Origin of the sequence: Aciditerrimonas ferrireducens (assembly GCF_023130475.1) — a bacterium.
Classification (GTDB): Bacteria; Actinomycetota; Acidimicrobiia; order Acidimicrobiales; family UBA8190; genus Aciditerrimonas; species Aciditerrimonas ferrireducens.
Genome location: NZ_JAKHEX010000015.1, coordinates 1 through 56,092, shown reverse-complemented (window position 1 = coordinate 56,092; position 56,092 = coordinate 1). Strand labels below are relative to the sequence as shown.

Genomic DNA, 56,092 nt, shown 5'->3' with positions numbered 1-56,092 from the left:
CGCCGAGAGCCGCAGCGACTGGTGGGCGGCCCGCCGCCTGCCCGAGCCGGAGCGGACCGAGCTGGTCGCCGGGCCCGAGGCCGCCCCGTGGCGGCGGGCCTGGGCCCGTCCCCCCGACCCCGCCGCGCCCCGGCCGCCTCGGACCGAGGACGAGCTGCCCTGGCTGCGGGACCGCCGGGCCCCCTGGCGACGGAGAGGAGCAGCCCCATGAGCGCCACCACCTTGGCCCCCGAGGACCCCGACCGCCTGGGCTTCGACCCGGCCCGCCTGGCCCGCCTCGGCCGGCTGCTCGACGCCTACGTGGCCGAGGGCCGCCTGCCGGGCTGGCAGCTCCTCGTGGCCCGCCACGACCGTCTGGCCTACGCCGGCCGGGGCGGCCACCGGGACGTGGAGGCCGGGCTGCCGGTGGAGGACGACACCATCTTTCGGATCTACTCCATGACCAAGCCCCTCACCTCGGTGGCGGTCATGAGCCTCGTCGAGGAGGGCCGCCTGGAGCTGGCCGACCCCGTGGCCCGCTACCTGCCGGCCTTCGCCCAGCCCCGCGTCTACCGGGGCGGGCCGAGCACCGCCCCCTTCACGGTCCCGGCCACCGAGCCCATCCGGGTCTGGCACCTCCTCACCCACACCGCCGGCCTCAGCTACGGCTTCCACGACCACCACCCGGTCGACGTCATGTACCAGCGGGCCGGCTTCGCCTGGGGCAGTCCCCGGGACGTCGACGCCCAGGGGGCGGCGGCCCGCTTCGCCGCGCTGCCCCTCCTCTTCGAGCCCGGCACCTCCTGGACCTACTCGGTGGCCACCGACGTCCTCGGGGCCCTCGTCGAGGTGGTGAGCGGCCAGACCCTCGACCGGTTCCTCGCCGAGCGGGTCACCGGCCCCCTCGGCATGGTCGACACCGCCTTCGCCGTCCCCGCCGAGCACCAGGGCCGGGTGGCGGCCCTCTACAGCCCGGGCCCCGGAGGCCGCATCGCCCGGGTGGCCTCCGCCCAGGTGCCGACCGAGCCCCCGACGTTCCTGAGCGGCGGCGGGGGCCTCCTCGGTACCGCCGCCGACTACCTCCGGTTCTGCGAGGCCATCCGCCTCGGCGGGGCCCTCGAGGGCACCCGCCTGCTCGCCCCCCGGACGGTCGAGCTCATGGGCGCCAACCACCTGCCCGGCGGGGCGGACCTGGAGTCCTTCGGGGAGCGCCTCTACGCCGAGTCGCCCTTCACCGGCACCGGCTTCGGCCTCGGGTTCGCCGTCCTCCTCGACCCGGCCCAGGCCAAGAGCTTCGGCAGCCCCGGGGAGCTCTCCTGGGGCGGGGCGGCGAGCACCGCGTTCTGGGTGGACCGGGCCCTTGGGATCTCGGTGGTCTTTTGCACCCAGCTCCTGCCCTCGAACACCCTGCCGGTGCGCAGCCAGCTCCGCACCCTCGTCTACCAGGCCCTCCTCGAGCCCTAGAGCCCGAGGGCGTCGAGGCGGGCCCGGCGCAGGGCCTGCTCCTCCTCGTCGGGCAGGGCCTCGGGCCGCTGCCCGGTCACCAGGGCCACGAGGGCGTCGGCCAGCTGGGGGTTCTGGGCCAGGACCGGCCCGTGCAGGTAGGTGGCCAGCACCTTCCCGGCCCAGGCCCCCTCGGCGCCGGTCCCGTCGTTGCCCCGTCCCCGCCGGACCCGCCCCAGGGGCGCCAGGCCGGGGCCCAGGGCGGTCGCCCCGCCGTGGTTCTCGAACCCGACGAGCAGCCCGGCCTCTGTGAGGAGCTCGGCCGCCAGGGCCAGCTCGGCGGGGCAGGGCTCGGGCGCCAGGGGCTCCGCGGCCGCGTCCCCGACGGCCCGCCGCCAGGGCCCCCGGGTCGTCCGGGCGTCGAGCAGGCCGAGGCCGGCCACCACGGTGTCCTCGGGGCCGGGGAAGGACTCGCCGAGGAGCTGGAACCCGGCGCACACCGCCAGGACCACCGCCCCGGCCTCGACCGCCCGGGCCAGGCCCCCGTCCGCCCGGAGCAGCTCGGCGGCCCGTGCCTGGGGGCTGTCCTCGCCCCCGCCGAGCAGGTAGCAGTCGGCCTGGGTCGGCACCGGGTCGCCGGCCCCCACGGCGAGCAGCTCAGTGCGAAGGCCCCGCCAGCGGACCCGGTGCACGAGGACGAAGGCGTTGCCGCCGTCCCCGTAGGTGCCGAGCAGGTCGGGGTAGAGCTGGCAGACCGTCAGGGTCGACCCCGGGTGCCGCAGGAGGCCGCCGACCCCCCCGGTCCAGGTGGGCCGCGCCGGCCCTTCGGCTCGCCGGCGGAGCTGGCGGCCGGGCCGCCGGGCGAGCTGGCGGCGGAGCTCCTGGAAGGCCGTGTAGTTGCCGACGTAGGCCACCTCGGGGCCCCTGGCGTCCTCCGCCGGGTTGCGTCCGGGCGCCGGCTCGGCCGCCCAGGCGAGGGCCTCCTGGACGGCTGCCAGCTGGTCCTCGACCACCCGGTGGGCCACCCCGGCGTGGGCGAGCCGGACCGCCAGGTCGGCGGCCCGCCGGCCGCTGGCCACGACCCGCCGGCCGGCCAGCTGCTCGAAGGGCACGTCCCAGAGCCACGAGGGGTCCCGGCCGTCGGCGACCTCGGCGTTGATGCCCACGACGACGACCGGGGACGGGAGGCCCTTGAGGAGGTCGAGCAGCTCCAGCCACCCGGCGGGGTTCTTCGCCAGGAACAACCTGAGGGCCCCCTCCCCCAGCGGCACCGCCGCGAAGCGCCCCTCGACCTCCCGCACCGCCTGGACCCGGGCCAGCGCGGTCGCCGCCGGCACCCCGAGGACCCCGGCGGCTTCGAGGGCCATGACGGCGTTCGCCTGGTTGCAGCGCCCCGGTAGGGCCAGGTCGAGGGCGAGCGGCGTCTCGCCGGGCCGGACCAGCCGGCCTTCGGGGTCGAGCCACGCGTCCAGGGGCGGCCGGGCCCTCCCGCAGGCGCGGCACCGCCAGGCCCCACCCGGGTCGCCGCCGGCGCCCCCCGGGTCGGGGTCCGCCCCGCCCGGGGGGTCGAAGCGCAGGGTGCCGCCGCAGGCCGGGCAACCCCAGGCGTCCTGCCGCCAGCGCTGGCCCGCCCCAATCCAGCGCACCGCCTGGGCCGCCTCGGCCGCCCAGGCCACGAGGGGGTCGTCGGCGTTCGCCACCACCGTGGCCCCCGCCAGCCGGGCCAGGCCGGTCCGCCAGCGGGCCGCGAGGAGCCGGACCTCGCTCACCCGGTCCAGCTGGTCCCGGGACAGGTTCAGCAGGACTAGGACCGCCGCCCCGGTCGCCTCGGCCACCGCCGGCAGGTAGGCCTCGTCGACCTCGAGGACCGCTGGTCCCTCCCGGGGACCGCTGGCCAGGGCGGCGGCGATGCCGGCCGGCAGGTTGGCCCCGGCCGGCGAGCTGGCCACCACCTCGGGTCCCCCGAGGGCCGCCACCAGCAGCCGGGTGGTGGTCGTCTTCCCGTTCGTCCCGCTCACCAGGGCCACGGGCCGCCCTGCGGCCAAGGAGCGAATGAGGCCCGGGTCGACGGCCAGGCCGACCCGCCCGCCGACCACCGAGCCGCTCCCCACGCGGAGCCGCCGGGACAGTCCCCCGACCCCCCGGGTGAGCCCGACCCCGAGGCGGGTCCGGGCCCCGAGCACCAGCCGCCGGTCGCCGTGGCGGCTCACGCCGACGCCCGCCCCGGCGGGGTCGCCAGGGCCACCTCCTCGGGGGTGGGCTCCCGCCCCTGTCGGGCCTCGGGCGGCAGGAGCCGGCTGATGGCCGCCATGAGCCGGGCAGTGGCCGCCTCGGGGTCCCGCCGGGCCTCGGCGGCCAGCCGCAGGGGCCGGCCCACCCTGACCTGGACCAGCGGCGGGTCCAGGACCTGGGTCACCCGGGGCAGGCGGGCCGAGCGGGGCCAGACCGCTTCGGTGCCGAAGAGCCCGACGGGCACCACCGGCGCACCCGTGGCCGCCGCCAGCCGGGCGCAGCCGGTCTTGCCCCGCAGGACCGGGTCGTAGAAGGCCCGGCCCCGGGGGATGGTGCCCTGGGGGGTCACCACCACGATCTCCCCGGCCTCGAGGGCCCGCCGGGCCGGTTCGAGGGCCGCGGCCGGGTCGCCCCGGCGGTCCACGGGGATGCCGCCAAGGGCCCGGGCCAGGGGCCCGACCAGGGGGGCGTCGAAGAGCTCCTGCTTGGCCAAGAAGCGCGCCGGGCGCCCGAGGCGGGCAACGACGAGGGCGAGGGCCACGACGTCGAAGTAGCTCCGGTGGTTCGCGGCCAGCAGCACCGGCCCCTCCCCGGGCACCCGCTCCAGGCCCTCGAGGACGAAGCGGGCATAGGGGAAGGCCTCGGGACGCAGGACCGGCCGCAAGAGGTCCGCGAGCTCGAAGGGGCCGAGCTTCAGCACCCCCGGGGGCCGGTCCCAGGGCTCCTCGGGCCAGCCGACCGCCCGGGCCAGCAGGCGCAGGCGCGGGTCAGGGTGGACCACCCGAGGGTTCCCGACCGCCCCGAGCAACGGGGCGTCGAACACGGCGTCGCTGTAGGCCCAGCAGGTCCGGAGGTCCACCCCCCTGGCCCGGGCCCAGGCGGCCACGGCCCGCCACTTGCCCAGGCCCCACACCAGCTCGCCGTCTAGGCCCCCGGTCAGGCGACCTTCGGCCACCTGGTAGCGGGTGGCCACCACGTCGTCGAAGTCGAGCAGCCGGGCCAGGGGCCGCACGAGCTGCTCGGGGGAGGTGGTGGCCAGCACCAGCTGCCGGCCCGCCGCCCGGTGGGCCGCGAGGGCTGCGGGGGCGTAGGGCTGGACCATCCCGGCCAGGGTCGGGGCGGCCAGCTCGCCGGCCCGCAGCACCTCGGCCTCCGGCCACCCCCGGGTCCGCAGGGCGGCCAGCCGGACCAGGCCGATGGTGGCGAGGCTCTCCCCCAGCAGGTCGTAGGCAGCGTAGAGCAGCCCCTCGCCAGGCAGGCCTGGCCCCTCGAGCAGCCCCACCTCCCGCAGGGCCCGCCCGAGGACCGGCCCCGACGCCCCCCGGAGCAGGGTCCGGTCGAGGTCCACGAACACTGCCGGCCGAGCCGACGGTGCCGTCCCGTTCGCTGCACGCTCCCGGCGAGGTCCCTGCCCGGCGGCCACGGCCGGAGCCTACAAGGCGTCCTCGCCGGTCCCGGGCGGGTCCAACCGGCTGGGGGCATGGCCCCTGACCGGCCGGTCCCCGCACCCGGGCCCAGACGCGGCGAAGGGACCGGAGGGGGGGGTGTCCGGTCCCTTCGCAGGTGACACAGGCAGTGGAGGGGGGGGAATCCAGCTCCCTGTGGTCTGAGACCATTGTGCTCCACCGCACGAGATCTGTCAAACAGTTATCGGAGATACTTTGTATCATTGTGAGCGATGGAGCTGCGGCATCTGCAGGCGTTCCTCGCCGTCGTCGACCACGGGTCCTTCTCGGCGGCCGCCGAGGCCCTCGGCACCGTCCAGTCCAACGTCTCGGCCCAGGTCGCCCGCCTGGAACGGGAGCTCGGCGCCACCCTCCTGGAGCGCTCCGGCGGCCGGCTCACCACCGAGGGCCAGGTGGTCCTCGAACGGGCCCGCCGGGTCCTGAGCGAGGTCGAGGCCCTCGTCGCCGACCTCGGGGCCCTCCGGGAGGAGCTGGCCGGCACGGTCCGGGCCGGCATGATCGGCACCCTGGCCCGCTGGGTGGTCCCCGCCCTCCTCGCCGACCTCGGGGCCCGCCACCCCAAGCTCCAGCTCGTGGTGGCCGAGGGCACCAGCGCCACCCTCGAAGGGCCCCTCCTCACCGGCCGCCTGGACTTCGCCCTGCTGAGCCACCCGCTGCCGAGCCGGGACCTCCGCCTCGAACCCCTCCTCGCCGAGGCCCTCCTCTTCGTCAGCCCACTCGACCAGGACCCCTTCCCGGGTGCGGAGCACCTGACCATGGCCGAGCTGGCCCAGGTCCCCTTGCTCCTGCCCCCGCCGGGCAGCGCCTTCCGGGTCGAGCTCGACGCCGCAGCTGCGGCCGCCGGCGTCGCCCTGCGGGCCCGGGCCGAGCTCGACGGGCTCCGCCTCATCGCCTCCTTGGTCTTCGACGGCCACGGCGCCGCCGTCCTGCCGGCCTCGGCCATCCCCCAGTACCTCCAGGGCCGGGTGCGGGCCCGACCGGTCGAGGGTCTGCCCAGCCGGACCGTCGGGGTGGCCCTGCGCCGCCGCGGCCTGCCATCGGCCCCCGCGCGGGCCGTCATCCAGGCGGTCGAACGCCTAGCCCGGCGGGCCGAGGCCCTCCCGCCTGGCCTCCAGCCCATCGAACCCGAGGTCCTCCGCCGGGCCGAGGGGTCGCTTCGGACCCTCGGCGTGCCGAACGACTGAGCCCTCGGGCCCGCTCCCTAGCCCAAGGGGCCTGGGCGCGGCGAGCGCCACATCAGCCAGAGGGTCAGGGGATCGTCCTTCGCCCGGGCCTCCCCCACGATCTCGAAACCGTGACGGGCGTAGAACGGGACGTTGCGCTCCTTCGAGGACTCCAGGTAGGCGGGGAGGCCCTCGGCGTCGAGGCGGGCCAGGACCGCCTGGAGGAGCGTCGAGCCGATCCCCCGGCCCTGGGCACGAGGCGCCGTGCCCAAGGTGGCGAGGTACCAGTGCGGCTCGGTCGGCCGGGCCCGCTCGACGTCGGCCAGGAGCCGCAGGGCCACGGTCGGCCGCCCCCCGGCCAGCAGGTCGACGAGGACCGGGGCCAGGGCCCAGAGGTCCCGGAGGCTGGCCGGCCGCTCGGCGACCGGCGGCACCCACAGGGCCGCCCCGAGCAGGTCCTCGGTGGTCCACACCTCCCCGGCGCCGGCCAGGAGCCGCCGCAGCTGGAGGCGGAAGAACCGCCGCAGGCCCCGCCGGCGGACCCCCGCCGGCGGGAAGAGGTAGCAGGCCAGGGGGTCGTCGTCGAAGGCTTCGGCCAGGACCTCCACCAGGCGGGGCAGCTCGGCCGGGACCGCCCGGCGCGGTCGCGGCCCCCGGGCCCCGACCCCCTCGTACCCCCGAGCGTCCCCGGCCATGGTCCGGGATGCTAGGGCGCCGGCCCAGGTCCCCGATGGGCCCCTCAGTTCGCCGCCGGGTCCGCCGGGTAGGCGGCCAGGAGCCGCAGCTCGCCGGGCTGGCGGCGCAGCACGGCCCGCCAGAGGCCCTCGGGATCGCCGCCGAGGAGGTCCTCGGGCCGACCCGCCACCACGAACCAGGCCCCTTGCGCCAGCTCCCGGTCCAGCTGCCCCGGTCCCCACCCGGCGTAGCCGGAGAAGATCCGGGCGGCGACCGCCGACCCTGGCGGCGGGACCTCGTGGAGGTCCACGATGCCGACCGCCCCGAGGACCGGCACGAACCGCCCGCCCAGGCTCGGTCGGCCGAGCCCGATGACCACCTCCGGGGAGACCGGCCCGCCCTGGAACACCACTGCCGGCGGCGCTCCCTCGGCGGCCGGCGCCCACCCCTCCAGCAGCTCCCCGACCGGGACGGCGGTCGGCCGGTTCAGGACCAGGCCGAAGCTGCCTTCCTCGTCGTGCTCGACCACGAGGACCACCGTCCGGTGGAAGTTCGGGTCCTCCAGTTGGGGCGCGGCCACCAGCAGCCGGCCCCGCCCGGGTCGCCGCCGGCCGCCGCCCGCTCCGGCCTCGGCTCGGCTCATCCCTGCCCACCTTAGGGTGCCTCCGCTGACCGCTGGCCACGGGTCAGGCGGCGCCCCGGGCCGGGGTCGGGAACCGAAGCGGCCAGAATGGGGACCGTGCCGCCTCGCCCCGCCACCCCGGGCCGGCCCCGGGGCCGCCAGTGAACCCCCTGGAGCGGGGCCTCCGGGCCTTCGACCGAGCCCAGCAGCGCTTCCCGGTGGCGGCATTCCTCTTCGCCGTCAACAAGAAGTACGGGGACGACAACGGCGGCAACCTCGCCACCTTGCTGACCTACAACGCCTTCCTGGCCCTCTTCCCCCTCCTCCTCGTCCTCGTCACCGTCCTCGGCCTCGTGGCCGGCGGGTCCTCCAGCATCACCCACCGCATCCTCCACTCGGCCCTGCGGACCTTCCCGATCATCGGCACCGACCTGGCCCGCAACATCCACGCCCTGCACCGCAACTCCCTGCCGGGCCTCGTCATCGGCGTCCTCGGCCTCCTCTGGGGCTCCCTCGGGGCCGCCCAGACCGGCCAGTACGCCATGGCGGAGATCTGGAACGTCCCGAAGCTCGATCGCCCCGGCTTCCTGCCCCGCCTCGGGCGCTCCGTCGGCCTGCTCCTGGCCCTCTTCGTCTTCCTCGTCGTCGGCACCGGTCTCTCGGGGGTGGCGGCGGCCACCGACCGCCTGGGGGTCCCCCTCCGGGTCCTCGGGGCCCTGGCGTCCCTCCTGGTCGACATCGGCCTGTTCCTCGTGGCCTACCGCCTCCTCACCCCCAAGGGGGTCCGCACCCGCCAGCTGCTCCCCGGCTCGCTCATCGCCGGGGTGGCCTGGGCGGTGCTCCAGGCGGTCGGAACCTTGGTCGTCACCCGGGACCTGCGGGGCGCCAGCGCCGTCTACGGCTTCTTCGCCATCGTCCTCGGGGCCCTGGCCTGGATCTACCTCATCATGCGGGTGGTCATCTACGCCGCCGAGGCGAACGTCGTGCTCGACCGCCACCTCTGGCCCCGGTCCCTCGTCCAGCCGCCGCTCACCCCGGTGGACCGCCAGATGCTCGTCACCTACGTCCACCAGGAGCGCCGCCGGCCCGAGGTCGTGACCTCCGCGGTGGTGGCCTGCCCGCCGAGCGAGACCCCTCCCCCACCCGCTGACCCGTCGGCCCCGGAGCCGTCCTCGTGACCCGCCGGTCGCCCCGGGACCAGCTCCTGGGCCGCTCCCCGGCGTCCGCCCGCCGGCCGGCCCCTGACCTCACCAGGTCCACAGATCGTCCAAAGCCTCTTCACAGCCTCGTGCGCTTGACTGGGTCCCGACAGCTCGGCGGCACCCGAGCAGGAGGAGATCGCCATGCCGTTCGATGACCACGGACCCATCCCCGTCCCGCCCGAGCAGGACCCCACCCCGACCGACCCCACCCCCACCGAGCCCCAGACGCCGACTGCGCCGTTCCTCGCGGCCGGCTCCCCGTCGGCGCCCGCCGACCCGCACGCCTGGGTCCCGCCCGCCGAGGCCGGCCCGCAGCCCGATCCAGCCGGGGGAGCCCGCAGCGGCCCCGGCCCCGCCGAGGGCTGGCCGTCGGGCCCCTTCGGCCCTGGCGGCCCAGCCGGCCCCTACGGCGGCGGTCCCTACGGCGGCGGCCCCTACGGCGGAGGCCCCTACGGGGGCGGGCCGTATGGGGGCGGGCCGTACGGCCCCTACGGGGGCGGTCCCTCCGGGGGCTGGTGGGGCCCCGGGGGCTACGGCGGCGGCTACGGCCCGCCGCCCAAGCCGCCGCTCTCCCCGAAGGCGCGACGGGCCCGGGCGGTGGTCGCCACCGGCCTGGCCGTGGTGGTGGCCGTAGCAGCCGGGGTGGTGATCGGCCGGACCGCGTTCGCCCAGGGTGCCCCGACCTCGAGCTCCTCGTCCCTCGTGACCCCCCAGTCGCCCTCCAGCGGCCAGGTCGGGGTCCCCTCCGGAGCCCCCACGGACCCCGCCGCCATCGCGGCGAAGGTCGACCCGGGCCTGGTCGACATCGACACCACCATCGGCTACAACACCGGCGAGGCGGCCGCCGGAACCGGCATGGTCGTCTCGTCCAACGGCCTGGTCATCACGAACAACCACGTCATCGAGCAGGCCACGAGCATCAAGGCCACCGACATCGGCAACGGCCAGACCTACACTGCCACGGTGGTGGGCTACGACCACGACCGGGACATCGCCGTGCTGCAGCTCCAAGGGGCCTCGGGCCTGAAGACGGTCCAGTTCGGCAACTCCAACAGCGTGACCGTGGGCACCCCAGTGGTGGCCATCGGCAACGCCGGCGGGGTCGGCGGCACCCCGAGCGCCGTCGGCGGCACCATCACGGCGCTCGACCAGTCCATCACCGCCAGTGACGAGGCGGACGGCACGACGGAGAAGCTGAGCGGGATGCTCGAGACCGACGCCGACATCCGGCCCGGGGACTCGGGCGGGCCCCTGGTGACCACCGCCGGGAAGGTCATCGGCATGGACACCGCAGCCTCCGCCGGCTTCCAGCTCGAGGGGGCCACCCAGGGCTACGCCATCCCGATCGACACCGTTGCGAACATCGCCCGCCAGATCGAGCAGCACAAGGCGTCGGCGACGGTCCACATCGGGCCCACCGCCTTCCTGGGGGTCGAAGTGGCCACGACGGCCCAGGGCTGCGGGACCGGGATCCCCGGCTTCGGGGGCTTCGGCGGGTTCGGCGTGCCCGGCGCCAGCGGCGGCACCACCTCGGGTGCCGAGGTCTGCGGCACGGTCTCGGGGACCCCGGCGGCCCAGGCCGGCCTCGGCGCCGGTGACGTCATCACCGCCATCAACGGCACCACGGTGAGCAGCGCCAACAGCCTGACGAAGATCCTCTTGCAGTACCGCCCGGGGCAGAGCGTCACCGTGACCTACACCACGCCCCAGGGCACCAGCCAGCAGGCGACCGTCACCTTGGCCTCGGGGCCGCCCCAGTGAGCGCGCCGAGGCTCGTCCCCCCGTCCGACCCCCGAGCCAGCACCCCCAGTTCGCCGTCCGCCACCGCGGACGGCGAACTGGCGTCCGCGGTGGCCCGGACCCTCCGGGACGTAGTCGACTTCCCCGAACCCGGCGTGATCTTCAAGGACATCACCCCGGTCCTCGCCGACCCCGAGCTCCTCCGCCGCTGCGTCGCCGCGCTGGCCGCGCCGTTCGCCAACCAGGTGGACCTCGTGGCCGCCATCGAGGCCCGGGGCTTCATCCTCGGCGCCCCGGTGGCCGTGGCCCTCGGGGCCGGCTTCATCCCGGTCCGCAAGGCCGGCAAGCTCCCCCGGCCCACCGTCGCCGAGACCTACCAGCTCGAGTACGGCACCGCAGCCGTCGAGGTCCACGAGGACGCCCTCCAGCCGGGCCAGCGGGTCCTGGTGGTCGACGACGTCATCGCCACCGGCGGGACCGTGGAGGCCAGCCTCCGCCTCGTCCATCGCCTCGGCGGCACCGTCGTCGGGGTGGCCGCCCTCTGCGAGCTCTCCCAGCTCGGCGGCCGGGCCCGCATGGCCCCCCTCGAGCCCCGGGTGCTCCTCACCCTCTAGAGGGACCCGCGTCGACGCCGCCGCGCCGCGGACACGGCGCTCAGCCGAAGCGGGCCGAGCCCACCGTGGCGATCCCCCCGTCGACCGGGACGATGGCGCCGGTCAGGTAGGAGCCGGCACGGGAGGCCAGGAAGATGGCCGTGCCCGCCATGTCCTCGGGCCGGCCGATCCGCCGCAGGGGGGCCGAGGCCGCGATCTGCTCCCCGAACGCCTCGAGGGTGGCGGCCATCATCTTCGACTCGAAGGGGCCCGGGGCGATGGCGTTCACCGTGATCCGGGGAGCCAACCGCCGGGCCAGGTGCCGGGTGAGCTGGTGCACCGCGGCCTTCGAGGCCGAGTAGGAGTAGGTCTCGAGCACCGGCACGTGGAGCCCGTCGATGGAACCGACGTTGATGACCCGGGCCGGGTCCTCCTCGGTGCCGGCCGCCTCCAGGAGGGGCAGGAGGAACTTCGTGAGGTGGAAGACCCCCTCGACGTTCAGCCCGAGGACCCGCCGCCAGCTGGCCGTGTCGTGCTCGACGAGCGGCGCCCCCCAGGTGGCCCCGGCGTTGTTCACCAGCACGTCCAGCCGGTCGGTCCGCTCGGCGATCGCCCCGGCAAGGGCCCGGCACCCTTCCTCGGTGGCCAGGTCGGCCACCAGGCCCTCACAGGACCCCTGCGCGGCCAGGTCGGCCGTGGTGGCCTCGACCTCGGGGGACTTGCGAGCGCAGATCCAGACCCGCGCCCCCCGGGTCACGAACCCTTCGGCGATCATCCGGCCGATGCCCCGGGAGCCTCCGGTCACCAGCACGGTCTTGCCCGCCACCGAGAACAGGTCGTCCACGGCTGGCGGACCCTACTCGTCGGCGGCCAACTCGGCCACCCCCGGCACCTGGCCAGCCCGGCTGGCCACCTTGGCCCCGACCCCGAGCACCCGCAGGAACCCTTCGGAGTCGTGGTGGTCGAAGGCCTCCGAGCGGCTCATCGAGGCCGCCTCCTCGGCGTAGAGCGACCGGGGCACGTCCGAGGCGCCGAGGAAGCTCACCCCGCCCTTGTAGCAGGCCACCTCGATGGTCCCGCTGGCCAAGGCGGCCACCTCGGCGACCACCCCGCGGGCCAGGCTGGAGCCGAGGTCCTCGCCGTAGCCCTGGTAGACCTGCTCGGCCAGGTAGGCCGAGACGGTGTCGAAGAGCCGCCGAGCACGGCGGTCCAGGAGCAGCTGCAGCAAGAACGCGTAGGCCTGCCCCAGCAGCTCCATGCCCGGCGCTTCGTACACCCCCCGGGACTTCACCCCGACGAACCGGTTCTCCACCAGGTGCAGCCCGATGCCCACCCCGTGGCGCCCCCCGATCTCGTTCGCCACCCGCAAGGCGGCCTGGGCGCTGCCGGTGGGCCGACCGCCCACCTCGACGGGCCGGCCGGCGTCGAAGACCACCCGGACCGCCTCGGGTTCCCCCGGGGCCTCCGTCGGGCGCACCCCCATCTCCGGGGTCACGAAGCTCGCCGGGGTGGTCAGCCGCTCCAGCTCCCCCGCCTCGTGGGTCAGGCCGAGCAGGTTGGCGTCGGTCGAGTACTTCGCCTGGCCGGGGGGCTTGATGGGCAGCTCGTGGGCCAGGCAGTACTCGATCATCTCCTCCCGGCCCCCGAAGCGGGCCAGGAACTCGCCGTCCCGCCAGGGGGCGTAGACCTCGACGCTCGGGGCCAGCATGTTCGTGGCCAGCTGGAACCGCACCTGGTCGTTGCCCCGGCCGGTGGCGCCGTGGGAGAGGACCGTGATGCCGGCCTTCGCCATCGCCCGAAGCGCCCCCCGCACGGTCACGTAGCGGGCCAGGGGCGTCGTGTTCCAGTAGCCGCCCTCGTAGCGGGCCTGGGCCTGGACCGCCCCGAGGCCCGCCTCGGCCACCTCGTCCACCAGCGGCAGCACGTGGGCCTCGGCCGCCCCGCAGGCCCGCATCCGCTCGGCCACCGCCCCGAGGTCAGGCTCGTCGCCCTGGCCCAGGTCCGCGGTGTAGCAGACCACCCGCACCCCGTGGCTGGCCAGCCAGTGGGTGATGGTGCAGCTGTCCAAGCCGCCAGAGGCCAAGAACGCGACCGTCCGCCCCTGGAGGTCCCTCACGTCCACCCTGCTCGCGCCTCCTGCTCGAAGCCGGCCCCACGACCGGCCCGCAGGAGGTTACCGGACGGCCCCTGGGCCGCCTCGGCCGCCTGGGCCAAGGCCTCCTCGAAGGTCCGCCCCGGAGCCAGCAGCGCCCAGCCGACCCGCCACGCCACCGGGCCGCCGGCGGACCCTCCGGCACGGGGACCGGCGCCGAGCACCGTGCCCAGCCGGCCGGCCAGGGCCGCGGCCTGCTCCGGGTTCCCGACCGCCCGGGCCAGGACCCCGAGGGTCCACTCTCCCAGCCGCCCGACCACGTCCCCGCCCCGCACCCCGCCCCGCAGCCGACCCGCCGCCTCGACCAGCGCGCGCTCGTCCAGCGGGCCCACTGCGAGGGCCGGTGTCAGCCAGAACAGGGCGGCCCGGGCCTCTCCCCGGGCCGCCTCGGCGGCCAGGGCCCGGCCCTCCACCTCGAAGGCCCGTCGGCTGGCCACGCCGGTGGCCTGGTCCACCGCCCGCCGCTCGGCCAGCCGGCCGGCCAGCCCGGCCCGTTCGAGACCCAGGGCCACGACCGCGCCCACCCCGGCCAGCCGCCGCGCCAGCTCCTCCGGCGCGTCGCCCAGCGGCGGATCCCCGAGCTCCCCGAGGACCAGGACGCCGCGGCCCTGCCCGCCGCTCACCAACGGCACCAGCCAACCGTCCACGAGCTCGGCGGTCCGGGCCAGGTCCCCGACCGCCGGTTCGGTCGTCCCGGTCGACAGCCGCCGAGGGGCAGGCCGGCGGGCCAGACCGGCGAGGAACGGCCCGCAGCCGGACACCACGCTCCCCGGCACCCCAGGACCCCCCGGGCCGCCCAGCCGCCGGGGCCCACCCGCGGCGAGGACCAGCTGGTCGGGCTCCTCCCGCAGGAACAGCGCCGCCCGGCACCCGCCGAACAGCGCCGGGAGCGCCCCGAGCGCCCCGGCGGCCGCCTCCTCGGGCGTGCTGGCGCTGCTCAGGGCGACCACCAGCCGCCCCAAGGCCGTCTCCTCGGCCTCGGCAGCACGCGCCTGGGCCACCGCCCGGGCCGCTGCCCGCCGGGCCGCTGCGGTCCATGCCTCCGTGCCGGACCTTGCCACCGCGCCCCTTCCTCTGCCGGGTTCCGTCCCGGCCCTCCCCCCATCGGCACGCCCGGGCCCGGCCTTGACGGCCCGTTGTGGGCCCGCGCGCTAGGGGTCCTGGCCCCGGCGCTGGCGGAGCTGCACGTCGAAGACGAACCGCAGCAGCCGCTTCACCGCCGCCTCGGGCGGCGCCAGGAACTCGAGGCGCAGGGTCCGATCCCGCTCCCCCCGGCCGACCACCCGGGCGGCCAGCACGAGCGGCTGGTCCGGGAGGCCCAGCACCACCCTCCGCTCGTCCCCCGGGCCGAGCCGCTCGAGGCCCGGGACGAGCTCCAGCCGGCAGCCCCCCGCCGAGAGGTCCCGGCTCACCGTCGCCACCCGAGGCTCCTCGCTGCCCGCCTCCCCTTCCACTGTGGCCGCCACCGCCACCTCCACCGGCACGGCCACCGGGACCCGCACCCAGACCCGCCGCTGGTACTGCTCCACCGGCCCGCTCGGGGTCAGGGCCAGCACGACCGGCAGGGGCCAGCTCACCAGCACCCGCGCCGTCGCGGGGACCTGGAGCATGGCGGCGGGGGTGCCGAACTCGACCAGCACCGGTCGCTCGTCGAGCCCCGCGGCGCGCCGGTCCCGGGTCTCGCAGCGCAGCACCCCGCCTTCGAGGGCCATGACCGCCGCTTCGACGGCGTCGTCGGCGAGGACCACCCCGGCGAGGGACACCACCTGGCCGCCGCCCGGCGAGCCGGCCGACCCCGTCGGGCCGACCCCTGGCCGTGCCCCCCTGGCTCCTCCCGCCGCCTCCACCGGCTGGCCGTCGGCCGGCCGGAGCATGGCCCAGCGACCCACCAGGGCATCGAGGGCTGCCTCCTCGACCCCCGCCTCCTCGACCCCGCCTCGCTCCTCGACCATCACCCGCCCCTCCCTCGCTCCCCCCGGACCCGTCCATCCTCGGTCCTCGCCTCGCCCGCCGCCACTGGAACCCTCCCCTCCTGTCGACAACCCCGGCCTCACGCGACCATGGCCGAGACCGGCCGGCGATGCACCCGGCCCGAGCGGCGGACCACGTCGGGGAGGGTGAAGACGAAGGCGAGGAGCCGGGCGACCGCCAGGTAGAGCTCGACGGGGACCAGGTCGTCGAGGTCACAAGCGGCGTGCAGCGCCCGGGCCAGGGGCGGGTCCTCGACGACGGGGACGCCATGTCGCCGGGCTTCTTCCCGGATCCGGGCGGCCAGGTGGTCCGCGCCCTTGGCCACGACCCGGGGGGCCTGGCCGCTGCCCGGCTCGTAACGCAGTGCCACCGCGACGTGCGTCGGGTTCGTCACCACCACGTCCGCTTTCGCCACCGCGGCCATCATGCGCAGCCGGGAGAGGGCCCGCTGCTTCTTGCGGATCTGGCCCTTGAGCAGCGGGTCGCCCTCGTGCTGGCGGAACTCCTCTTTCACCTCCTGCTTCGTCATCTTCAGCTGCTGGCCGACCCGGCGGCGCTGGAAGGCGTAGTCGAACCCGGCGAGCACCAGCCCGGCCAGGGCCACCTGGCGCACCAGGCCCACCAGGGCGCCCCCGGCGTAGGCCACGGCGGGGCCGATGCCGGTCAGCTGCGCTCCGAGCATGAGCCGCACCATGGCGTCCATCGTCCGGTACGCGAGCGCCCCGATGACCGCCAGCTTGAGGACCTCCTTCGCGAGCATCCAGAGGGACTGGGCGGAGAACAGCCGCTTGATGCCCGTCAAGGGGTTGAGCCGGGAGAACTGGGGACGGGCCGCTTTCCAGGCCAGCACCGGGCCGACCTGTGCCGCGGTCGCAGCAAGCGACACCGCGGCCATCACCCCCGCCACCGGCAAGACGATCTCGGCGGCGGCCACCAGACCGGTGCGCAGCACCGCGAGGGCCCCGGCACTGGTCGGATCGGCCATGACGTGGCTCGCCTGGGCCAGCACCCCGAGGACCCGGCGCTCCCCGTCGCCGAAGGCCGCCGGCAGCGCCATGGAGGCCACCAGGACGGCCAGCCAGCCGGCCAGCTCCGGGGTCTTCGCGATCCGGCCCTCCTGGCGGGCCTCGCGCCGGCGTTTCGGGGTGGGCTTCTCGGTGCGCTCGTCCCGCCTGGCCATCGCGGCGCTCCCCGTTCAGCCCAGGCCCACCAGGGCCCGGACGTCCCCCACCATGACCTGCAGCAGGTTCGCCAAGGCTCCTGGCACCACCCGCAGCGAGAAGGCCGTGAGCACCAGGGCCAAGACGACCTGGAGGGGCAGGCCCAGCCACCAGGCGTTCACCTGCGGCGCCGCCTTGGCCAACAGGGCCAGGGCCACCTGCAAGGAGAACAGCACCACCAGGATCGGGGCGGCGATCTCGAGCGCCGCGGTGAAGAACGTCGCCAGTCCGCTGGCCAGCACCCCGGGCAGGACCGTCCCGCCGAAATGGTCGATCGGGCCCCCGCTCACCCGGAACGAGGTCTCAAACCCCTGGATCACGAGCAGCTCCCCGTTCGACGCGAAGAGCACCACGATGGCCAGCTGGTCGTACAGCTGGCCGACGATCGGGATCTCGCTGGCGGAGACCGGGTCGTAGGCCGGCAGGGGCGTGATCCCCCCGAAGAGGTCCACGAGGCTCCCCGCCCCGGCCACCGCCGAGACCAGCAGCCGCACCACGAACCCGAGGGCGGCCCCGACGAAGACCCCGAGGACCACCTGGCCGATGAGCCCGGCAGTGCTCGTCGGCACCCCGTGGGCCAGCAGCAGGGGGGCCGAGAGCACCCCGAGGCCCACCGCCACCCCCATGAGGGCCATCCTCGGCATCCCCCCGGTCATGGCCGTCGAGAACGGGGGGACCACCGCCAGCCACGCCGCAGCCCGGACCGTGCCGAGCAGCACCGCGAGCAGCCAGGGCCCGCTCAGGTCGACCTGCACCGCCCCGCCTCGCGCGCCTCAACCGCCGGCCAGCACCGCCGCGTGGGCGAAGAGGTTGTCCACGTAGCCCACGAACTGGTTCAGCATCCAGTGCCCGGCCACCAGCAGCACCAGCGAGATCGCCGCCAGCTTCGGCACGAAGGTGAGGGACATCTCCTGGAGCTGGGTGATCGACTGGAACAGCGACACCGCCAAGCCCACCGTCAAGCTGGCCAGCAGCACCGGGGCGGCGAGCTTCGCCGCCATCAGCAGGGCCTGCATCCCAAGGTGGGTGACCTCGACGTCGGTCATCGGAAGCTCACCAGCACGGTGTGGGTCACGAGCACCCAGCCGTTCACCATGACGAACAGCAGCAGCTTGAACGGCAAGGACACGAGCGTCGGGGGCAGCATGACCACCCCGATGGACATCAGCACCGAGGAGACCACGAGGTCGATGATGAGGAACGGCACGAAGATGACGAACCCGATGATGAACGCCGACTTGAGCTGCGAGAGCAAGAACGCGGGCACCAGGGCGGCCATGGAGACGTCCTGGGGCTTGGCCGGATGCTCGTGGTCGATGCCGGTGGTCAGCGCCAGCTCCGAGCCGCCGGTCTGCTCGAGCATCCAGGACCGAAGCGGCTCCTCGGCGGCCCGGTAGGCCTGGACGGCGGTCTCCTTGCCGTGCAGGTAGGGCTGGACGGCCACCTGGTTGATCTGCTTCAGGGTCGGCATCATCAAGAACAGCGACAAGAACAGCGCGAGGCCGGCCAGCACCTGGTTCGGCGGCACCGAGTTCAGCCCGAGGGCGTTGCGGGTCAGTGACAGCACGATGACGATCCGGGTGAACCCGGTGAGCAGGATCAGCAGCGAGGGCGCCACCGCCAGCAAGGTGACGGCGAGCAGCACCACGATGCTCTCCGAGGGCTTCGACAGGGTCCGCCCCAGGTTCACCGTGATCGACGAGCCGGCGGCCAGCAGGTGGCCGCCGAGCAGCAGGCCGGGCAGCACGCTGCTCAGCACGGTCCCCGCTCCTGCGTGTGGTGCTGACGCCGGGCCCTCCCCGGGCGCGCCGGGTCGAGCCCCGTCGGAGCGTCCTTCACGTGTCGGTCCTCCAGGTCCAGTCGAGCGCGGCGGGTCAGACCCGCTCGAGGCGCTCCTTGAGCTCTGCGATGGCCGACGTCCATGTCTCGTCCCCAGCGGGCCGCCGGCCCGCCTGGGACCTCGTCCGGGCCCGTCCCTGGCCCGTCCCGCTCCCGCCGCCACGACTCCCGTCGTTTCGGCGCCGCTCCGCCTGTGCGCTCGGCCCCGTGCCCGCTGGCCGGGCCGCCTCGCCCGACCCTTCGTGCCCGGTCGCCGCCCGCAGCCGGGCTTCTAGGCCCGAGAGGCCGGGCACCTTCTGCACCCAGGCCGGCAGGGCCGGTGACCCCGACGCCGTCCCGGGCCGGCCGGCTGCCAGCCAGCGTCGCGGACCGGCGCTCGGCTCCTCGGGTCCCCCGGTCCCAAGAGCGCTCGGGTCCAGGGCCGCCACCTTCTGCACCCGGCCCGGGGTCACCCCGAGCAGGTAGGCCCGCTCCGCCACCTGCACGAGGGCCACCGACACCCCCTTGCCGAGGCTCTGGCGGCCGAGCACCGCCACCGCCTGGCCCCGAGCCGACCGGGCTCCCCGGGACCCAGCACCGGTCAGCCGTGCCCCCAGGCGGCCCCGCAGCAGGCGGGCCGTGAGGTAGACCAAGCCGACCACCACCGCCAAGCCGACCGCCAGCTGCAACAGGAGGCTGGTGGCCGAGATGCTCTGGGCACCGAGGGACCCGGCCAGATGGGCGCTGCCCGTCGCCGCCCGGTGCCCGACGCTCGCCACGGGGGAGGCCGCCGCCCGGTGGGCCGACGCCCGGTGGGCCAGCGCCGGGTGCGCAGCGGCCCGGTTCACGCCGGCTCCCCGCCGACCACCTCGGTGATCCGGACGCCGAGCTCGTCGTCGACCACGACCACCTCGCCCCGGGCGAGCAGGGTGCCGTTCACCATGACGTCCACCAGGGACCCGGCGGCCCGGTCCAGCTCGACGATCGAGCCGGCCCGCAGCTCCAGCAGCTCCCGGACCGCCAGCCGGGCCCGGCCCAGCTCGACGGTGACCGCCAGCTCGACGTTCTGCAGGACCCGTAGGGCGTGTCGGCTCCCCGCGCCACTCCCCGTCCCGCCCATGGCCGCGGCCACCGCAGCGGCGGCCGGCGCCGGGGCGGCCGCTGGCCGCGGCCCCTCCGCGGGCGTCCCGCCGGGGCCCGGCTCCGGTGCACTGGCCGGGACCGGGCCCCCCGCAGCCTCGGGAGTGCCGGGCTGCTCCGCTGCTCCGAGGACTGTCGCTTCCTGCACGCTCTCCACGATCACGCCTCCCGTTCCTCGTCCTCGACCACCACCGCGGCCAGCCGCTTGCCCCGGGCGGTCAGGCGCACCGACCGGTAGGGCTCACCCTCGGCCCGCAGCTGCAGGGCCTTGTCCACTTCCCGGTGCAGGGGCACGACGTCCCCGGGCCGCAGTCCCAGGAGCTCCTCGGGCGGCAGGAAGACGTCGGGGAAGCAGACCACCACCTCGACCGGCACCTCGAGCAGGCGCTCCCGGAGGCGCACCTGGCTGGCGTCCGCGTGGCTCTCGCCGCCCTCGGTCTGGTCGAGGCGCTCCAAGGCGTCGAGGATGGGCAGCAGCACCGAGATCGGCACGCAGAGGCTGGCCGCCGCCCCGTCCAGGTCTCCGAGCACCACCCGCAGGGCCACGATGAGGCACATCTCGGTGGGCTTGACCGCCTGGAGGAACATGCTGCTCGCCACCGAGCTGAGCGCCCCGATGGACACGTTGAGCACCGGGGCGAAGGCCGGGGGCAGCTCGGCCAGCATCCGCTGGGCCAGGTCGCTCACCAGCCGCTGCTCGATCTCCGTGAGGGCCCGGGGCTCGGGGGCCGGCCGGCCCGTGCCCCCCATGCGGAGCTCCACCGCGGTGAGCGCCAAGGGCAGGGGAAGGTGCAGGACGATCCGGCCGCCGTAGGGCACGACGGTGGCCGAGCAGAGGAAGGTCGGCTCGGGCAGGCTGGCCGCGTAGTGCTCCCAGCGCTGCTGGTCTAGCTCGCCGACCTCGACCTTGCTGGCAAGCCGCAGGGTGCTCGTGAGGGCCCCCGCCATCCGGTGGGCCAGCACCTCGAGCACCGGCTCCAGGCGCCGCAGCCGGCCCCGGTCGAGGGCCTCCTGGCGCTGGAAGTCGTAGGGCCGGACCCGCCGGCCGCCGTTCTCCGACGCCGGCTCGCCCGCCGGCATCTCCTGTTCCTCCGTCCTGAGCGCCACCATGCTCCGTCGCTCGCTGCCTCTCGCTCAGGCCCTCCCCGGGCCCCGGGCTGCTGGCCCGGCCAGTCGGCGGGGGCGGAGGCCCGCCGCCTCCGCCCCTCCGCTCTCCACAACGCATCGGCAACGCCGGCGCCGCGGTTGAGGCCTTTCGGGCCGATCCGTCACGGCACCTGCAGCAGCGACTGGACCGCCTGGTCCGTGGTGGTGATGACCTTCGTGTTCGCCTGGTAGGCCTCCTGGGCCACGATCAGGTCCGTGAGCTCCTTCGACAGGCTCACGTTCGACTGCTCCAGGGCCCCGCCCACCAAGGTGCCGGCCCCGCCCGAGCCCGGGGCGCTGATGACCGGCTGCCCGGAGTTCACCGTCGACTGGTACATCAGGTTCCCGAGGTCCGTGAGGCCCTGCGGGTTGGCGAAGGTCGCCAGGGCGATCTGGCCGATGGTCTGGCTCTGGCCGTTCGAGAACGTGCCGGTGATGGTCCCGTCCGCCCCGATCGAGAAGCTCTGCAGGCTCCCCGCCGGGGAACCGTTCTGGCTCGTCGCCGAGATCGACTGGTTCCCGGCGAACTGGGTGACGGCGCCGGAGGAGCCCGGTGCTGGGAAGGTGAAGTCCACCGTTGTCGTCCCGAAGGTGTACGGACTGCCGGTCGGCCAGGTCCCTTGGACCGTCCAGGAACCGTTCGCGTTCTGGGTACCACCGGAGATGCCGCTCAGCTGGCCGTTCTGGAAGGTGACGGTGGGCCCGCTGGCGCTACTACTGGAGGTCGGTGGTGTCCCAACGATGTCGGAGGTCGTTGTCGTACCCGATGAAGAAGTCGACTCGGCAGTGACCACCATGGTCCACTGGCCAGCGGTGCTGGTCGGGTAGAACGACACCGTGATCGGGACCGTGTTCCCCAAGGAGTCGTAGGCATCGGTGGTGAAGCTCACCGGGTTGGTGCCGCTTCCTGAGTTGGCGGGCAGGTTTCCGCCGAGAGTGATGTTCGTGGTCTCGGTGGCCGGCACCGTCGACTGGAGCGGGATCGTGATGTTCCCGACCGGCGCGTTCGTGTTCACCACCCCGCCCTGGGCCATCCAGCCTTGGATGAGCGCGCCGTTCGGCGCGACGAGCTGCCCGTTCGCGTCGGTGGAGAGCTGGCCGTCGCGGGTGTAGAGGGTCTGGCCGTTCTGGCTGGCGATGAGGTAGCCGTTGCCCTGGATGGCCACGTCGGTGGGGACGTTGGTCTGCTCGATGGTGCCCTGGGTGTCGTTCTCGCTCACCGTCCCGACCTTCACCCCCGAGCCCACGGCGTAGGGGTTGATCCCACCGGAGGTGGCCGTGGGGGCGGTCGCGCCGGCGACCTGCTCGTTCAGCAGGTCGGCGAACGAGACGCTCTGGGACTTGAAGGCCGTGGTGTTGGCGTTCGCGATGTCGTTGCCGATCACGTCCAGATAGGTCTGGTTCGCCTCGATGCCCGAGGTGGCGGCGATCAGGGATCGTTCCATGGTGTCTTTCTCCTTGTGGTCGTCGGTTCGTGGCGTCTGGTCGTCGAAACGGTGGTGCTGGTTGGCTCAATCAGCTCGTCGGCGTGGCGGTGGTCGAGGACCCAGTGGTCGAGCCTTGCTGGGCGACCTTCGTCACCGACGTGAGGGCGACGGCCGTGCCGTCGGGCCCCACGGTCAGCTCGGGGGAGCCCGTCGAGCTGAGCAGGACCCCGGTCACCACCCCGCTCACGCTCTTGCCCGAGGCGTCCAGGCCGGTCACGACGTCGCCGAGCATCGAGTCGGCGGCCGTCACCTGCTGCTCGTTCGCCAAGGTGGTCTGGGCCTCGACCGAGGTGAGCTGGGAGATCTCGGTCATGAACGAGGTCGGGTCCGTCGGGTTCAGCGGGTCCTGGTTCTCGAGCTGGGCCACGAGCAGCTGGAGGAAGGTCTGGGTGTTGTCAAGCTGGTTCAGGGGGTTGGTCCCACCGGGCGCCGATGCGCTCGTCGCTGCCTGGTCCTGGGTTGCGGCCCCCTGGCTGGCGCCCAGGGCACTGGTCGGGTCGATGGTCGTCACCTCGTCGCTCTCCTTGCCTGTGTGGTCGGGACCGGTCGCTTGGATGCTTGGCCTCGGGGCCCGGGGCTTAGAGCCGGAGGTCCACGAGGCGGCCGCCCATTGGGCTGCTTGGACCCGTGCCCGTCACTTCCGGGGGCAGCTCCGGCGTCACCGGTTTGGTCGTCGCTGGGCTCCCGGGGCCTCGACCGGGGGCCTGCTGGCTCCCAGACCCGCTCCCCTGGCCCTCCTGGCGCAGGTCGATCTGGACCTTGCTGGCCAGGGTGCCGAGCTCGTGGTGGAGCTGGCCGAGGCCTTGTCGCAGCGCCTCGTACCCTTGAGGGCTCGCGGCCTGGAGGGTCACGCTGAGGGTTCCCGCCCCTGCGACCACGGTGGCCCGCACGGTGCCCAACCCGTCGGGTTCGAGCGCCAGGGTCACGCTCCGGCTCCCCGACGCGAGGGTGCGCAGCGGCCCGAGTGCCCGCACCACCTGGTCCGCCGGGCTCACCGAGTTGCGGGCAACGTCGGGCGCTTGGCCGTGCGTGGCCGCCGTGGCCGCCGTTCCGGGGATGGGGGCGCTCGCAAGCACCGGGGCGGGACCCGGCGTGGCGCTCGGGTTCGGGCCCGACGGCGTCCCGCCGCTCGCTGGCGCTGGCCGGGTCGGCAAGGTGGTCGCGGTCGTCGTCGCCGTCCCGTGGCTGGCTGACGGGTTTACCGCGGGCTGCGCGCTAGCCACCTTGGGCTGGGTGGTCGCCGGAGACGTCGGCGAGGGGCTGCTCGGTGCCGCTTCGGTGCCTCCGGTGGCTGGCCGGCCCGTGCCCGGATCGGCCCCAGCCGCCACCCTGGCGGACCCGTTCGGGGGGCCCGCAGGGGTGCCCTGGCTCGGGGCGGGGGCAGGGGTTGGCCCGCCGTCGACACCGGCCGGGCTCGCGGGGACCGGGGTGCTCCCGGCCCCAGACGCATCCGGAGTCTGCGCTCCTCGCTGGCTCGGGACTCCTTCCTGGCTCGGGGTTGCGTCGGTCGTTCCCGCCGCGGCGCTACCCGTCTCGACCGGGCCGGACCCCGCCGCCGGCCCGCTCGCTCGACTCCCAGGGTCGCCAGCGGCCGGGCCGCTCGCCGCGGACGTGTCGTTGCCCGGAATCGGCCCTGGGGAGGGAGCGGGCGCAGCCGTGGTGCCGGCGGCTGCGCCCGCAGGGGCCGGGGTGGTGGCGTTCGCCGGTGCCGGGGCTGCGAGCGCGCCGGCCAGGGCAGCCGTGCTCGCGTCGGCCGTCGCGGCATGCCGCGACGGCGACCGCTTGGCCTTCCCCCCCTCGGGGGCACTGCCGGCGGCCTCGGTGCCCCCGCTCCCCGCGGGCGCGGTGCCTGGCGACGTGGGGTGGGTCGCACCGGCCGACTCCGCCGCGGCCGACGGGGGGGCCGGGTTCGACGGCCCGCTGCCCGCCTGGGCCGTGGATCCCTGGTCGCCGTGCACCCCGGCGAGGACCCCGGCGAAGCTCGGCGTGCTCCCCTCGGTCGAGGGACCGGGCGAGGGGGTGGGGTTGCCCGTCGGGCTCGGGCCGACCGCCGCGAGGTCGACGAGGGTGGCGCTGGTCATGCCACCTCCTGGAGTCGTTGGAGGATGTCCGTCACGTAGGACTGGGTCTGGGGGTACGGCGGCACCCCGCCGTACTGGGCCACCGCGCCGGGCCCCGCGTTGTACGCGGCAAGCGCCAGGGGGAGGGACCCGCCGTAGGTCTGGAGGTAGCCGGCGAGGAGCTGGGCGGCCCCGCTGATCGCCTCGGCCGGGTTGAAGGGGTCGACCCCGAGGCTCGCGGCGGTGCCCGGCATGAGCTGCATGATCCCCTCGGCCCCTGCAGAGGACACCGCGCTCGGGTCGAACCCAGACTCCTGCGCGGCCACCGCCGCGAGCAGGCTGGCGGAGACCCCGCTTTGGGCGGCAGCCTGCTCGAAGACCGGGACGAGACTCGGCGGCACCCCGAGGGCGGCGAGGGTCCCCGAGCTCCCGCCGCCACCCACGGCCGGGTCGGTGGCGACCCCGCTCGTGGGGAGGACCCGGCGGATCGCCACCGGGTTCCCCACCGGCTGGATCGAGACGGTCTGGCCGGTCTGGGGCGCGTCGATCATGAGGCCGTTGCCCAGGTAGATGCCGACGTGCCCCGGGGCGCTTACGGTGCCGTCGGTGCCGGGGAAGAAGACGAGGTCCCCCGGCTCGGCCTCCGCGAGGCTCGAGACGGGCGTGCCGACCTGGGCCTGCTCCTCGGAGGTCCTCGGCAGGCTGATCCCCAGCTGCCCGTAGACGTACTGCACGAACCCCGAGCAGTCGAAGCCGGTCTGGGGGCTCGTCCCGCCCCAGCGGTAGGGGACACCGAGGAACCGCTCCGCTTCGGCCACTACCTGGCTCCCGGTGACCGTCCCGCCGGCGAGGGAGCTGCCCGCGATGCCCGCCGTGCTCGGGCTGCCGAGGAACCCGCCGGCGAGCAGCTGGTCGGTGGCCAGGCCCCCGGCGCTGGCCCTGCTCGTCTCGGTGGCCCCGCCCCCGTCGAGGGCGGACTCGGCGCTCAGCACCGCGTCGAGCACCCCGGCGAAGTTCCCGCTCTGCGCCGCCTGGGCGATGCTCGAGCCGAGGCTGGCCAGGGTGCTCGTGGCCGCTTGGACCTGGCTCACCTCGGCGGGCACCAGGGGCGTCCCCAGGAGACCCGGCATGCTGCTCATGCCACCCCTCCTGGACCCCTCGGGCTGGAAGCGGCTCGTGACCAGGTCGTCGACCTCTCGGGCCTCGGCCCGGAACAGCTCCTGCCGCCAGGCGTCTCGCCGACGGGCCTCCAAGCGCTCGAGGGCTGCCACCCGCGTCGCGGCTCGCGCCCAGGCCTGCCGCCGTTCCTCGGCCGCCTCGGCAGCCCGGCTGGCCTGCTGGCTGGCTGCCTGCCAGCGTTCGGCGCGCAGCTCCCCGGTCGCCCGCCAGGCCCGGTAGGCAGCGAGGGAGACCACCGCCGCGGGTTGCGGGGTCGCGGCGAGGTGCTCCTCGGCCCGCTGCCGCTCGGTCTCGGCCTGCCGCCTCGCCGCGTTCGCCAGGGCGAGCGCGCCTCGGGCCCGCTCTTCCTCGACCCGCCGAACCCGCAAGACGGTGGCGAGCCGGAACTGGAAGCGCTTCATGCCCCGACCCCCTGGGCCATGGCCGGTGCCGGAGCCGGCGTCGTTTGAGCACTGTCGGCGACGAGGGCGTCGAGCTGTGCCCAGGACTGGGCCGTGGGCACCACCTCGGCCACGTCCTGGCGCAGAAACGCCCAGATCGCCTCCCGGGCAGCAAGGGCCCGGTCGGCCAAGGGGTTCGTGCCGGCCACGTAGGCCCCGATCTCCACCAGGTCCCGCACGTCCCGCTCAGCGGCGAGCAGCCGGCGAAGTTCGCGGGCCGCGGCCCGCTGCACAGGGGTGGTCACCGCCGGTTCGACCCGGGAGATGGACTCCAGGACGTCCACGCTCGGGAAGTGGCCCGCGGTGGCGAGCTTGCGGGAAAGCACGACGTGCCCGTCGAGGATCGAGCGGGCGGCGTCCGCGATGGGTTCGTTCATGTCGTCGCCCTCGACGAGCACCGTGTAGAGCCCGGTGATCGAGCCGCGCTCTGCCGCCCCGGCCCGCTCCAAGAGGCGCGGCAGGAGCGAGAACACCGAGGGCGGGTACCCCCGGGTCGCCGGTGGCTCCCCGGCGGAGAGGCCGACTTCGCGCTGGGCCATGGCGAAGCGGGTGAGGGAGTCCATCATGAGGACCACGTCTGCCCCTTGGTCCCGGAACCACTCGGCGATCCGGGTGGCGGTGAACGCGGCGCGGATCCGCACGAGGGCCGGCTCGTCGGAGGTGGCCACCACCACCACCGAGCGCCGAAGGCCATCCTCCCCGAGGTCCCGCTGCAAGAACTCGTTCACCTCCCGGCCCCGCTCCCCCACCAGGGCTACGACCGCCACCTCGGCCTCGGTGCCCCGGGCGATCATCGAGAGCAAGGAGGACTTGCCGACCCCGGATCCGGCGAAGATCCCAAGACGCTGGCCCCGCCCGCAGGGCACCAACGTGTCGAGGACCCGCACCCCGAGGCCAAGCTGGCGGTCCACGAGGTCCCGCCGGAGGGGATGGGGCGGGTCCCCGTTGATCCCGACCTCCTCCTCGATCGCCAAGGGACCCTGGTCGTCGATCGGTCGACCGAGCCCGTCGAGCACCCGCCCGAGAAGCCCCGACCCGACCCCGATGGGCAGCGGCCCCCCGAGGGCCTCGACCGGGTCGCCGAAGCGCACCCCCGCCAGTTCCCCGAGGGGCAGGCAGGTGAGCGCCTCGCCGTGGACCGCCACCACCTCGGCCGGCAGGGTGCTCGTCCCCTCGGGACCGACCCGCACGATCCGCAGGGCGTCGCCGACCGCCGCGTCGACACCCTCCACGTCGACCCGCAGCCCCACGAGGCGCCGGACCCGCCCGGTGCGGTAGGGGGCGAGGGCCTGGCGGAGCCGAGCGACCACGGCGGGGCGGACGGTGCGCAGCTCTTGTGACCGATGAGACATCACAGGCCCGTCGCTACGATCAACGATCTTTCCCAGGACAAGACCACAGTGAAGACGACACTCGGGAACCTCTCCGCTTCACTTCTCTCTTTGTATGGAAGAATTTGAGAACAGTCATCTCTTCGTCCTCTGCCGCCCGTCCTAGGGTTTGTGCGGAGCGATCCGTGCACCGCCTCGAGGGAGCGATCGGCAGCTGCCAGCACCAACTTGACCTGAGATTCCCTTGCTCACTCGACAAGAGTCACCATTTGCGTGCTCCCGAAGGCAAGCGTGTCAAGACCAGTATTTCCATAACCAGACTTCACGTCATTGAATCCCACCGCCTGGAGAAGGGCAACAAGCAGTGCTCGTGGGTATGGCCGAACGTGCGTGATGTCTAACCAAAAATTTTCAATAACTCGTGCATCTCCAATATTCGGAGTAACAATGAGAATTTTCCGTATGTCGAACTCTCGCTGCAGCTGACAGATCCGCCGAATAATCTGATCCGGTTGGAAATGCTCGATCACATGGATCAACGATAGTGCGTTGATCCCAGCAACAGGGATATTGCAGGTCAGGAGGTCCCCAACAACGATGTTGGCATTTTTTGAATCGACACACAGCGCCCGATCCGGATCACGGTCAACCCCAAACGCGGAGATACCCTTCTTCGCAAGTGTCTCCAAGAAGATCCCGTCACCGCACCCAAGATCGAGCACAACATCACCAGCATCGAAGAATGTCGAAAAATGTTCGTAATACGCAAGCCGATCGGCACGTCCGCCTTCGAAGACATGGCTTAGCTGACGATAGATGCGGTCAACGTCTTGTTCAAGAAAATCACAATGCTCAATCGAGAGTGACATGAGAGTTCAGCGTTCCCTTCGTTCTTGAGCATTTGACTCCGGACTGGATGTCCCACTGCAATCTTGAGCGTCGGCAAAGGAGCCGTCCTCGCTCGGCGGCACCGTCGGGGGTTGGCCCAGGGTGGCCAGGACCGCCCGGGCCCGGGCGAGGGCCGAGGGGATCTGGCCGTCGATCCGGCAGGGGCCGGCCTCGAGCAGGCACCCGCCGGGGGCCACGGTCTCGTCGGGGACCACCTCGACCGTCCGGTCCCCGAGGACGGGGCCCAGCGCAGCGAGACCCTCGGCCTCCTGGAGGCTGGCCAGCTCCTCGGGGTGGATCCGGACGGTGAGGGGCCCGAGGTCCGGGGCAAGGCGAAGGCAGCGCTGCAGCGCCTCGACCACCGGGGTCCGCTGGAGGGCGAGCTCCCGCTCGAGGACCGCCTCGGCGAGGTCCAGGGCCAGGGCGACGACGTCCTCCTCGGCCACCTGCACGGCAGCCGCTCCGGCGACCTTCCAGGCAGCCACCGCCTGCCGGAGCGCCTCGCTCAGCGTGCCGATGGCCTCGACCACCTCCCGGCGGGCCTCGTCCTCAGCCTCGCTCCGGCCGACCTGGCGACCTTCGGCGAACCCCTCGGCGCGAGCCAACGCGAGCTGCTCCTCCAGGCTGGGTGCCGGCGGTTCCTCCTGGTAAGTGGCGGTGGCGCCGGGCACCGGCAAGCTCGCCAAGCCGAGAGCCGTGACTTGGTCCTCCTCGAGGTCCCGCCACACCCGGCCGGCGGGGCGGCGGGCACGGGTCGTGGGGCTAGACGAGCTCATCGTCCCCCCGGGCGATGACGATCTCCCCTGCCTGCTCGAGCTGCCGGACCACCTTCACCACGGCCTGCTGGGCAGCCTCCACCTGGGACAACCGGGTGGGGCCGAGGAGCTGGACCTCTTCGATGAGATCCGCGGCGGCCCGCTCCGACATGTTCCGCAGGAACTTCTCGCGGATCCGCTCGTCGACCCCCTTCAGGGCGACCGCCAGGTCCTTCGGCACGACGTTCCGGAGGACCCGCTGCAGGGTCCGGTCGTCGAGGTTCACGACGTCGTCGAAGACGAACATCTCGTTGCGGACCTCTTCGGCCACCTCGGGGTCGGTCTGCTCGAGGGACGCCAGGATCTGCTTCTCGGACCCACGGTCGATCTGGTTCAAGATGGCCACCAGGGTCCGGATCCCACCGACCTGCGTCCCCGACCCCGCTCCGCTGTGCAGCAAGGTGGCGAGCTTCTGATCGAGAACCTCGGCCACCTGCTGGAGAACGTCGGGCGCGATCTTCCCCATGGTGGCGATCCGCCTCGCCACGTCTGCCCGGCGCTCCTCGTCGAAGTAGGCGAGGACCGCCGCGGCCTGCTCGGCCGGCAGGTGGGCGAGCACCATGGCCACCGTCTGGGGGTGCTCGTCGGCGAAGAAGCTCACGATCTGCTGGGGGTCGACCCGCTGGAGAACCCCCAGAGGGGTGCCGGGACTGGCCTCGAGGAAGTGCTGGAGGACCTCGTCGGCCCGACTCGAGCCGAGCCGCTCCCGGAGCAGGCGCCGGGCCACTTCGATGCCGCCCTGGCCGACCTGCAGGAGGGCGGCGGCCTGGCCAACGAACTCGGCGAGGACCGCCTGGACCTGTTCGGGGCTGAGCGTCGGCAGGGACGCCATGGCGGCCATGAGCTCGACCGCCTCGGTCTCCGACATGGCCTTCAGCAGCCGGGTGGCCCTCTGCTCGTCGAGCTGGGCCAGGACGACGGCGGCCTTCTGGGGTCCGGTCAGGCTGGGCATGGCCGCCTCACCCCTTGGCTCCGCTGCGCTCCCGCATCCAGGAGCGCAACATGGTCGCCACGTCGTCGGGCTGGCTGTCGACGAACTTCTGCACCGTGCTCAGCTCGCTTGCCAGGGGGTCCTCGCTCTCGGCGCCGACGGCGGGGAGCTGCCCGGTCGGCTCACTCGGCAGCTCGGCCAGGGTGAGCCCCGCCAGCGCGTCCATGGGGCCCATGGGCTCCATGTAGACCTCCTCGCCGCCCCGAGCCTTGCGGGCGGAGCGCCACAGGAGGAACAAGGCGGCGAGCACGGCGAGGACGACGATCCCGACCGTGGCGTCGTGTTCGAGGGACCGCTTCTTCGCCGCTGCCGCCGCCGCCTTGGCCGCCGCCGCGGCCTGCTGGGACTCGGCGGTCGAGAACGGCATCGCCGAGAACGCCAGGGTGTCCCCACGGGCCGGGTTGATGCCGGCAGCGGCGGCCACCCCGGCCTGGAGCTGGCCGAGGCTCACCCCCTTGGGCAGAGCCCGGGAGTTCACCAGGACGGCGACCGACTGGACCTGGACCGTCCCGGGCGCCTGCTGGTCGGTCGTGGTCTGCTGGTCGGTCTCGCAGGTCTGCTGAGTCTGGGTCTGGGTGTAGGTGTTCGTGCCCGTCCCCGGGGTGGCCACGATCGTGCCAGCCGTGCCGCCCGGCGGGGTGCCCGTGCCGGTGAACTTCTCGGTGTTCGTCGAGGTGGAGGTGCAAAAGCTCGTCGGCTGGCCGTTCGCGCCGGGGAGGATCCGCTGGGTGGTGGTGCTCACCTTGTCGTAGTTCAAGGTGGCGTTCACCTGGACGTCCGCGTTGTTCGGGCCAAGCACAGCGGCCAGGTAGCTTTCGACCTTCTGCTGGACCGCAGCGTCGTAGCTGGCCGTGGCCGAGTCGGCGACCGCCGAGTTGTTCCCCACGCCCGGACCGGCCAGCAGGTTCCCGTTCGAGTCAGCGACCGTGACCTCGTTGCTCGAGAGGTTCGGGACGCTCGAGGCGACGAGGTGCACGATGGCCTGGACCTCTTCCCCTGAGAGGCTCTGGCCGGGCGCCATGGTCACGAGCACGGAGGCGCCCGTCGGGTTGTCGTTCGTCAGGGCGAAGTTCTGGTTCGCCGGCAGGGCGATGGTCACCTGGGAGCTCTCGACGCCCGAGATGGCGTCGATGGTCTGTTCCAGCTCGCCTTGCAGGGCCCGGAGGTAGTCGGCCTGCTGGGTGAGGTCCGAGGCGGTGATGCCCTCCTTGTCGAGGATGGAGAGCCCGACCGTGCTTTGGGCCGGCAAGCCCGCCTCGGCCATCGCCAGGCGCTCTTTCGCGACGTCGTTCGCCGGCACCATGATGGTGCTGCCCCCGTCCGCCAGCTGGAACGGCACGTTCGCCGACTGGAGCTTGGCGGTGATGTTCGCCGCGTCCTGGGGCTGGAGGTTCGTGAACAGCGGGGCGTAGGTGGGCTTCGAGGAGAGGCTCATGAAGAGGACCGCGCCGGCCACCACGAGGACCGCAGCAGCAATGGTCACCGCCTTTTGGCCAGCGGTGAAGCCGCTGGCGAAGCGCCGGGCCCGCTCCTTGAAGCGCCCGAGCTGCTCGTTCACCGGGACGAGGGCCATCTCAGACCTGCAGGTTCATGACATCGGTGAACGCGGCGATGGCCTTGTTCGCAAGCGCCACCGTAACCTGGGTGTCCAAGGACGCCTCGCTCGCCGCGATCATGGCGTTCGAGATGCTCCCCTGCCCGGCGGCAGCCTGGGCCTCGAGGGCCGACGCCCCGTTCTGGACCCCCTGGAGGTGGTCGAGGGCCGAGGCGACCCTCTGCCCGAAGTCGCCCCCGACGCTTCCCGTCGCAATCGTGCCCCCCGTGGCCCCGGGGGCCGGGGTACCCGGCAGTGGCTGGATCGGCGGGATCATCCTCAGCTCCCGAGCGTCAGGGCGGACTGGTAGGCTTGCTCGGCCCGCTTCACGGCCACGGTGTTCGCCTGGTAGGCGTTCTCTGCCTGGACCAGCTGGACCAGCTGCGTCCCCATGTCGATGCTCGGCTCCCGCACCAGGCCCTGGGCGTTGGCGTCCGGGCTCGTCGGGTCGTAGACCACTTCGCCGGCCGCCGGGCCGAGGGCGATGCCGGTGACCGCCACCCCCTCTCCCTGGCCCGCCGGGGTGGTGATGGGCGCGAACACCGGGGTCTGCTGCTGGTAGACGCCCTGGGTGAGGGGGGCCTGGTCGTTCATGTTCGCGATGTTCCCCCCGGTCGTGTCGATCCAGGTCTGCATGGCGTCCAGGCCGGACTGCGAGATCGGCAGCGCGCCGAAGAGCTGGCTCACTGGAAGCTCCCTCCTGCCGCCCCCTGCACCAGCCGGAACTGGGCGTTCAGCATGTCCACCATCGCCTGGTACTGCAGGGTGGTCTGCTCCGCCTCCACCAGCTGGTCAGAGAGGTTGACGTTGTTCCCGTTCGTGGCCGGGAGGCCCGGGGTCGCCGACTGGGTCAACTGGGCCGTCCCCCCCGTGCCAGAGTCCAGGGCCTGAGCAAGGCTGGACTCGAAGTTCGCCTGGACCCCCGTGTACCCCGGGGTCTCCGAGTTGGCCAGGTTCTGCGCGATGTCCTGCTGCTGCTGGGCCAACCCGTCCACGGCGAACTGCAAGATGCCGACGATGCCGCTCATCCGCTCCTTCCCCTGACGCTGGCTGCTCGCACACCTCGAGGCGAGAGCCCAACTCCGGCTCCCTACCTGCGGCGTTGTCGTGCGCCCGTCCTGGGCAGAGAAGCGGCGCCGTCCTGGCACCGTCGTGACCTGATCATCGGTCCGGCCGGCTCCCGGCTTGAGACCGGACCAGCCTGAGCGCCGAGCTGTCTTCGAGCAGGGGGGTTAGCGAGGCCCGTTGGCCCCGACCAGGTCCCTTTCCTCGTCGACGACGCTTTCGCCGGCGAGACGGGCGAGGCGCTCCTCGGCGGTCCTGGCAGCCTTCTCCCAGGTGAACGCTGCGGCCTGCTGGATCCCTGCTGTTGAGCGCTCCTGTCGGCCAGCCTCGTCGCCAACGACCGCCCTGAGCAGCTCGACCAGGGCACCAAGGTCGGGCTCGAACCAGGTGAACCTCCCGGCAGCCGGCACGAACTCCTCTCCGAGGGCCATGGGGGTCTCCCGGCAGGGGACCAGCCAGCTGGTGCTGCTCGAGGCGAAGTCCATCGCCCCCCCAGCCCCGGTCACCACCGCCGGGACACCGCAGGCCATGGCCTCGAGGACCGGCAGGCAGAACGCCTCGCCCCGGTAGGGGGCGAGCAGCACGTCGCAGCTGCGGTAGAGGTCGGCGAGGCCCTGCTCGTCCAGGTCGTCCTCGACGACCTCGATCCTCGGGTTCGCCTCGTCGGCGGCCGCGCGCCGAAGCGCCTCGTCGAGGTTCATGCCCGCGTACTGGGCGTTGGAGAGGAACGGCTTCGCGACCAGCACCACGTCGTCCTTCCTCGAGAACGCCGCGCAGTAGGCCTGGAGCACGAGGTCGAACCCTTTCCGCTGGATCGTGCCGCCCACGTAGAGGAAGCGGACCGGGCCGCTCCGCTCGCTCCGCTCCCTCGGTGCGAACACGGTCGTGTCCACGCCGTTCGGGACGACCGCGACGCTCTCCTCAGGGATCCCGGCGCGGAGGAAGCACTCCCGGGAGTACCGGCTCGGCGTCCACCACTCCTGCACCTCGTCGGCGTGCTCCACCCACGCTCTCGGCGCGACCCCGAACTCCCAGGGCTGGACCACCACGAGTGGCCACGGCGTCTGGTCGAACATCGGCGGCCAGCTGTGGCGCACCTCGACCGCCGGACGGCCCTTGGCGCCGAGCGCCCCGACCGTGTCGAACGGCAGCCGGGCCGCCCTCGCCAGGCTCTGCGGCTCGAACGTGACGGCCTGGACCGCGAAGCGCCCGCTCCTCGCGATCCGCGACGCGAGCTCTCGGTTCACCTTCGCCAGGCTGTGCAGCCGGGCGACGTCTCCTTGCCAGCGCACGAACGGGTCCCTCGGCGGGCGCACGGCGGCGCGCGTCCGGCTCCGACTCGTCCCGCCGAGCTGGACGATCCGCTCCTTGGCGCGTGCCGCCGCCTGGTCCCAGCGCCAGCGCGACAGCATGTCCATCCGGCCCCGGCGGCCCATCTCGGGGAGCAGGTCGCGGTGCTCGTGGCACCAGCGCAGCAGCTCGGCGAGGTGCTCCCGGCTCGGGCTGGCCCAGCGGTGCCCGTGGAATGTCTTGATCTCGAAGCTCCGAGGGACCGTGATCAGCTCTTCGACCTCGATGAACAGGTTCGCGTCCCGGCGGAGGATCTCGGGGGGAGCGCTCCAGTTCGTGGCGATCGTCGGCCTGCCGCACGCCTGGGCCTCGGTGAAGGGCCGGCCCCACGCCTCGCCTCTCGTCGGGCTCACGTACACGTCCGCGGTGCAGTAGAGCCGGGGCATCGCCCCGGGGGGAAGGTGCTTGCCGAGCGCCACGATCGGCGCGGTTGCCGACCTCGTGGTGCCGAGCGCTTCGAGCTGCCTCTCGATGAGGCCGTCCGCGGCGCGCTGGTTGTCGATCACCTCGTGGCCCCCGACGGGGTAGACCCGGAGCAGCAGCGTCACGTCGTCGTGCGGCCCGAACGCGTCGGCCCAGGCGCCGAGGAGCACGCCGGGCGCCTTCCGGTCGTACCACTCGAACACGGAGAGGAAGACTGTGCCCCGCACGCCGGGGATGGCCAGCTTCGGGTGGTCCGGGTGGTACACGGTGCCGTCGACACCTTCTGGCACCTGGACCACTGGGACCTGCACGCCGGCGTCGAGGAACGTGTCCACGTTGAACTGGGTGGGGACCCAGACCTCGGCGAACTCGTTCAGCGACGCGACCCACTCGCCGGGGATCCGGTCGGTTTCGAACATCATCCGGGCGACCGTCGCGTCGGCGTCCGGGTCGGTGCCCATCACGCCACCCGGGTTGTGGATGACCGTCAGGCGCGACGGCGACGGTCGCGCCCCGAGGGCTTTCGCGAGCAGGGCGGCTTTCTTCGGGTACGTCGCCCCGAGGTCCTCGAGCAGCCCGGGTGTCACCGGCCCCAGGTGGAGCGCCTGGACCGGCACTCCTTGCTGCTGGATCCCCACGACGAACTCTCTCCCCTCGTCCGCGTAGCCTGCCACGCTGAGCAGCGGCCCGAGCCAGTAGACCCCTGCCCCGCCTCTTGACAGGGCGGCTCGCCCGACGGGGCGCTGCCCGGACAGGGCCCGGCGGCCTGCCTTGCTGTTCGCGTGGCGCGCCTTGGCCCGCGACGCGGCGCTCTTCTTCGACATGCTCCCTCGCTTCGGCTCGCTCGCTGCTCGAAGTGCAATCGGCCAGCTGCGCCTCGGACTGAACCGTGTCGAGCCGAGACCCGGCGACCCCAGCCATCCCTGCGACCTGCTCCCCGTCCACAACGCCTTACCTCCCGAGCGCCGAGCAGACGACCGGGGATTGCCACGAGACGAGGCCGTGCCCGGCCAGCACGCGGCGGGTCAGGGACGCGCCAGGCTCAGGGGAGGCCGGCCAGCGCGGAGGACAGGGAGGTGGACTGGTTCTGGAGCTTCTCCAGGGTGACCTGGAGCTGGGAGAACTGCTGGGTGAGGAGTTTCTGCTCCTCCGCGGCAATGTTCTGGTAGAAGTCGATCTGGCTGGTGAGGCCGCTGGACTGCTGGTTCAAGTTGTTGATCGTCTCGGTGATCTGGCCGTTCACCGCGTTCGTCATCGAAGAGGCCAGGGTCACGAGGGACTGGGCGATGCCAGGGGAGTAGGTGAAGGTCCCGAGGTTCGTCGAGCTGGTGATCCCCGGGACGCTCACGGTGAGGGCCAGGCCAGCGGCCGGCGAGTTGGCATTGTCGGGCAGCGAGAGCACCTGGCCCGAGCCCTGGGCAGTCACGCCGTCGATGCTGCCCTGCACGTCGGAGCCGGTGAACGTTCCCGAGAGGCCCGTGGTGCCCGAGCCGGTGTTCGTGCTCGTGACGCTGAAGGAGGCCTGGGAGCCGTAGGCGCTCGAGGCCAGCTCGAGCTGCTGGCCCGAGTCGACGACCGAGGCGGACATCGGCATGTTGGCCTGGGCGAGGGCCTGGTTGATGGCCTGGGCGATGGCGCTCAGGGACTCCCCGGCGCTCGTGGTGACCTGGACCGAGCTGGACCCCATGGTGATCGTGAGGGTCTCGGCCGCGGACACGGTCCCCGAACTCAGCACCGCCCCGAGGTCCGTGGCCTGGGTCGCGGAGTGGGTGATCGTGACCCCGTAGCTGCCCGGCTGCGTGTTGTCCTCGGCGGTGAGCAGGCTCACCTGGCCGCTGTAGCCGCTGGCCGAGGGGGAGAACGTGCCGCCCTGGGTGAACATCGCCTCGACCTGGGCCGGGTTCGCTTGGTAGGCGGCCTCGAAGGCGCTCTTGTCGAAGCTCACGCTGGTCCCGCTGCTCGAGGACGAGAGGGTGATCCCGACGTTCTTGGCGTCGCCCAGCGTCGAGGTGCCCACCACCTGGGAGATCGTGCCCTGGAGCTCGTTCAGGAGGTTCTGGAGGACTGCCGAGCCCATGAGCGGGCCGCCGGTCTTGGTCTCCTCGTTGTAGCCCGCGTACTTCTGCAGGTCCGAGAACGTCGTGTTCAGGTCGTTCACCAGGGTCTGGACGTCGCCCGCCACCGTAGAGGCGTCCGGGGAGACGGTGACGGTGACCGGGGTGCTGCTCACCGACCGGGCAGTGACCGAGAGCCCCGGGAGCAGGTTCGAGAACGTGTCGGTCGACGAGGAGAGCGTGTAGCCACCAGCGCCCCCGACCTGGATCTCGGCGTCCTGGCCGGCCGAGGCGACCTGGAGGGTCCCAAGCGACGACGAGGCGAACGCCTGGGTGTCCACCGACAGGTCGTTCGCCACCCCGGTCGCAGAGGAGGAGAGCTGGAGCACATAGCCCGAGCCGGTGTCCACCGCCGACGCGGTGATCCCCGTCCCGGCATCGTTGATGCTGCTCACCAGGTCCGCGAGGGACCCGTTGCCCGTGGAGACGTCGGTGGCGGTGAGCGACCCGACGCTGATGAGCGACCCGCCAATACTGCTCGGGGCGCTCACGACGGTGGCACTCACCGAGCCGGTCGGGGCCGCAAGCGACACGGTCGCGCCCGGGGTCACCGTGGAGAGCGTGGTGCTCGTCCCGTCGACTTGCACGACCGCGGCGGTGCCGCTCACCGCGCTGGCCATGGCCGAGAGCCCGAGCGTCGAGAGGGCGGTGCCGCCGGTCACCTGGAGGGACTGGGTGGACCCCTGGTCGACCGTGGCGAGCACGAGCTGGCCAGAGCCGTTGTAGCCAGCTTCGAGCACCCCGCCCGCCCCGGCCGAGGAGATCGCGGCATCAAGGGCGCTGAGCAGCTGGCTGCCGGTGTAGGTGCCGCTCGCGAGGGTGAGGCTGTAGGCCGTGCCGTTCACCGTCACGTTGAGCGTGTCGTTGCTCGACGTGACGCTCACCGAGGACTGGCTGGCCAGGTCGCTGGTCCCGGTGGTGAGCGCCGCCTCGGAGGCCTGGGTGACCGACACCGTGTGCTGCCCGAGGGTGAGCCCGGAGCTGGCGAGCGACGAGAATCCCAGCTCGGCGCCGCCCTGGGAGAGGAGGAAGTCCGGTGCGCTCGTGACCACGTCCGAGGTCGAGGCGACCGTGCCGCTCGAGACGAGCGACTCGGCGGCCGCGAGCTGCTCCACCACGAACTGGACCGATCCGGTCGGGGTGCCCGGTGCGGCACTGGCAGTGGCCACGGAGCTGTCGGACGACGTCGCGCTCCTCGACGCCCACGCCGAGGTCGTGGAAGCGGTCGGGCTCATCGAGAGGGCCTGGGCGGCGCTCTGGAGGGACTGGAGGTCGCTCACCAGCTGCTGGTAGTCCGACACCTCGCTCTGGATGGTGGACTGCTGGTTCTGCAGGTCGGTGATCGGCTGCTCGTAGGCCTGCATCTCGGCCTGGATGATGGCGTTCGAATTGAACCCGCCGACGATGCTGTTGTCGAGGATCGGAGGGGTCTGCAACCCGAGGTTCGTCGAACTGACCGTCGACACCGTCGTCCTCCTCCGCTGGTCCGAAAGCGCCGGACCGAGCCCTGCTCCTGCTGCTTCTTGCTGCTTTCGTGATCATGGCACGAGGGGAGGGGAGGCAGGCCCTCCCCTCCCCTCGGCACGCCTTGTGGCTCCCGACCCTCGTCGCTACGGCAGCAGCTTCAGCGCGAGCGCCGGCGCCTGCTGGGCTTGGGACAGCATCGCCACGCCGGACTGTTCCAGGATCTGGTCGGTGGTGAACTGGGTCGTGGCCTGGGCGAAGTTCACGTCGACCAGCTGGCTGTAGGCGGCCTGCAGGTTCTGCTGCCCGACCGTCAGGTTCGCCACCACCGCCTCCAGCTGGTTCTGGACGGCACCCACCGACGCCTCGACCGAGGCCACGGTGGCGATCGCCGCCTGCACGGCCGACATGGCCGCCTGGGCCGACGCGGCCGAGCCGACGCTGACGTTCGTGCTCGCCACGCCGAGCGCAGTGGTCGTGACCGATTGGATACTGATATGGACCTGCTGGCTGGGGTAGTCGAAGGCGCCGACCTGGAGCACCTGGCCGGTGAACGTCCCGTCCAAGAGGTGCGAGCTGGAGTCGTTCGTCGCCCCGTTCGCCGAGGCCGTGGCCAGCTGGTTCATGGTCTGGAGGATCGACTCGATCTGGTTGAGCGCCCCCGAGGCCGTCTGGATGAGCGACACCCCGTTCTGGGCGTTCGCGATGGCCTGCTGGTAGCCGTTGGCCTGGGCCTCAAGACCCTGGGAGATGACGTAGCCAGCCGGGTTGTCCGCTGCGGTCTGGATCTGCAGACCCGAAGACAGCTCCGAGATGACGTTGTTCAGCTGGTTGTCGGTGGCGTTGAGATTGTTGTAGGCGTTGATCGCCGACAGGTTCGTGTTGATGACCAGGGAAGACATCCGTTCCTCCTCGTTGCTCGACCCCGTCCGTGGGGACGGCCCCTCCTTTGGTCCCAGGCCACGCCGCCGCCACGGTGCGGCCCGGCGACCAGGGACCATGCAGGGGATCGGCCGGTCCGAGCCGGTCCTTGAGGGCTTTCTTGTGCGGCGCAGCCCTTGAGCGAACGTTGGCCGCTGCCGATACCAGGCCAGTGCCTCGATCCGTGCCCGTCCTGTACTGCCCAGGGGAGGCCGCCCACACGGCAGGCTGGCTGGACCTCCCGGCCCCGTTCTCCCTGCTCCTCGTCGGCCCCGACCCCGGGCCGCCGCCACCCCCGAGACTTCTCCTGCCCTCGAGCCGTTCGCCCCTCGGCGCGCTGAACGACGCCGCGGCCCTCGTCGACGCTTCCCACCTGGTGCTGCTGCCCCCGGCCAGCGACCCCGGGGCGCACCTGCCAGCTCTGGGACGGCTCGGCGAGAAGCGCCCCTGGGCGCAAGCGGGCCGGGGCGTGCTGGTCGAGGACGGCGTGCTTCTCGTCGAGCGCCAGGGGTTCCTCGCCGTCGGTGGCCTCCCCGAGACGGCGACCTCCTGGGAGCAGGCAGTCGAGACGACGCTCCGACGCATCCTCGAGCTCCCGAGCCGCGACCCGCGCCGAGGGGACCTGTGGGACCGGGAGGACGGCAGCGGTCCTGGCCATCGCCCGGCGTTCCTCTCGGGGTGCCTCATCGTGAAGGACGAGGAACGCTTCATCGAGCAGTGCCTGCGCTCCATCCTCCCCGTTGTCGACGAGATCGTCGTCTACGACACCGGGTCGACCGACCGGACCCGCGAGATCGCCCGGGACCTCGGGGCCCTGGTGGTCGAGGGCTACTGGGACGACGACTTCGCCCGGGCGCGCAACGCCGCCGTGCGCCGCTGCGGTGGCGAGTGGGTGCTGTGGCTGGACGCCGACGAGGTCCTGGTGTGCGAGGACCCCCAAGGGCTCCGCACCCTGCTCCGACGCACCAAGCCCGAGATCGACGCCTGGTCGGTCGAGATCGAGAACCTGACCGGCGCCGGGGTCGGCGCAGGGTTCTCGCACCGAGCGGCCCGCCTGTTCCGCCGGACCCGGTGCCGATGGGTCGGCAAGCTCCACGAGCAGCTCGTAAGGACACAGGGCCGCCCCGAGATCACCCAGGCGCTTCTCGAGGACACCTTCCTCCGCCACTACGGCTACACCGACCAGCTGCTCGCCGAACGCCACAAGGCCGAGCGCAACCTGCGGGTCGCCGAAGCCGACGCCAGGGCCGTCGACGGACCGCTCCGCCCCACCGCCCTCGTCTCCCTCGCCCGCTCGCACCACCTTGCCGGGAACGTCGACGCCACGCTCGCCACCCTCGAGGAGGCGCTCGGCGAGGCCGACATGACCCCGACGCTGCGCCGCCTCGCCCTGCGGACCGGCGCGAACACCCTGATCCACGAGCACCGCTTCGCCGAGGCCGAGGCCTGGATCGAACGCCTCGCCGCGGCCTGCACCAGCCCGGTCCAGGTCCTCCGCCTCCGCGCCGATCTCGCCCTGGCCAAAGAGCACTGGCAGGAAGCCCTCGACTGTCTCGACGCGCTCGGGCCGACCGCCGTCGACGAGGACGGAGAGCGGCTCTCCTTCGCCATGCTCGCCCCCCTGCGGGCCAAGGCGCTGAGCGGCCTGCAGCGCTGGTCGGAGGCCGCCGACCAGCTTCTCGAGGTGCTCCGGTCCGAAGGGACCCTGGACACGCACCTCGGCGAGCTCCTCGCGTGCTTGGAGCGAGCCGGGCGCTCCGCCGACGAGGTGGCGCCGGCCATCCCGCCGGAGAAGGCCGAGCTCTTCATGGCCCAGGTCCGACAGCTCGACCCCCCCCACGGCGACCTGGTCCTCGAGGCCCTCTGGACCAAGGGCCGGATCCCCCCGGTCAAGGTCCTTGCCACGGCGGGTCTCGTCGCGGCAGAGCTCCCCGTGGAGCGGGCGCTCGTCTGGTCGACCCGGATCCGCCAAGCCGGATACCCCGAGGCCTGTCCTCTGCGGGCACTGCTCCGCGCCCCGCACCGCGCGGTGGCCGACCGAGCGGCCGCCCTCGGGGTCCTGGCCCGCCTGCAGGACCCGGTCGCCGAGGACCTCGCAAGGGAGCTCGCCACCGAGCTCCCCGTTGCCTGTTACCCCCTGGCGGCCAGCCAGCTCGCGCCCCTCGCCCCGGCGCTCGTCACCCACTTCCCCATCCCCGGGCCCGAGCCCCTGCCGCCCCGCAGCGTCAGCCTCGTCGTGCCCTGCCAGGACGACGCGTCGCTGCTCAGCAGCCTCCTGGCCAGCGTCACCCGCTCGACCCCGCCGGGGGCGCTCGAGGTGATCCTCGTCGACCGGGGCTCGACCGACGCGACCGCTCAGGTGCAAGACACCCCCGACGGGACAGTCCGGGCCCTTCACCTGCCACGCGAGACCCCTCTGCCCGACGCATGGCTGGCGGGCGCAGCCGCGGCCCGGAACCCCGTCGTCCTGGTCGTCGAGCCCGACCTCCTCGCCACCCCGAACTGGCTCGCCCCCCTCCACCGGGCCTTCGAGGACCCGACCGTCGGCCTGGTCGCCCCGCTCCTGCTCGACGTCGACGGGACCGTCTGGTCCGCCGGCTCCCAGTGGGTCGAGCCCGAACCCCCCGAGGACGGTGCCGAGGGCGACGGGACCTTGCCGGCCCGTCTCGAACCTCGCGGTGCCGGTCGCCCTGGTCGGGACCCGGATCTGGCCGAGCTCGGCCCGCCCGACGCCCCGGCCCCGGCGGCCTTCGCCTGCCGACGGGACCTCCTCCTCGGGGCGGCCGAGGCGCTGCGGGACGCCCTCCCGGCCGAGGACGACACGGTCCCAGGCCCGCTCGCCGCGCTCGCCCGCCTCGCCGACCACCTGCGGGCCGCCGGCTCGGCCCTGGCCTTCGCCCCCGAGGCCGTGCTGCTCCGGGCTGCCCGGGATCCCCGCCTCGACCGCCGTCGAGCCGGCCTCCCCCCGACCGCGGACGAGTCGACGACGCCCGTCGCGGGGAGCGACGGCGAGACCTCCGACGCTCAGCAGGGCGCCGACGAACCAGCCCTGGCCTGGGCCTAGGCCAGGAGCCCGGCCAGTCCCCTGTCCAACAGCACCCGGCGCCAGCCTTCGGCCGTCGCCGGGTCCAGGCGGGCGACCAGCCAGGCCGCCCCCGCGAGCAGCGCCCCCTCGGTCCGCACCACCAACGGTTGCTGGCTGGCAGCCGCCTCGTGGTGGACCCGGTCGAGCAGGGCTTCGAGCAGCTTGCTCGCGTCCTTCGGCTCAAGTCCGTGGAGCGCGCCGGCCACGAGGGCCTCAGGCTCCGCAAGGGGCAGCACCGCCGCCAGCTCCCGAAGGGGCCGACCGGCGCCCCGCACGGCTCGGACCACCACCTCGAGGCGCACTTCGAGGCCCAGCCCCTGTTCCAGCCTCGTCAGGAGGCGGGCGGCGGCCTCGTCGGCTCGCCCGAGGGCCAGCATCGCCTCCACCCAGGGTTCGAGGGCCTCCTTCGGCCCCACCTGCCGGCCGTCGTCCCCCTCCGCCCCGGACTCGAGGTAGGGGTCGAGGAGGGCGACCGCCCGAGCCGGGTCGCCGGCCACCAGGGCGACCCGAGCCTCGAGCCAGTCCGGCACGGCAGGGCGGACCGACGCCCGCCGGAGCGCCTGGGCGAGGCGCTCCGCCTCGTCGAGCTGGCCGAGGAGCAGGGCGACCTCGCAGGCCCCCTGGAGACCCAGCCGTCGGGCCGAGGGGACGCCGGCCTCGGCGCTGCCGTCCCGGAGGGCCGCCAAGGCCTCCTCGAGCTCCCCGGCCGCCCAAAGGGCCCGGCCGAGCCAGACCAGGGCCACGCCCCGGTCCCCGAGGGAGGGGTCCTCGACCTCCGCCCGGGCGAGCGCCACGTTCCGCTCGATCTTCCCCCGGGCCACCTCGACGGTGGCCAGGTAGCCGTCGTGGGCCAGCCGCAGCCCGGGCACCCGGAGAGTGGGGGCGAGCTGGCCGGTGGCGAGATCAACGAGCTGCTCGTGGATCCGGCCCCGCCACTCGCAGCGGCCCCGGCGGTAGAGGCGGCTGGCGGCGTGGGCGTAGCCCGACCCCAGGCCCAGGCCGGTCCGGTTGTCGATGGGGACCCAGAAGGCCACCGCGGCCCCGGGGGCGTCGGCAAGCACTCGGCGCACCGCCTGGGGATCCGGGCAGCGGGCCTCTTCGTCGGCGTCCACCATGAGCACCCACCGTCCCCGGCAGTGCCGCACCGCGGCGTTCCGGGCCGCCCCGAAGCTCGCCGGCCAGCTCCCCTCGACCACCCGGGCCCCTCGACCTTGACCGGCGCAGCCGCTCAACCCTGGGCCCGACGCAGCCGATACCTCGGACGGTCAGCCAGGACGGCACCACGAGGAGGCCACGGACCGGCCCGTTGCCCTGAGCCCGCCCGCGTCCTTCGAGAAACGGTGCCATGCAGAAGCGCTTCGGCCTGATCGGCGTCCCGACCGGCGTGATCCTCATCGTGGTCATGCTGGTCGTGCCCATGCCGACGATCGTGGTCGACCTGTTGATCTCGGCGAACATCACCGGGGCGGTCGTGGTCCTGCTCATGACCATGCACGTGAAGCGGCCCCTGGACTTCTCGGTCTTCCCCTCGGTCCTCTTGGTCGCCACGCTGTTCCGCTTGGCCCTGGACGTCTCCATCACCCGGCTCATCCTCCTCCACGCGAACGCCGGTTCGGTGGTCGAGGCGTTCGGCCACTTCGTGGTGGGCGGCCAGCTGGTGGTGGGCCTCGTGGTGTTCCTGGTCATCATCGTCATCCAGTTCGTCGTCGTGACCTCCGGGGCGGGCCGGGTAGCCGAGGTGGCGGCCCGCTTCACCTTGGACGCCATGCCCGGCAAGCAGATGGCCATCGACGCGGACCTGAACGCCGGGCTCATCGACCAGGAGGAGGCCCGCCGGCGGCGGCAGGAGATCGCGAACGAGGCCGACTTCTACGGGGCCATGGACGGGGCTTCGAAGTTCGTCCGAGGCGACGCCATCGCCGCGGTGGTCCTCGTGGCCATCAGCCTGCTCGGGGGCCTTGGGGTCGGCATCGTCCAGAAGCACCTCTCGGTCACCCAGGCGGTCCACACCTACAGCCTGCTCTCGGTCGGCGACGGCCTGGTCTCCCAGATCCCGGCCCTCCTCATGTCCATCGCCACGGGCATCGTGGTCACCCGGGCCGCCACCGACGAGGAGGACTTCGGCTCGGACCTGCTCTCCCAGGTCCGCCGCCAGCACCGGGCGGTCACCATCGCCGGGGCGGTGCTCCTCGTCATGGGCCTCGTGCCGGGCCTGCCGAACATCCCCTTCCTCATGACCGGCGGGGCCGTCGTCTTCCTCGGACGCCGCCTCGCCCGCCAGGAGACCCGAGCCGAGCAGGGGGCGGAGGCCGAGCCCGCCGAGGCTGAGCCGGTCCTCGACACCCCCCAGGCCCTGGCGGCGGCGGCCCGGGTCGAACCCCTGGAGCTCGAGCTCGCCCCGACCATCATCGACCTGGTGGACCCCGAGCGGGGCGGGGACCTCCTGGCCCGGGTGAAGGCCCTGCGCCACAAGCTGGCCCAAGAGCGCGGCGTCCTCGTCCCGCCGGTCCGCACCCGCGACAACCTCTCCCTGCCGGACCACGCCTACGCCATCCGCCTCCAGGGCGTCGAAGTGGCCCGGGGCACCGCCCCGCCCGGTCGGCTCCTTGCCATCGGCGAGGGCATCGACCGCCTGCCCGGGGGGACCACCACTGAGCCGGTCTTCGGCCTGCCCGCGAAGTGGATCCCGACCGAGCTGCGGCACCAGGCCCTCGTGGCCGGGGCGACCGTCATCGACCGCTCCTCGGTCGTCACCACCCACCTCGGCGAGGTGGCCACGGCGAACGCCGGCCGGCTCCTCAGCGCCCAGCAGGTCCGGGTCCTGCTCGACAGCCTCAAGCAGACCGACCCGGCCCTCGTGGAGGAGATGGCCGCCGCCCAGGTCACCCTCACCGACCTCCACCGGGTCCTCGCCGGGCTGCTCGACGAGGGGGTCGCCATCCGGGACCTGGTCTCCATCGTCCAGGCGGTCACCGAGCGGGCCCGCCTCTCAGGCACGAAGGACCACGAGGCCCTGATCGAAGCAGCCCGGGCGGCCCTCGGCCCGGCCATCTCCAGCCAGTACGCTACCGACGGGGTCCTGGCGGTGGTCACCTTGGATCCCCGCTTGGAGCGGACCCTCACCGAGGCGGTGCGGCCCGGCGACGACGGGTCGGTGCTCGCCGCCCCGCCCGAGACCCTCGAGGCCCTGGCCCAGGAGATCCAGGGGCTCATCCGCCAAGTCGAGCAGCAAGGCCGGGAAGCGGTCGTGCTCTGCGCCTCCCGCCTCCGGCCCGCCCTCCACCGCCTCCTCTCGGCCGTCGCCCCCCGCTTGGCCGTCCTGTCGGTCCACGAGCTCGCCCCCCACCTCAAGATCGAACGGATCGGAGTGGTGAACGTTGCCAGCCCAGCCGCAGCAGTTTGAAGGCCCCGAGCTCCAGCCCCTCCTGGAGCGGATCCGCCGGGAGCTCGGGCCCGCCGCCACCATCCTCCAGGCCGAGCGGACCCGTCGCCGCAGCCTCCGCAGCCCGGCCGGTCGGCTCCTCTACCGCCTCACGGTCGCCCCACCCGACCCGCCGGCCGGGCCCGCGCCGGCCTCCCGGCTCGGCCAGCGTCTCGCCCCGAGCCCCGACCCCTTCGCTGCCCTGGCCGACGCGGCCAGCGACCACTTCGAGCCGAAGCCGACCCCCGCTCTCCTCGCCACCCTGCCCGCTCCCGACCCCGCCCCTGCCCTCGACCCGGTCCCCCGACCAGCACCCGAGTCGCCACCCGAGCCAGGCCCCGGGGCCTTCGCGGCGCTGCTCGCCGAGGCCGCCGCCGCCCTGGCTGAACCCCCTGCGCCGCCGGTCGAGCACTCCCCGGTTCGACCGACGCCAGTCCGACCGGCCCAGGCCCGACCGGCGCGGCCGAGGCGACCCCGCGTCGCTCCGCCGACCCCCGCTCGCCCGGGTCTCTCGAACCCGGTCCTGGACTGCCGCCTGCGCCGGGCCGGCTTGGCCGATCTGGACGCCGAGGCCGTCGTCGGGGCTGTGGAGGCGGGCCGGAGCCTGCGGGAGGCCCTGGCCGAGCTGTTCTCCCACCTGCCCCCCGCTCCCCCGCTCCCCGGGCCGACGGACCTGACAGTCCTCGTCGGGCCTCGCCGGCTTGGCCTCGGCGCTGCCCGGGCCCTCGGCCGGCTCCTCCCCGAGCCGCCCGGGCACTGCACCGTCCTGCGCGCCGATGGCCGCTTGCTCGAGCAGCCGCTCGCCTCGACGCGCGGCGAGCCGTCCCCGCAGGCGTCTCGGGGCGCCCGGGGGACGCGGCCCCGCCTGGTGGTGCTCGACGCCGGCTACGCCCCGCGGGACCGGCGACGCGCCGAGGAGGCCCTGACCGCCCTGGCGCCGACCTGCGCCCTCGGGATGGTGGCCGCCACCGACAAGCCCGAGGACGTGGCCAGCTGGGCTGGCGACCTGGGCCTCCGTGGTCTGTGCGTCACCGGCCTACGGGCGACGAGCAGCCCAGCCAGCGTGCTCCGACTCGGCCTGCCCGTCCTCGTGGCCGACGGCCGGGCCTTCGGGGCCGAGGACTGGGCCCGGCTGCTCGAGGAGCTGGTCGAGGGATGAAGGCAGCGGGCAGCTCGGACGGTGCGAGCCGCTCGGCCCGCCGGGGCTCGGCGGGGACCGAGACGGCCAGCGCCGGGGTGGCCCGGCCGGGCCTCGTGGTGGCGGTCGCCATCCTGCTCTGCCTCCCCATGGCCCCAGGGGTCCTCGACGGTGCCGTGCCGGCCACCGATGCCCTGGTCCGGTTCCTCGTGGCGCTGCTCCTGGTCTGGGCGGCCGCTGCCGGGGTCGGGGGCCTGCTCCGCCGCTACGAGCACCAGGCCCGCCAGGAGACGGCGCGCCGGCTCCTCGAAGAAGCCCGGCGGCGCGCCGCCGAGGCGACGCTCGGCCCGGGCGGTTCGAGCCCCACGAACCCCGGAAGCCAGCCCGGCGCCCCGAGCGGCCCGGCCGTGGCGTCCGGTCCGGTGCCGACCCCGGCCCCCCCGTCCGCTCCCACCCGCCCGGGACCACCGCAAGGAGCGGCCATCGGCTGACCTTCGCCCCGTCCCCTTGCCTGCACCAGACCCGCCGCCCAGCGGGCCTCCACGCGCCGTGCGTCCTCGCCCCTCAAGGGCACCACCCTGCGTGCCGATGCTGTGCATGCGGGGCGGTGTCGACCGTCCGACAGCGCCAGGGGAGCACGGATGATCTCGCTGACGCGCCTGCAAGGGGCACGGTTCGCCTTGAACCCGGACCTCATCGAGCGGGTGGAAGCCACACCGGACACGGTGGTCACCTTGGTGACCGGCAGCCGCTACGTGGTGGCCGAGACCCTCGAGCAGGTCGTCGCAGCGGTCCTGCAGCAGCGGGCAGAGATCCTCGCCCGTGCCGGCCACGTGGCGGCCACCGCGGCCGGCGCCCGATCCGCCGCCACCGCGTCCGAGAGCCCCGACGGTGCCACGGTCCCCTCCCCGCCGGGCTCGGGTGTCGAGCCCCGTCTGCGTCTGCTCGCCCCGGCCGAGCCGCCGGTGCCGCCGAAGGGAGCGGCCCGATGACGAAGCTCGACCGGATGACGGTCATCGGCATCGTGGGCGCCTTGGCCGCCATCTTCGTGGCCATGACGATGGACGGCTCGAACCCGGCCGTGCTCTTCAAGCCCTCACCGATCATCTTGGTCCTGGGCGGCACCCTCATGGCTTCGGCCGCCGGCTTCATGAAAAGCGACGTGAAGAACGTGAAGGCGGTCGTGAAGCAGGCCATCGGGACCCCCGAGGAGACCCCTGACGACCAGATCCAGCGCATGGTCCACCTGGCCGAGCTGGCCCGCTCCGAGGGGCTCCTCGCCCTGGAGAAGGCGGCGAGCGAGGTCGACGACCCGTTCTTCAAGAAGGGCATCGAGCTGACCGTCGACGGCGTGGACGCCGAGGAGATCCAGGAGATCCTCGAGGGGGAGATCGCGGCGATCCAGGAGCGCCACAAGATGGGGGCGAAGTTCTTCACCGACATGGGGGGCTTCTCCCCGACCCTCGGCATCATCGGCACGGTGGTCGGCCTCATCCACGTGCTCGGCTCGCTGAACAATGTCTCGGAGATCGGCCCGGCGATCGGCTCGGCCTTCACGGCCACCCTCTGGGGGGTCATGCTGGCCAACATCGTCTGGCTGCCGATCTCGAACAAGCTCAAGCGGGCCAGCGAGCTGGAGATCCACGGCAAGCGGATGATCCTCGAGGGCCTCCTGGCCGTCCAGGCCGGGTCCAGTCCCCGTATGGTCCACGCCCGCCTCCAGGCCTACCTCTCCCCGAAGGACCGCCAGGAACGGCCCAACCGGCGGCTGGCATGGAGCGCTGGCTGCTCACCTACTCCGACATGATCACCCTGCTGCTCGCCCTCTTCATCGTCCTCTTCGCCGTCTCCACCATCAACCAGAAGAAGTTCGAGGCCCTGGCCCTTGGCCTCCGGGAGACCTTCAACCCGAACCCGGGCCTCCTGCCCAGCTCGAACGGCCTGCTCCAGAACGCCTCGCTCATCCCCACCGCCGGCAGCCAGACCGCCTCGGCGACCCAACCTGGCAACAGCAGCCAGTCGAGCACCGCCTCGTCCAGCACCTCGGCCAGTCCTGGCCAGCAGCCCCTCAGCACCATCGACCAGCAGATCCAGGCGGCCCTGGCCGCCAAGGGCCTCTCGGGTCTTGCCACCGAGACCATCTCCAAGCAGGGTCTCGTGGTCCAGATCCTCTCGGACAAGGTCTTCTACGCCATCGACTCGGCCAGCCTCGGCCCGGCCGGGGACGAGGTGGTCGACACCATCGCCTCGGTGCTCCGCACGGACACGAACGCCATCGACGTCGAGGGCTTCACCGACGACGAGCCGATCATCGGCGGCCCCTACACCACGAACACCGAGCTCTCGGCCATGCGGGCGGTCAACGTCGTCGTCCGGCTCTACAAGGTCGACGGCATCAACCACAACCGCTTGGTCGCCCTGGGCTTCGGCAGCACCCACCCGGTGGCGCCGAACACCACCCCGGCGAACATGGCCCGCAACCGCCGGGTCGACATCGTGATCCTCGGACCAGGACAACAACAACCATGAGCATGCCGAGCCCTGCCACCCCACCCCAGGCCCCCCGAAGCTGGCCGACCCGGGAGCAACGCCCGGCCGGGCCGGCTCCGGCCAGCGACCCGAAGGCCGCCAAGGGGAAGAGCAAAGAGAAGGACGATGCTGCCGAGGGCAAGCCCAAGAAGAAGAAGCTGCCCCTGCTCATCGGCGCCGTCGTCCTCCTCGCCCTGATCGGCTTCAAGGAGAAGGGGCTGTTCTTGAAGCCCCACTACCAGCCCGGTCACCCGGCCCCGGACGGCGTCGTCTACCCCCTCCCGACGACCTCCCCCATCACCGTCACCACCGCCGACGGCAAACTGGTGCAGACCGGCATCGCTCTGCAGCTCACGACGGTGGCGAACAGCAAGGAGCTGACCAAGGACGAGCCTGCCATCGAGAACGCCGTCATCTCGGTCCTCGGCTCCGACACCTACGCCCAGCTCCTCTCCCCGAGCGGCCGGGCCGCCGCCCAGCAGGCCATGCTGGCGCGGATCCAGCAGATCCTCGGCCCGGTGGACGGCTCGCCCCAGGTGGTCCAGGTCCTCTTCACCGGCAGCTTCGTCCTCCAGCAGTAAGCCGGCCAGGCTCGCCCTACACCTCGGGCACCGGCCTGCCGATACCAGAGCCATGGCCGTCGACCAGTTGACCTTCGTGCTCTGGGAGACCCGGGAGGCCCTCGAGGACCTGACCTTCTCCCTGGAACAGACCCTGCTCTTCGCCGGGGCCGGCCGGGCCCGCCACCTGGCCCGGGCCACCGCCAGCCTCCAGACGGCCCTCGTCCGCCTGGAGGCCGCCGAGCAGCGCCGGGTCGAGATCCTCGCCGAGCTGGCCCCCGCCGTGGGTCTCGAACCCGGCGCGCCCCTCCGGGCAGTGGCCGAGCGGCTCGACCCGGAGGAGCGAGCGCCCCTCCTCGAGCTGCGCTCGACCCTCCTCGAGCAGCTCGGGACGGTGGACCGCCTCGCCGACCAGCTCCGCCAGCTCCTCGCCCAGCAGCTGGCCGCGACGAGCGACGCCCTGGCCCTGCTCGGCGCCTCGCCGCTGCTCGGCACCCCCCAATCCGCCCACCGGCCGCGGTCCCGGCCCGAAGCGGTCCTGGTCGACACCCGGGCCTGACCCGCCTGCCAGCCTCCGGAGGACAGAGGACCCGATGAGCAACCTCAGCCTGGAGATCGCCGCCTCGGCCCTCGCGGCCCAGCAGACGGGCATGGACACAGTCTCGGAGAACCTGGCGAACGCGACCACGCCGGGTTATGTGGCCGAGACCCCGAACCTCACCACCATGCCCGTCCCTGGGCCCAACGGGGTCGGCTCGGGGGTCGAGGTCCTCGGCATCAGCCAGGTCCCCGCCCAGCTGGCCCAGACGGTCGACAACCAGGCCCAGGCCAACCTGGCGCAGGCCACCGCCCGCCAGCAGGTCCTCCAGCAGATCCAGAGCCTCTTCCCCGAGCCCAACGGCAGCGGGGCGATCTCCAGCCAGCTGGCCTCCTTCTGGAACGCCTGGGACGCCATCGACCAGAACCCGACCTCCCCCGCCCCCTACACCCAGGTGGTCGAGCAGGCCCAGGGTCTGGCCACCACGTTCAACCAGACCGCCCAGGAGCTCGCCCAGGCCGGGGCCGACGCGTCGAGCCGACTGTCGAGCCTCGTCGCCCAGGACAACACCCTCCTCGCCCAGGTCGCCCAGCTCAACGGCCAGATCGTCACCGTCGCCTCCTCCGGTGCCTCCCCGAACGCCCTCGTCGACCAGCGGAACCAGGTCGTGAGCCAGCTGGCGAAGGACCTCGGGGTCCAGGCCACCGACCAGCCCAACGGCACCGTCACCCTGGCCGTCGGCGGCATCACCCTCGTCCAGGACACCACCGCCACCAGCCTGGCCGTCCAGCAGTCCGTCGCCCTGAGCAGCGTCGGGGGCAGCGCCGGGGGCCTGCTCCAATCCCTGAACAGCGATCTGCCGGGGATCCAGCAGCAGCTCGACGCCACCGCCCAGGACCTGGCGTCCGCGGTGGACGGCCTGCTCAGCCAGGGGTACACGACGACGACCGGGATGGCCGGCGACCCGCTCTTCGTCCTCGCCGGCACCTCGGGGCCGAACGCGACGACCACCGGGATCACCGCCGCCACCTTGTCGGTGAACCCGACGGTCGTGGCAGATCCGCAAGGCACCCTGGCAGTGTCCTCGGTCGGTGGTTCCGGGACGAGCGCGAACGGAGCCAACGCCCAGGCCATCGCCGAGGCCGGCTCCGCCCAGACCGGCCCGATCAGCTACACGCCCGCAGGGAGTACGTCTCTCAAAACAGCAGGCAACCCGAACGCCGACTACAACACCTTGATCCAGCAGATCGGCAGCACGGTGCAGCAGCAGAACGCGACGGTGCAGACCGCCACGTCGGTGGCGACCGCGGCGCAGCAGAACCTGGAGGAGATCGCCGGGGTGAACACCAGCCAGCAGCTCATCGCCATGCTCTCCTACCAGCACGCCTACCAGGCGTCAGCCGACGTGGTGAACAGCGCGAACCAGATGCTCCAGTCCCTCATCCAGGCGGTCTGAGCCGTGGGCCGTCACCCTGCTTCGACCGAAGGCAAGCACGGGCGCCCCGAGGTGGGCGACCCGATCCCCGACCGAACCCGTGGGAGCCGACCATGACCATGATCTCCTCGGCCACGCCACCGGCCCTCGTCCCCACCCCTCTCACCATCGCCCAGGGCCTCGTCGCCGACATCGCCACCGCCCAGACCCAGCAGGCGAACCTCGAGGAGCAGATCGCCACCGGGTCCACCATCAACCAGCCCTCGGACAACCCGGCGGGCACCTATGAGGTCATGACGCTTGGCGCCTCGGTCGCCCGGGCGCAGCAGTACGTGTCGAACGCGAACAACGGCCTCGGCTGGCTCAAAGAAGGGGTCTCCACGGTCAACCAGGCCATCTCGGTGCTCCAAGGGGTGGCCCAGGCGGTCGAGTCCATCTCCGGCAGCGCCCTCTCCGGTCAGCAAGCGGCCATCACTGGGATCGCTGACCAGATCAACTCGGCCGAGCAGCAACTCGCCGGCCTGGCCAACGCGCAGTACGACGGGCAGTACATCTTCTCGGGGACCTCGAGCCAACCGCCGTTCAACAATGGCGCCTACCAAGGGGGCTCGACCATCCCCACTCGGACCGTGGCCCCCGGCACCCAGGTCCAGATCGCCATCACCGGCGACCAGGTCTTTGGGTCCAGTTCCTCGACCACTCCGCCGATCACCGGTTCGAATCTGCAGTCGAGCGCGGCTTCTGGCCTACTCGGGACGAACGGTCTGTTGGCGCAGATCAGCGGGGCGCTCAATGCCGGGAACCTCTCCGGCGCGCAGAGCCTTCTCTCACCCGTTCAGTCCTTCCTCGGCAAGATGGAGAACGCCGCTGCCCAGCTGGGTGCCGCCTACCAGAACATGCAGGCGTTCTCGGAGCAGGCCACCGCCACTCAGCAGGCCCTCCAGGACCAGCTCGGCGCGGTGCAGAACGTGAACCTGCCCCAGGTCAGCACCCAGCTGGCCGAGGCCCAGCAGGCCTACCAGCAGGCGCTTTGGGCCACTGCCCAGACCGCCCAGACCTCCCTCGCGAACTTCCTGCTCCCCTGACCCTCGGAGGACCCCTGTGCCCACCGTCATCACCCCCCTGGCCCGCACCGGCAGTCCGCTTGCGCCCGGGGAGCCACCGGCACCCCCCGACGCCGGCGGGGCCGGTGCGCTGGCCGAGGTGGGGATCCCGCCAGTCCTCCACTTCGAGCACGGCCTCCCGGGGTTCCCCGAGGCCCGCGCCTTCGCCCTGGAACCCCTCGGCCCCGCGCTCGCGCCCTTCGCCCGCCTGCAGAGCCTGGACCAGCCGGGCCTGGGGTTCACGGTGGTGCCCCCGGGCCTGCTCTTCCCCGACTACCGGGTCGAGGTGGACGAGGACTGGGCCAGCCGGCTCGGGCTCCGGGCCGCGGAGGACGCTGAGGTCCTGGTGCTCGTGACCCTGCGGCCCGGCCAGGCGCCGACGGCCAACCTCCTCGGTCCCCTGGTCGTCCACCGCCGGACCGGCCAGGCCGGCCAGGTGGTCCAGCTCGACTCGGGCTACGGCGTCGCCGAGCCCTTGGTCGGCGCCTCGGCGTGAGGCGCTGCGGCCGGGGGAGCCGGCTCGCTCGGGGCGGCCGTCCCCGGTTCTCCCCGGGCAGCCCGGGCCAGGTCCGCCAGGGCGGCCTCGTCCCCCGAGGTCGCAGCAGCCGCGCGGTTGGCCTCCTGGATGGCCCGGTAGACCTCTTCCCGATGGACCTGCACCTCGGGTGGGGCCTCGATGCCCAGCCGGACGTGGTCCCGACCGATGGACAAGACGGTCACGACGATGTCGTGGCCGATCACGATGGAGTCCCGCGTCCGGCGGCTGAGTACGAGCACGGCCCCGCTTCCCTTCGTCAGCTCGTGTCCCGGCCTCCTCTTGGCGGCCGGGGCCGCTCCCGCCGGCGTCCACTCCCCCTCCCGGCCGGTCGGCGCTCGGGAGTATAGGTCGTGGCCCGAACCCGCCCCCGTTCCTGGCGCTTGGCGGCCGTCGTCGGCCTGGTCGGGACGGGCCTTGCCGTCCTCGGGTTCCGGGGCGAGCTCACCGGGGCGAGCCACCACGCCCCCCGGCCGACCGCCAGCACCGGCTCGCCCACTGTCCGGGCCCTCCAAGCCGCCCTGACCGCCACCGGCGACGCCGTAGCCAGCGCCGAGCGGCAGGCCAGCCACTGCCCAGCCCCCGGCCGGCCCGGCCGCCTGGCCTGCGTGCAGGCGGTCGACCGCCAGCTGGACGCGGCCTGGGCGGGCCTCGCGCACACCGCCCGCAGCCTCCAGGTGCCCCCAGCCGTCACCCTGCAGCGCCAGGAGCTCCTGAGCGATCTCCAGAGCCTCCAGGGCGGCCTGGCCGCCCTCGTCGCGGCCCCGACCGTCCAGGCCTACGATGCCACCTTGGCCCGCCAGGGTCTCGAGACCCTGGCCCAGGCCACCAATCGAGCAGCCACCGCCCTTCTCGCCGATCTGCAGGACGCCCGATCGACCACCGCTGCCCACGCCGCGGGGACGAGCACCGGCCACGCGGGGTGAGCTGCACCTCCTGGCCGGAGAGCCAGACCTACGACGCCCGGCCCCGGCACGGAGTCGAGCGCGCTGGCCAGTCAGTGGACGGGCGCTATGCGCCCGGCGGCAGCCACGACGGCGGCGGGACCTCTTCGGCCGCCGCCACGTGGCTCCGCCAGCTGTTCCCGGCCAAGAGGCTCTCGGCCTGGTACACCACCTCGCAGTGCTCGCACCCGCCCGGGCCGGTCAGGGCCTCGCAGGAGACCTCCTCGGCGTGCGGGGCCCCCGGGCCGGCACAGGGCCGACCCAGCAGCTCCTCGGTGCAAGCGGCGAAGCTCCCGTCGAGGTGGACGACGGCGATCCCCCCGCAGCGTTCCATCGCTCCCTCCGTTCCGGCCTCCAGCCGGTGCCGCCGAGCCTTCGGGCCCGGGTTTCCGCCTTCCCGAGCACTCCCCACGCTCCGTAGTCTTACCGCCGGGTCAGGGGTGGCGTCAACTGCCTTCCGCCCCGTCGGCCAGGGGACCGGCGGCGGCCAGGGCCGCTTCGATGCAGGCCACCAGGGCCCGAGCCGACGCCGGGCTGAGCTCGACCGCCACCCGCTTCCCCGGCCCGGCCTGCTCGTCGACGAAGTCGATGTTCAACGAGTGCTCCAGCGGGGCGTGGAACGGATGGTCGAAGTAGACCGTGGCGTGGGACAGCCGGAACCACCCCTCGGGGCCCTTGCCCGATCCGACCACGCTCGTCCGCTCGGTCACGTAGGTGCACACCGCCCGCTCCTCTCAGGCTGCCAGGTGCTGGCCGAAGAACGCCCAGATCCGCTGCCAGCCGTCGACCGCCGCCTCAGGCCGGTAGCTCGGCCGGTCCACAGCGAAGAAGGCGTGGCCGGCCCCCTCGTAGGAGTGGAACTCGAAGGTCTTGCCGTGGGTGGTCAGAAGGCCCCGGAGCTCCTCGACCTGCTCGGGGCTCGGGAACTTGTCCTCCTGGCCGAAGAGGCCGAGGACCGGGCACCGCAGGTCCTGGACCCGGTCGGTGAGCGGGGTCACCTTCATGGGCATCTCGGGCGGCGGGGTGCCCACCACGAACGCCCCGTAGCAGTCCACGCAGGCGTCCACCGGCAGGCTGCAGGCCGCCAGGAAGGCTTGGCGGCCACCGGAGCAGTAGCCGATGACCCCGACCTTGCCGTTCGAGGTCGGCAGCATCCGCAGGGCCTGGATGGCGCCCGCCGCGTCCCCGAGGAACCGCTCGTCGGGCACCCCGCCGGCGGCCCGGGAGGCCGCCGCGGCGTCGTCGGGGCTGGCGTCGGGCCCCTCCCGGAAGTGCAGGTGCGGGCAGATGGCGTTGTAGCCGTGCACGGCGAAGGTCCGGGTGATCTCCTTTGTCGCCTGGTCCCAGCCGGGCATGTGGTGGACGACCAGCACCCCCGGGAACGGGCCCGGACCGAGGGGACGGGCCAGGTAGGCCGCGATCTCGTCGCCACCGTGGCCCTGGATCCGCACCGTCTCCGCCAGGATGCCCTCGTAGCGCATGGTCCCTCCTTCTCCGGCCGCCGTAGACCCCCCTCGGGTCAAAGATCGTGAGAGACCCTAACGGCTCGGAGCCGTGGCTGTCACCCCTCGGCCCGAGGCCCACCCCTGGGGACGCTCAGCCCTCGGGGGCCAGGCGCTCGAGGCGGCCCAGGGCGCTCAGGACCGCCTTGTAGGAGGCCGCGAGGATGCTCTGGTCGATGCCCACCCCCCAGCGGACGCCGTCTTGGCTGCGCGCCTCGACGTAGGCGGCGGCCGTCGCTTCCGAGCCGGCCTGGAGGGCGTGCTCGGCGTAGTCCGTGACCTCCAGGTCGGTCCCGAGGGCGCTGTTCAGGGCGTGGACGAACGCGGCCACCGGCCCCGACCCTCGGCCCCGGGCCTCCCGGACCTCCCCGTCGACCCGCAGGGTCACGGCCACCTCGGCCTGCTGGTCCTCGGTGGTGGTCTGGTGCCGGACCAGCTCGATCGAGGGGTGCGGCGAAAGGTATTCCCGTTCGAAGACCCCCCACATCTCCTCCGGAGTGATCTCGGTCCCGGTGTCCTCGGTCACGTGCTGGATGGCTGCCGAGAACTCGATCTGGAGTCGACGGGGCAGGTCCAGGCCGTGCTCGGTCTTCATGATGTAGGCCACCCCGCCCTTGC

55 protein-coding genes (1 of these 55 cut by a window edge) are annotated in these 56,092 nt (G+C 73.4%); 19 read left to right on the top strand and 36 right to left on the bottom strand.

The window, feature by feature from the left end:
• Both Acit_RS09285 and Acit_RS09280 read left to right on the top strand, forming a co-directional pair.
• Positions 1–211, top strand: partial view of a lysophospholipid acyltransferase family protein gene (locus Acit_RS09285; RefSeq protein WP_248108359.1) — the final stretch only. The gene continues 815 nt to the left of window position 1, outside the view; the window shows 211 of its 1,026 coding nt (coding positions 816–1,026); the start codon falls outside the window, past its left edge; it ends in the stop codon at positions 209–211.
• Positions 208–1,443 (top strand): serine hydrolase domain-containing protein, encoded by a 1,236-nt coding sequence (locus tag Acit_RS09280; protein ID WP_248108357.1) that lies wholly within the window; start codon positions 208–210, stop codon positions 1,441–1,443. The genes Acit_RS09285 and Acit_RS09280 overlap by 4 nt, the downstream gene beginning before the upstream one ends.
• Here Acit_RS09280 and Acit_RS09275 read toward each other — a convergent pair.
• Positions 1,440–3,632, bottom strand: coding sequence for a MurT ligase domain-containing protein (locus tag Acit_RS09275; RefSeq protein ID WP_248108355.1), 2,193 nt, complete (start codon positions 3,630–3,632; stop codon positions 1,440–1,442). The two genes, Acit_RS09280 and Acit_RS09275, sit on opposite strands and share 4 nt — an antisense overlap.
• A complete protein-coding gene (locus Acit_RS13665) occupies positions 3,629–5,077 on the bottom strand; it encodes an HAD-IB family hydrolase (RefSeq protein ID WP_248108353.1) in 1,449 nt (482 codons plus the stop codon). Before Acit_RS13665 ends, Acit_RS09275 begins: the two co-directional genes overlap by 4 nt.
• A gap of 255 nt (positions 5,078–5,332) precedes the next feature.
• Between Acit_RS13665 and Acit_RS09265 the strand changes: the two genes are divergently transcribed.
• Positions 5,333–6,304 carry a LysR family transcriptional regulator gene (locus tag Acit_RS09265; RefSeq protein WP_248108351.1) on the top strand — a complete coding sequence of 324 codons (972 nt, stop codon included), beginning with the start codon at positions 5,333–5,335 and terminating at the stop codon, positions 6,302–6,304.
• Positions 6,305–6,321: 17 nt separating this feature from the next.
• Here Acit_RS09265 and Acit_RS09260 read toward each other — a convergent pair whose 3' ends face one another.
• Positions 6,322–6,978: a GNAT family N-acetyltransferase gene (locus tag Acit_RS09260; RefSeq protein ID WP_248108349.1), complete on the bottom strand. Its 657-nt coding sequence runs from the start codon at positions 6,976–6,978 to the stop codon at positions 6,322–6,324.
• A 44-nt stretch (positions 6,979–7,022) separates the two neighbouring features.
• Positions 7,023–7,601: a YqgE/AlgH family protein gene (locus Acit_RS09255; protein WP_248108347.1), complete on the bottom strand. Its 579-nt coding sequence runs from the start codon at positions 7,599–7,601 to the stop codon at positions 7,023–7,025.
• Between the two features lie 140 nt (positions 7,602–7,741).
• On the opposite strand from Acit_RS09255, the gene Acit_RS09250 reads away from it, so the two are divergent.
• The 3 genes from Acit_RS09250 to Acit_RS09240 all read left to right on the top strand — a co-directional run bounded on the left by Acit_RS09250 (position 7,742) and on the right by Acit_RS09240 (position 11,136).
• Entirely contained in the window at positions 7,742–8,758 is a 1,017-nt protein-coding gene (locus tag Acit_RS09250) for a YihY/virulence factor BrkB family protein (RefSeq protein WP_248108345.1), read from the top strand.
• Between the two features lie 165 nt (positions 8,759–8,923).
• On the top strand, positions 8,924–10,543 hold the full coding sequence (locus tag Acit_RS09245; protein WP_248108343.1) for a S1C family serine protease: 1,620 nt from the start codon (positions 8,924–8,926) through the stop codon (positions 10,541–10,543).
• Between the two features lie 89 nt (positions 10,544–10,632).
• Positions 10,633–11,136 (top strand): adenine phosphoribosyltransferase, encoded by a 504-nt coding sequence (locus Acit_RS09240; protein WP_248108341.1) that lies wholly within the window; start codon positions 10,633–10,635, stop codon positions 11,134–11,136.
• A 40-nt stretch (positions 11,137–11,176) separates the two neighbouring features.
• Here Acit_RS09240 and Acit_RS09235 read toward each other — a convergent pair whose 3' ends face one another.
• The 26 genes from Acit_RS09235 to Acit_RS09110 all read right to left on the bottom strand — a co-directional run bounded on the left by Acit_RS09235 (position 11,177) and on the right by Acit_RS09110 (position 38,665).
• On the bottom strand, positions 11,177–11,959 hold the full coding sequence (locus Acit_RS09235) for an SDR family oxidoreductase (protein WP_248108339.1): 783 nt from the start codon (positions 11,957–11,959) through the stop codon (positions 11,177–11,179).
• Positions 11,960–11,971: 12 nt separating this feature from the next.
• Positions 11,972–13,237: an argininosuccinate synthase gene (gene argG / locus Acit_RS09230; protein ID WP_248108338.1), complete on the bottom strand. Its 1,266-nt coding sequence runs from the start codon at positions 13,235–13,237 to the stop codon at positions 11,972–11,974.
• Positions 13,228–14,328, bottom strand: a complete 1,101-nt coding sequence (locus Acit_RS09225; protein ID WP_248108336.1) for a hypothetical protein — start codon at positions 14,326–14,328, stop codon at positions 13,228–13,230. The genes argG and Acit_RS09225 overlap by 10 nt, the downstream gene beginning before the upstream one ends.
• 90 nt (positions 14,329–14,418) lie before the next feature.
• Positions 14,419–15,219, bottom strand: coding sequence for a PilZ domain-containing protein (locus Acit_RS13125; RefSeq protein ID WP_282436669.1), 801 nt, complete (start codon positions 15,217–15,219; stop codon positions 14,419–14,421).
• A 98-nt stretch (positions 15,220–15,317) separates the two neighbouring features.
• Positions 15,318–16,418: an EscU/YscU/HrcU family type III secretion system export apparatus switch protein gene (locus Acit_RS09215; RefSeq protein WP_248108334.1), complete on the bottom strand. Its 1,101-nt coding sequence runs from the start codon at positions 16,416–16,418 to the stop codon at positions 15,318–15,320.
• Positions 16,419–16,433: 15 nt separating this feature from the next.
• The gene (locus tag Acit_RS09210) at positions 16,434–17,213 is read right to left on the bottom strand and encodes a flagellar biosynthetic protein FliR (protein ID WP_248108332.1); all 780 of its coding nucleotides are present in this window, start codon (positions 17,211–17,213) and stop codon (positions 16,434–16,436) included.
• An 18-nt stretch (positions 17,214–17,231) separates the two neighbouring features.
• Positions 17,232–17,504 carry a flagellar biosynthetic protein FliQ gene (locus Acit_RS09205; RefSeq protein ID WP_248108330.1) on the bottom strand — a complete coding sequence of 91 codons (273 nt, stop codon included), beginning with the start codon at positions 17,502–17,504 and terminating at the stop codon, positions 17,232–17,234.
• Entirely contained in the window at positions 17,501–18,217 is a 717-nt protein-coding gene (gene fliP, locus Acit_RS09200; protein WP_248108328.1) for a flagellar type III secretion system pore protein FliP, read from the bottom strand. Before fliP ends, Acit_RS09205 begins: the two co-directional genes overlap by 4 nt.
• A 115-nt stretch (positions 18,218–18,332) precedes the next feature.
• Positions 18,333–19,124 (bottom strand): flagellar biosynthetic protein FliO, encoded by a 792-nt coding sequence (locus Acit_RS09195; protein ID WP_248108326.1) that lies wholly within the window; start codon positions 19,122–19,124, stop codon positions 18,333–18,335.
• Entirely contained in the window at positions 19,121–19,579 is a 459-nt protein-coding gene (fliN, locus tag Acit_RS13660) for a flagellar motor switch protein FliN (protein WP_248108323.1), read from the bottom strand. Before fliN ends, Acit_RS09195 begins: the two co-directional genes overlap by 4 nt.
• Positions 19,576–20,496 carry a flagellar motor switch protein FliM gene (locus tag Acit_RS09185; RefSeq protein WP_248108321.1) on the bottom strand — a complete coding sequence of 307 codons (921 nt, stop codon included), beginning with the start codon at positions 20,494–20,496 and terminating at the stop codon, positions 19,576–19,578. Before Acit_RS09185 ends, fliN begins: the two co-directional genes overlap by 4 nt.
• Before the next feature lie 188 nt (positions 20,497–20,684).
• Positions 20,685–22,007: a flagellar hook protein FlgE gene (locus Acit_RS09180; RefSeq protein ID WP_248108319.1), complete on the bottom strand. Its 1,323-nt coding sequence runs from the start codon at positions 22,005–22,007 to the stop codon at positions 20,685–20,687.
• A 70-nt stretch (positions 22,008–22,077) separates the two neighbouring features.
• Entirely contained in the window at positions 22,078–22,560 is a 483-nt protein-coding gene (locus Acit_RS09175; RefSeq protein ID WP_248108317.1) for a flagellar hook capping FlgD N-terminal domain-containing protein, read from the bottom strand.
• 67 nt (positions 22,561–22,627) lie between these two features.
• Positions 22,628–23,272 carry a flagellar hook-length control protein FliK gene (locus Acit_RS13655; protein ID WP_248108315.1) on the bottom strand — a complete coding sequence of 215 codons (645 nt, stop codon included), beginning with the start codon at positions 23,270–23,272 and terminating at the stop codon, positions 22,628–22,630.
• Positions 23,273–24,126: 854 nt separating this feature from the next.
• Positions 24,127–25,689, bottom strand: a complete 1,563-nt coding sequence (locus Acit_RS09165; protein WP_248108313.1) for an NlpC/P60 family protein — start codon at positions 25,687–25,689, stop codon at positions 24,127–24,129.
• Positions 25,686–27,080 (bottom strand): FliI/YscN family ATPase, encoded by a 1,395-nt coding sequence (locus Acit_RS09160; RefSeq protein ID WP_248108311.1) that lies wholly within the window; start codon positions 27,078–27,080, stop codon positions 25,686–25,688. Before Acit_RS09160 ends, Acit_RS09165 begins: the two co-directional genes overlap by 4 nt.
• A 227-nt stretch (positions 27,081–27,307) precedes the next feature.
• Entirely contained in the window at positions 27,308–27,928 is a 621-nt protein-coding gene (locus Acit_RS09155; RefSeq protein WP_248108309.1) for a class I SAM-dependent methyltransferase, read from the bottom strand.
• 6 nt (positions 27,929–27,934) lie between these two features.
• On the bottom strand, positions 27,935–28,633 hold the full coding sequence (locus tag Acit_RS09150) for a FliH/SctL family protein (protein ID WP_248108308.1): 699 nt from the start codon (positions 28,631–28,633) through the stop codon (positions 27,935–27,937).
• Between the two features lie 76 nt (positions 28,634–28,709).
• Positions 28,710–29,714, bottom strand: a complete 1,005-nt coding sequence (gene fliG / locus Acit_RS09145) for a flagellar motor switch protein FliG (protein WP_248108306.1) — start codon at positions 29,712–29,714, stop codon at positions 28,710–28,712.
• A gap of 7 nt (positions 29,715–29,721) precedes the next feature.
• Positions 29,722–31,326, bottom strand: a complete 1,605-nt coding sequence (gene fliF / locus Acit_RS09140) for a flagellar basal-body MS-ring/collar protein FliF (protein WP_248108304.1) — start codon at positions 31,324–31,326, stop codon at positions 29,722–29,724.
• Between the two features lies 1 nt (position 31,327).
• Positions 31,328–31,624 carry a flagellar hook-basal body complex protein FliE gene (gene fliE / locus Acit_RS09135; RefSeq protein WP_248108302.1) on the bottom strand — a complete coding sequence of 99 codons (297 nt, stop codon included), beginning with the start codon at positions 31,622–31,624 and terminating at the stop codon, positions 31,328–31,330.
• A gap of 2 nt (positions 31,625–31,626) precedes the next feature.
• A complete protein-coding gene (locus tag Acit_RS09130; RefSeq protein ID WP_248108301.1) occupies positions 31,627–32,034 on the bottom strand; it encodes a flagellar basal body rod protein FlgC in 408 nt (135 codons plus the stop codon).
• Complete coding sequence (locus Acit_RS09125; RefSeq protein ID WP_248108299.1) at positions 32,031–32,375, bottom strand: flagellar basal body rod protein FlgB; 345 nt, start codon at positions 32,373–32,375, stop codon at positions 32,031–32,033. The genes Acit_RS09130 and Acit_RS09125 overlap by 4 nt, the downstream gene beginning before the upstream one ends.
• Before the next feature lie 204 nt (positions 32,376–32,579).
• The gene (locus tag Acit_RS09120) at positions 32,580–35,009 is read right to left on the bottom strand and encodes a glycosyltransferase (protein ID WP_248108297.1); all 2,430 of its coding nucleotides are present in this window, start codon (positions 35,007–35,009) and stop codon (positions 32,580–32,582) included.
• Positions 35,010–35,227: 218 nt separating this feature from the next.
• Complete coding sequence (fliD, locus tag Acit_RS09115; protein WP_248108295.1) at positions 35,228–37,765, bottom strand: flagellar filament capping protein FliD; 2,538 nt, start codon at positions 37,763–37,765, stop codon at positions 35,228–35,230.
• A gap of 144 nt (positions 37,766–37,909) precedes the next feature.
• The gene (locus tag Acit_RS09110; protein WP_248108293.1) at positions 37,910–38,665 is read right to left on the bottom strand and encodes a flagellin N-terminal helical domain-containing protein; all 756 of its coding nucleotides are present in this window, start codon (positions 38,663–38,665) and stop codon (positions 37,910–37,912) included.
• 203 nt (positions 38,666–38,868) lie between these two features.
• Here Acit_RS09110 and Acit_RS09105 point away from each other — a divergent pair, with 203 nt between their 5' ends.
• Positions 38,869–41,748 (top strand): glycosyltransferase, encoded by a 2,880-nt coding sequence (locus tag Acit_RS09105; RefSeq protein ID WP_248108291.1) that lies wholly within the window; start codon positions 38,869–38,871, stop codon positions 41,746–41,748.
• Here the strand turns inward: Acit_RS09105 and Acit_RS09100 are convergent.
• Complete coding sequence (locus Acit_RS09100; protein ID WP_376746041.1) at positions 41,745–43,001, bottom strand: glycosyltransferase; 1,257 nt, start codon at positions 42,999–43,001, stop codon at positions 41,745–41,747. The two genes, Acit_RS09105 and Acit_RS09100, sit on opposite strands and share 4 nt — an antisense overlap.
• Positions 43,002–43,114: 113 nt before the next feature.
• Here Acit_RS09100 and flhA point away from each other — a divergent pair, with 113 nt between their 5' ends.
• From flhA to Acit_RS09045, 11 genes are all read left to right on the top strand, one after another.
• Complete coding sequence (flhA, locus tag Acit_RS09095) at positions 43,115–45,172, top strand: flagellar biosynthesis protein FlhA (RefSeq protein ID WP_248108287.1); 2,058 nt, start codon at positions 43,115–43,117, stop codon at positions 45,170–45,172.
• On the top strand, positions 45,147–46,349 hold the full coding sequence (locus tag Acit_RS09090; RefSeq protein WP_248108285.1) for a hypothetical protein: 1,203 nt from the start codon (positions 45,147–45,149) through the stop codon (positions 46,347–46,349). The genes flhA and Acit_RS09090 overlap by 26 nt, the downstream gene beginning before the upstream one ends.
• Positions 46,346–46,819 carry a hypothetical protein gene (locus tag Acit_RS09085; protein WP_248108283.1) on the top strand — a complete coding sequence of 158 codons (474 nt, stop codon included), beginning with the start codon at positions 46,346–46,348 and terminating at the stop codon, positions 46,817–46,819. The genes Acit_RS09090 and Acit_RS09085 overlap by 4 nt, the downstream gene beginning before the upstream one ends.
• A 150-nt stretch (positions 46,820–46,969) precedes the next feature.
• Positions 46,970–47,320: a flagellar FlbD family protein gene (locus Acit_RS09080; RefSeq protein ID WP_248108281.1), complete on the top strand. Its 351-nt coding sequence runs from the start codon at positions 46,970–46,972 to the stop codon at positions 47,318–47,320.
• Positions 47,317–48,135: a motility protein A gene (locus Acit_RS09075; RefSeq protein ID WP_248108279.1), complete on the top strand. Its 819-nt coding sequence runs from the start codon at positions 47,317–47,319 to the stop codon at positions 48,133–48,135. The genes Acit_RS09080 and Acit_RS09075 overlap by 4 nt, the downstream gene beginning before the upstream one ends.
• Positions 48,102–48,857, top strand: a complete 756-nt coding sequence (locus tag Acit_RS09070) for an OmpA/MotB family protein (protein ID WP_248108277.1) — start codon at positions 48,102–48,104, stop codon at positions 48,855–48,857. The genes Acit_RS09075 and Acit_RS09070 overlap by 34 nt, the downstream gene beginning before the upstream one ends.
• Complete coding sequence (locus tag Acit_RS09065) at positions 48,854–49,438, top strand: flagellar basal body-associated FliL family protein (RefSeq protein WP_248108275.1); 585 nt, start codon at positions 48,854–48,856, stop codon at positions 49,436–49,438. The genes Acit_RS09070 and Acit_RS09065 overlap by 4 nt, the downstream gene beginning before the upstream one ends.
• Before the next feature lie 52 nt (positions 49,439–49,490).
• Positions 49,491–49,976, top strand: a complete 486-nt coding sequence (gene flgN / locus Acit_RS09060) for a flagellar export chaperone FlgN (RefSeq protein ID WP_248108273.1) — start codon at positions 49,491–49,493, stop codon at positions 49,974–49,976.
• A 34-nt stretch (positions 49,977–50,010) separates the two neighbouring features.
• Positions 50,011–51,411, top strand: a complete 1,401-nt coding sequence (gene flgK, locus Acit_RS09055) for a flagellar hook-associated protein FlgK (protein WP_248108264.1) — start codon at positions 50,011–50,013, stop codon at positions 51,409–51,411.
• A 92-nt stretch (positions 51,412–51,503) separates the two neighbouring features.
• Positions 51,504–52,475, top strand: a complete 972-nt coding sequence (locus Acit_RS09050) for a flagellin N-terminal helical domain-containing protein (RefSeq protein ID WP_248108262.1) — start codon at positions 51,504–51,506, stop codon at positions 52,473–52,475.
• A gap of 16 nt (positions 52,476–52,491) precedes the next feature.
• Positions 52,492–52,989, top strand: coding sequence for a flagellar assembly protein FliW (locus Acit_RS09045; protein ID WP_248108260.1), 498 nt, complete (start codon positions 52,492–52,494; stop codon positions 52,987–52,989).
• Here Acit_RS09045 and csrA read toward each other — a convergent pair.
• Positions 52,950–53,270, bottom strand: a complete 321-nt coding sequence (gene csrA / locus Acit_RS13650) for a carbon storage regulator CsrA (protein ID WP_312710414.1) — start codon at positions 53,268–53,270, stop codon at positions 52,950–52,952. The genes Acit_RS09045 and csrA overlap by 40 nt on opposite strands.
• A 111-nt stretch (positions 53,271–53,381) precedes the next feature.
• Between csrA and Acit_RS13645 the strand changes: the two genes are divergently transcribed.
• Positions 53,382–53,954, top strand: a complete 573-nt coding sequence (locus tag Acit_RS13645; protein WP_248108258.1) for a hypothetical protein — start codon at positions 53,382–53,384, stop codon at positions 53,952–53,954.
• Between the two features lie 85 nt (positions 53,955–54,039).
• On the opposite strand, the gene Acit_RS09030 is transcribed toward Acit_RS13645, so the two are convergent.
• The 4 genes from Acit_RS09030 to Acit_RS09015 form a co-directional block, all read right to left on the bottom strand.
• Positions 54,040–54,306 (bottom strand): hypothetical protein, encoded by a 267-nt coding sequence (locus tag Acit_RS09030; RefSeq protein WP_248108378.1) that lies wholly within the window; start codon positions 54,304–54,306, stop codon positions 54,040–54,042.
• A 112-nt stretch (positions 54,307–54,418) separates the two neighbouring features.
• On the bottom strand, positions 54,419–54,694 hold the full coding sequence (locus Acit_RS13100; RefSeq protein ID WP_312710409.1) for a DUF6295 family protein: 276 nt from the start codon (positions 54,692–54,694) through the stop codon (positions 54,419–54,421).
• Between the two features lie 12 nt (positions 54,695–54,706).
• Entirely contained in the window at positions 54,707–55,453 is a 747-nt protein-coding gene (locus Acit_RS09020; RefSeq protein ID WP_248108256.1) for a dienelactone hydrolase family protein, read from the bottom strand.
• 115 nt (positions 55,454–55,568) lie between these two features.
• On the bottom strand, positions 55,569–56,092 hold a 524-nt coding region (locus tag Acit_RS09015; RefSeq protein WP_282436666.1), incomplete at its 5' end, for an alpha-isopropylmalate synthase regulatory domain-containing protein.

Bases quoted from the DNA above. Each gene is read 5' to 3' on its own strand.
- Acit_RS09280 (WP_248108357.1), top strand. From the start codon at position 208: ATGAGCGCCACCACCTTGGCCCCCGAGGACCCCGACCGCCTGGGCTTC.
- Acit_RS09265 (WP_248108351.1), top strand. From the start codon at position 5,333: ATGGAGCTGCGGCATCTGCAGGCGTTCCTCGCCGTCGTCGACCACGGG.
- Acit_RS09260 (WP_248108349.1), bottom strand. From the start codon at position 6,978: ATGGCCGGGGACGCTCGGGGGTACGAGGGGGTCGGGGCCCGGGGGCCG.
- Acit_RS09255 (WP_248108347.1), bottom strand. From the start codon at position 7,601: ATGAGCCGAGCCGAGGCCGGAGCGGGCGGCGGCCGGCGGCGACCCGGG.
- Acit_RS09245 (WP_248108343.1), top strand. From the start codon at position 8,924: ATGCCGTTCGATGACCACGGACCCATCCCCGTCCCGCCCGAGCAGGAC.
- Acit_RS13125 (WP_282436669.1), bottom strand. From the start codon at position 15,219: ATGGTCGAGGAGCGAGGCGGGGTCGAGGAGGCGGGGGTCGAGGAGGCA.
- Acit_RS09215 (WP_248108334.1), bottom strand. From the start codon at position 16,418: ATGGCCAGGCGGGACGAGCGCACCGAGAAGCCCACCCCGAAACGCCGG.
- Acit_RS09205 (WP_248108330.1), bottom strand. From the start codon at position 17,504: ATGACCGACGTCGAGGTCACCCACCTTGGGATGCAGGCCCTGCTGATG.
- Acit_RS09185 (WP_248108321.1), bottom strand. From the start codon at position 20,496: ATGCCGGCGGGCGAGCCGGCGTCGGAGAACGGCGGCCGGCGGGTCCGG.
- Acit_RS09180 (WP_248108319.1), bottom strand. From the start codon at position 22,007: ATGGAACGATCCCTGATCGCCGCCACCTCGGGCATCGAGGCGAACCAG.
- Acit_RS09165 (WP_248108313.1), bottom strand. From the start codon at position 25,689: ATGAAGCGCTTCCAGTTCCGGCTCGCCACCGTCTTGCGGGTTCGGCGG.
- Acit_RS09160 (WP_248108311.1), bottom strand. From the start codon at position 27,080: ATGTCTCATCGGTCACAAGAGCTGCGCACCGTCCGCCCCGCCGTGGTC.
- Acit_RS09155 (WP_248108309.1), bottom strand. From the start codon at position 27,928: ATGTCACTCTCGATTGAGCATTGTGATTTTCTTGAACAAGACGTTGAC.
- fliG (WP_248108306.1), bottom strand. From the start codon at position 29,714: ATGCCCAGCCTGACCGGACCCCAGAAGGCCGCCGTCGTCCTGGCCCAG.
- fliF (WP_248108304.1), bottom strand. From the start codon at position 31,326: ATGGCCCTCGTCCCGGTGAACGAGCAGCTCGGGCGCTTCAAGGAGCGG.
- fliE (WP_248108302.1), bottom strand. From the start codon at position 31,624: ATGATCCCGCCGATCCAGCCACTGCCGGGTACCCCGGCCCCCGGGGCC.
- Acit_RS09125 (WP_248108299.1), bottom strand. From the start codon at position 32,375: ATGAGCGGCATCGTCGGCATCTTGCAGTTCGCCGTGGACGGGTTGGCC.
- Acit_RS09120 (WP_248108297.1), bottom strand. From the start codon at position 35,009: ATGTCGAAGAAGAGCGCCGCGTCGCGGGCCAAGGCGCGCCACGCGAAC.
- Acit_RS09110 (WP_248108293.1), bottom strand. From the start codon at position 38,665: ATGTCTTCCCTGGTCATCAACACGAACCTGTCGGCGATCAACGCCTAC.
- flhA (WP_248108287.1), top strand. From the start codon at position 43,115: ATGCAGAAGCGCTTCGGCCTGATCGGCGTCCCGACCGGCGTGATCCTC.
- Acit_RS09085 (WP_248108283.1), top strand. From the start codon at position 46,346: ATGAAGGCAGCGGGCAGCTCGGACGGTGCGAGCCGCTCGGCCCGCCGG.
- Acit_RS09080 (WP_248108281.1), top strand. From the start codon at position 46,970: ATGATCTCGCTGACGCGCCTGCAAGGGGCACGGTTCGCCTTGAACCCG.
- Acit_RS09075 (WP_248108279.1), top strand. From the start codon at position 47,317: ATGACGAAGCTCGACCGGATGACGGTCATCGGCATCGTGGGCGCCTTG.
- Acit_RS09070 (WP_248108277.1), top strand. From the start codon at position 48,102: ATGGAGCGCTGGCTGCTCACCTACTCCGACATGATCACCCTGCTGCTC.
- Acit_RS09065 (WP_248108275.1), top strand. From the start codon at position 48,854: ATGAGCATGCCGAGCCCTGCCACCCCACCCCAGGCCCCCCGAAGCTGG.
- flgN (WP_248108273.1), top strand. From the start codon at position 49,491: ATGGCCGTCGACCAGTTGACCTTCGTGCTCTGGGAGACCCGGGAGGCC.
- flgK (WP_248108264.1), top strand. From the start codon at position 50,011: ATGAGCAACCTCAGCCTGGAGATCGCCGCCTCGGCCCTCGCGGCCCAG.
- Acit_RS09050 (WP_248108262.1), top strand. From the start codon at position 51,504: ATGACCATGATCTCCTCGGCCACGCCACCGGCCCTCGTCCCCACCCCT.
- Acit_RS09030 (WP_248108378.1), bottom strand. From the start codon at position 54,306: ATGGAACGCTGCGGGGGGATCGCCGTCGTCCACCTCGACGGGAGCTTC.
- Acit_RS09020 (WP_248108256.1), bottom strand. From the start codon at position 55,453: ATGCGCTACGAGGGCATCCTGGCGGAGACGGTGCGGATCCAGGGCCAC.